Source organism: Paenibacillus bovis (assembly GCF_001421015.2).
Taxonomy (GTDB): domain Bacteria; phylum Bacillota; class Bacilli; order Paenibacillales; family Paenibacillaceae; genus Saccharibacillus; species Saccharibacillus bovis.
This window is the reverse complement of sequence record NZ_CP013023.1, coordinates 173,014-230,684: the sequence shown is the minus strand read 5'-3', so window position 1 is coordinate 230,684 and position 57,671 is coordinate 173,014. Positions and strand designations below refer to the sequence as shown.

General features: G+C 48.5%; 54 protein-coding genes (2 of these 54 only partly in view). 38 read left to right on the top strand and 16 right to left on the bottom strand.

Annotation, left to right across the window (positions count from 1 at the left end):
* From AR543_RS01000 to hmpA, 4 genes are all read left to right on the top strand, one after another.
* Positions 1-713: the 3' end of a methyl-accepting chemotaxis protein gene (locus AR543_RS01000; protein WP_060531022.1), read on the top strand. The gene continues 1,366 nt to the left of window position 1, outside the view; only the last 713 of its 2,079 coding nucleotides appear in the window; the start codon falls outside the window, past its left edge; its stop codon occupies positions 711-713.
* 370 nt (positions 714-1,083) lie between these two features.
* Positions 1,084-2,166: a pectate lyase family protein gene (locus AR543_RS00995; protein ID WP_082472071.1), complete on the top strand. Its 1,083-nt coding sequence runs from the start codon at positions 1,084-1,086 to the stop codon at positions 2,164-2,166.
* A gap of 176 nt (positions 2,167-2,342) precedes the next feature.
* Positions 2,343-2,759, top strand: a complete 417-nt coding sequence (locus tag AR543_RS00990) for a FlxA-like family protein (RefSeq protein ID WP_060531020.1) — start codon at positions 2,343-2,345, stop codon at positions 2,757-2,759.
* 343 nt (positions 2,760-3,102) lie between these two features.
* Positions 3,103-4,332, top strand: a complete 1,230-nt coding sequence (gene hmpA / locus AR543_RS00985) for an NO-inducible flavohemoprotein (RefSeq protein WP_060531018.1) — start codon at positions 3,103-3,105, stop codon at positions 4,330-4,332.
* A gap of 124 nt (positions 4,333-4,456) precedes the next feature.
* On the opposite strand, the gene AR543_RS00980 is transcribed toward hmpA, so the two are convergent.
* From AR543_RS00980 to AR543_RS00970, 3 genes are all read right to left on the bottom strand, one after another.
* Positions 4,457-5,827 carry a stalk domain-containing protein gene (locus AR543_RS00980; protein ID WP_060531016.1) on the bottom strand — a complete coding sequence of 457 codons (1,371 nt, stop codon included), beginning with the start codon at positions 5,825-5,827 and terminating at the stop codon, positions 4,457-4,459.
* 265 nt (positions 5,828-6,092) lie between these two features.
* On the bottom strand, positions 6,093-6,614 hold the full coding sequence (locus tag AR543_RS00975) for a Crp/Fnr family transcriptional regulator (RefSeq protein ID WP_060531014.1): 522 nt from the start codon (positions 6,612-6,614) through the stop codon (positions 6,093-6,095).
* 15 nt (positions 6,615-6,629) lie between these two features.
* Positions 6,630-7,289, bottom strand: a complete 660-nt coding sequence (locus AR543_RS00970; protein WP_060531012.1) for an MOSC domain-containing protein — start codon at positions 7,287-7,289, stop codon at positions 6,630-6,632.
* A gap of 141 nt (positions 7,290-7,430) precedes the next feature.
* Here AR543_RS00970 and AR543_RS00965 point away from each other — a divergent pair, with 141 nt between their 5' ends.
* The 3 genes from AR543_RS00965 to AR543_RS00960 are packed head-to-tail and all read left to right on the top strand — an operon-like array spanning position 7,431 to position 9,820.
* Positions 7,431-9,035, top strand: a complete 1,605-nt coding sequence (locus tag AR543_RS00965) for a TPM domain-containing protein (RefSeq protein ID WP_060531010.1) — start codon at positions 7,431-7,433, stop codon at positions 9,033-9,035.
* On the top strand, positions 9,032-9,202 hold the full coding sequence (locus tag AR543_RS24170) for a hypothetical protein (RefSeq protein ID WP_158523913.1): 171 nt from the start codon (positions 9,032-9,034) through the stop codon (positions 9,200-9,202). The genes AR543_RS00965 and AR543_RS24170 overlap by 4 nt, the downstream gene beginning before the upstream one ends.
* Positions 9,203-9,253: 51 nt before the next feature.
* A complete protein-coding gene (locus AR543_RS00960; protein WP_060531008.1) occupies positions 9,254-9,820 on the top strand; it encodes an acyl-CoA thioesterase in 567 nt (188 codons plus the stop codon).
* Positions 9,821-9,944: 124 nt separating this feature from the next.
* On the opposite strand, the gene AR543_RS00955 is transcribed toward AR543_RS00960, so the two are convergent.
* On the bottom strand, positions 9,945-10,787 hold the full coding sequence (locus AR543_RS00955) for an HNH endonuclease (RefSeq protein ID WP_060531007.1): 843 nt from the start codon (positions 10,785-10,787) through the stop codon (positions 9,945-9,947).
* 60 nt (positions 10,788-10,847) lie between these two features.
* Positions 10,848-11,312, bottom strand: a complete 465-nt coding sequence (locus tag AR543_RS00950; RefSeq protein ID WP_060531005.1) for a hypothetical protein — start codon at positions 11,310-11,312, stop codon at positions 10,848-10,850.
* Positions 11,313-11,525: 213 nt separating this feature from the next.
* Here AR543_RS00950 and AR543_RS00945 point away from each other — a divergent pair, with 213 nt between their 5' ends.
* The 7 genes from AR543_RS00945 (at position 11,526) to AR543_RS00915 (ending at position 22,887) form a co-directional block, all read left to right on the top strand.
* Positions 11,526-12,815: an ABC transporter substrate-binding protein gene (locus AR543_RS00945; protein WP_087071237.1), complete on the top strand. Its 1,290-nt coding sequence runs from the start codon at positions 11,526-11,528 to the stop codon at positions 12,813-12,815.
* A 131-nt stretch (positions 12,816-12,946) separates the two neighbouring features.
* On the top strand, positions 12,947-13,822 hold the full coding sequence (locus tag AR543_RS00940) for a carbohydrate ABC transporter permease (RefSeq protein ID WP_227871808.1): 876 nt from the start codon (positions 12,947-12,949) through the stop codon (positions 13,820-13,822).
* A 50-nt stretch (positions 13,823-13,872) separates the two neighbouring features.
* The gene (locus tag AR543_RS00935; RefSeq protein ID WP_418304214.1) at positions 13,873-14,703 is read left to right on the top strand and encodes a carbohydrate ABC transporter permease; all 831 of its coding nucleotides are present in this window, start codon (positions 13,873-13,875) and stop codon (positions 14,701-14,703) included.
* 315 nt (positions 14,704-15,018) lie between these two features.
* Positions 15,019-17,004 carry a fibronectin type III domain-containing protein gene (locus tag AR543_RS00930; RefSeq protein ID WP_060530998.1) on the top strand — a complete coding sequence of 662 codons (1,986 nt, stop codon included), beginning with the start codon at positions 15,019-15,021 and terminating at the stop codon, positions 17,002-17,004.
* A gap of 122 nt (positions 17,005-17,126) precedes the next feature.
* Positions 17,127-19,145, top strand: a complete 2,019-nt coding sequence (locus AR543_RS00925; RefSeq protein ID WP_060530997.1) for a fibronectin type III domain-containing protein — start codon at positions 17,127-17,129, stop codon at positions 19,143-19,145.
* A gap of 289 nt (positions 19,146-19,434) precedes the next feature.
* A complete protein-coding gene (locus AR543_RS00920) occupies positions 19,435-21,051 on the top strand; it encodes a DUF4127 family protein (RefSeq protein WP_060530994.1) in 1,617 nt (538 codons plus the stop codon).
* Positions 21,052-21,279: 228 nt separating this feature from the next.
* On the top strand, positions 21,280-22,887 hold the full coding sequence (locus tag AR543_RS00915) for an FAD-dependent oxidoreductase (protein WP_060530992.1): 1,608 nt from the start codon (positions 21,280-21,282) through the stop codon (positions 22,885-22,887).
* 282 nt (positions 22,888-23,169) lie between these two features.
* On the opposite strand, the gene AR543_RS23985 is transcribed toward AR543_RS00915, so the two are convergent.
* Complete coding sequence (locus AR543_RS23985; protein WP_145953878.1) at positions 23,170-23,388, bottom strand: hypothetical protein; 219 nt, start codon at positions 23,386-23,388, stop codon at positions 23,170-23,172.
* Positions 23,340-23,681, bottom strand: a complete 342-nt coding sequence (locus AR543_RS00910; protein WP_060530990.1) for an RNA polymerase sigma factor — start codon at positions 23,679-23,681, stop codon at positions 23,340-23,342. The genes AR543_RS23985 and AR543_RS00910 overlap by 49 nt, the downstream gene beginning before the upstream one ends.
* A gap of 209 nt (positions 23,682-23,890) precedes the next feature.
* Here AR543_RS00910 and AR543_RS00905 point away from each other — a divergent pair, with 209 nt between their 5' ends.
* Positions 23,891-24,406 carry a DUF2179 domain-containing protein gene (locus AR543_RS00905; protein WP_046212667.1) on the top strand — a complete coding sequence of 172 codons (516 nt, stop codon included), beginning with the start codon at positions 23,891-23,893 and terminating at the stop codon, positions 24,404-24,406.
* Between the two features lie 318 nt (positions 24,407-24,724).
* Positions 24,725-25,573, top strand: a complete 849-nt coding sequence (locus AR543_RS00900) for an aldo/keto reductase (protein WP_060530988.1) — start codon at positions 24,725-24,727, stop codon at positions 25,571-25,573.
* A gap of 276 nt (positions 25,574-25,849) precedes the next feature.
* Here AR543_RS00900 and AR543_RS00895 read toward each other — a convergent pair whose 3' ends face one another.
* Complete coding sequence (locus tag AR543_RS00895; protein WP_060530986.1) at positions 25,850-26,404, bottom strand: PadR family transcriptional regulator; 555 nt, start codon at positions 26,402-26,404, stop codon at positions 25,850-25,852.
* Between the two features lie 184 nt (positions 26,405-26,588).
* Here AR543_RS00895 and AR543_RS00890 point away from each other — a divergent pair, with 184 nt between their 5' ends.
* The 10 genes from AR543_RS00890 to AR543_RS00845 all read left to right on the top strand — a co-directional run bounded on the left by AR543_RS00890 (position 26,589) and on the right by AR543_RS00845 (position 37,453).
* Positions 26,589-27,086: a phenolic acid decarboxylase gene (locus AR543_RS00890; protein WP_060530985.1), complete on the top strand. Its 498-nt coding sequence runs from the start codon at positions 26,589-26,591 to the stop codon at positions 27,084-27,086.
* A gap of 237 nt (positions 27,087-27,323) precedes the next feature.
* Positions 27,324-28,424, top strand: coding sequence for an aminoglycoside phosphotransferase family protein (locus AR543_RS00885; protein WP_060530982.1), 1,101 nt, complete (start codon positions 27,324-27,326; stop codon positions 28,422-28,424).
* Between the two features lie 43 nt (positions 28,425-28,467).
* Positions 28,468-30,315 (top strand): ABC transporter substrate-binding protein, encoded by a 1,848-nt coding sequence (locus AR543_RS00880; RefSeq protein WP_227871877.1) that lies wholly within the window; start codon positions 28,468-28,470, stop codon positions 30,313-30,315.
* A gap of 167 nt (positions 30,316-30,482) precedes the next feature.
* Positions 30,483-30,992, top strand: coding sequence for a GNAT family N-acetyltransferase (locus AR543_RS00875; protein WP_060530978.1), 510 nt, complete (start codon positions 30,483-30,485; stop codon positions 30,990-30,992).
* 112 nt (positions 30,993-31,104) lie between these two features.
* Entirely contained in the window at positions 31,105-31,611 is a 507-nt protein-coding gene (locus AR543_RS00870) for a GNAT family N-acetyltransferase (RefSeq protein WP_145953877.1), read from the top strand.
* Between the two features lie 198 nt (positions 31,612-31,809).
* Positions 31,810-32,808: a glycosyltransferase gene (locus tag AR543_RS00865; RefSeq protein WP_060530973.1), complete on the top strand. Its 999-nt coding sequence runs from the start codon at positions 31,810-31,812 to the stop codon at positions 32,806-32,808.
* Positions 32,809-32,838: 30 nt separating this feature from the next.
* The gene (locus tag AR543_RS00860) at positions 32,839-33,594 is read left to right on the top strand and encodes a metallophosphoesterase family protein (RefSeq protein ID WP_064505548.1); all 756 of its coding nucleotides are present in this window, start codon (positions 32,839-32,841) and stop codon (positions 33,592-33,594) included.
* Positions 33,595-33,802: 208 nt separating this feature from the next.
* Positions 33,803-34,771 (top strand): nucleoside hydrolase, encoded by a 969-nt coding sequence (locus tag AR543_RS00855; RefSeq protein WP_060530971.1) that lies wholly within the window; start codon positions 33,803-33,805, stop codon positions 34,769-34,771.
* 158 nt (positions 34,772-34,929) lie between these two features.
* Complete coding sequence (locus AR543_RS00850) at positions 34,930-35,460, top strand: hypothetical protein (RefSeq protein WP_227871807.1); 531 nt, start codon at positions 34,930-34,932, stop codon at positions 35,458-35,460.
* Between the two features lie 337 nt (positions 35,461-35,797).
* Positions 35,798-37,453, top strand: coding sequence for a GGDEF domain-containing protein (locus AR543_RS00845; protein WP_060530967.1), 1,656 nt, complete (start codon positions 35,798-35,800; stop codon positions 37,451-37,453).
* Between the two features lie 205 nt (positions 37,454-37,658).
* Here the strand turns inward: AR543_RS00845 and AR543_RS00840 are convergent, their stop codons facing one another.
* Positions 37,659-37,940 carry a hypothetical protein gene (locus AR543_RS00840; RefSeq protein ID WP_060530965.1) on the bottom strand — a complete coding sequence of 94 codons (282 nt, stop codon included), beginning with the start codon at positions 37,938-37,940 and terminating at the stop codon, positions 37,659-37,661.
* Positions 37,941-38,035: 95 nt separating this feature from the next.
* The gene (locus AR543_RS00835) at positions 38,036-38,335 is read right to left on the bottom strand and encodes a hypothetical protein (RefSeq protein WP_145953876.1); all 300 of its coding nucleotides are present in this window, start codon (positions 38,333-38,335) and stop codon (positions 38,036-38,038) included.
* Positions 38,336-38,903: 568 nt separating this feature from the next.
* Between AR543_RS00835 and AR543_RS00830 the strand changes: the two genes are divergently transcribed.
* From AR543_RS00830 to AR543_RS00820, 3 genes are read left to right on the top strand one after another with little or no spacing between them, the layout of a single operon-like run.
* Positions 38,904-40,139, top strand: a complete 1,236-nt coding sequence (locus AR543_RS00830; RefSeq protein WP_060530961.1) for an ABC transporter substrate-binding protein — start codon at positions 38,904-38,906, stop codon at positions 40,137-40,139.
* A gap of 58 nt (positions 40,140-40,197) precedes the next feature.
* Positions 40,198-41,064: a carbohydrate ABC transporter permease gene (locus AR543_RS00825; RefSeq protein ID WP_060530959.1), complete on the top strand. Its 867-nt coding sequence runs from the start codon at positions 40,198-40,200 to the stop codon at positions 41,062-41,064.
* Positions 41,064-41,891, top strand: a complete 828-nt coding sequence (locus AR543_RS00820; protein ID WP_017811163.1) for a carbohydrate ABC transporter permease — start codon at positions 41,064-41,066, stop codon at positions 41,889-41,891. Before AR543_RS00825 ends, AR543_RS00820 begins: the two co-directional genes overlap by 1 nt.
* Positions 41,892-42,086: 195 nt before the next feature.
* Here the strand turns inward: AR543_RS00820 and AR543_RS00815 are convergent, their stop codons facing one another.
* A complete protein-coding gene (locus AR543_RS00815) occupies positions 42,087-43,460 on the bottom strand; it encodes a DUF2252 domain-containing protein (protein ID WP_060530957.1) in 1,374 nt (457 codons plus the stop codon).
* A gap of 242 nt (positions 43,461-43,702) precedes the next feature.
* Between AR543_RS00815 and AR543_RS24860 the strand changes: the two genes are divergently transcribed.
* Positions 43,703-43,825, top strand: a complete 123-nt coding sequence (locus tag AR543_RS24860; protein WP_257790508.1) for a hypothetical protein — start codon at positions 43,703-43,705, stop codon at positions 43,823-43,825.
* A gap of 94 nt (positions 43,826-43,919) precedes the next feature.
* Here the strand turns inward: AR543_RS24860 and AR543_RS00810 are convergent, their stop codons facing one another.
* Entirely contained in the window at positions 43,920-44,348 is a 429-nt protein-coding gene (locus tag AR543_RS00810; protein ID WP_060530956.1) for a GNAT family N-acetyltransferase, read from the bottom strand.
* Between the two features lie 265 nt (positions 44,349-44,613).
* Here AR543_RS00810 and AR543_RS00805 point away from each other — a divergent pair, with 265 nt between their 5' ends.
* A complete protein-coding gene (locus AR543_RS00805) occupies positions 44,614-45,429 on the top strand; it encodes a hypothetical protein (RefSeq protein WP_060530955.1) in 816 nt (271 codons plus the stop codon).
* Between the two features lie 390 nt (positions 45,430-45,819).
* Here the strand turns inward: AR543_RS00805 and AR543_RS00800 are convergent, their stop codons facing one another.
* Positions 45,820-47,304, bottom strand: a complete 1,485-nt coding sequence (locus AR543_RS00800; RefSeq protein ID WP_082472069.1) for an aminotransferase-like domain-containing protein — start codon at positions 47,302-47,304, stop codon at positions 45,820-45,822.
* Positions 47,305-47,468: 164 nt separating this feature from the next.
* On the opposite strand from AR543_RS00800, the gene AR543_RS00795 reads away from it, so the two are divergent.
* Positions 47,469-48,425: a DMT family transporter gene (locus tag AR543_RS00795; protein WP_060530954.1), complete on the top strand. Its 957-nt coding sequence runs from the start codon at positions 47,469-47,471 to the stop codon at positions 48,423-48,425.
* A 219-nt stretch (positions 48,426-48,644) separates the two neighbouring features.
* Here AR543_RS00795 and AR543_RS00790 read toward each other — a convergent pair whose 3' ends face one another.
* Both AR543_RS00790 and AR543_RS00785 read right to left on the bottom strand, forming a co-directional pair.
* On the bottom strand, positions 48,645-49,220 hold the full coding sequence (locus tag AR543_RS00790) for a hypothetical protein (protein ID WP_060530953.1): 576 nt from the start codon (positions 49,218-49,220) through the stop codon (positions 48,645-48,647).
* Between the two features lie 190 nt (positions 49,221-49,410).
* On the bottom strand, positions 49,411-51,228 hold the full coding sequence (locus AR543_RS00785) for an APC family permease (protein WP_060530952.1): 1,818 nt from the start codon (positions 51,226-51,228) through the stop codon (positions 49,411-49,413).
* A 345-nt stretch (positions 51,229-51,573) separates the two neighbouring features.
* Here AR543_RS00785 and AR543_RS00780 point away from each other — a divergent pair, with 345 nt between their 5' ends.
* The 6 genes from AR543_RS00780 (at position 51,574) to AR543_RS00755 (ending at position 57,157) form a co-directional block, all read left to right on the top strand.
* A complete protein-coding gene (locus AR543_RS00780) occupies positions 51,574-51,816 on the top strand; it encodes a hypothetical protein (protein ID WP_060530951.1) in 243 nt (80 codons plus the stop codon).
* A gap of 360 nt (positions 51,817-52,176) precedes the next feature.
* Positions 52,177-52,398: a helix-turn-helix transcriptional regulator gene (locus AR543_RS00775; protein WP_082472068.1), complete on the top strand. Its 222-nt coding sequence runs from the start codon at positions 52,177-52,179 to the stop codon at positions 52,396-52,398.
* On the top strand, positions 52,395-52,814 hold the full coding sequence (locus tag AR543_RS00770; protein WP_060530949.1) for a hypothetical protein: 420 nt from the start codon (positions 52,395-52,397) through the stop codon (positions 52,812-52,814). Before AR543_RS00775 ends, AR543_RS00770 begins: the two co-directional genes overlap by 4 nt.
* Before the next feature lie 370 nt (positions 52,815-53,184).
* Positions 53,185-54,105: a hypothetical protein gene (locus tag AR543_RS00765; protein WP_060530947.1), complete on the top strand. Its 921-nt coding sequence runs from the start codon at positions 53,185-53,187 to the stop codon at positions 54,103-54,105.
* A 429-nt stretch (positions 54,106-54,534) separates the two neighbouring features.
* Positions 54,535-55,950, top strand: coding sequence for an MATE family efflux transporter (locus AR543_RS00760; protein ID WP_060530945.1), 1,416 nt, complete (start codon positions 54,535-54,537; stop codon positions 55,948-55,950).
* Between the two features lie 157 nt (positions 55,951-56,107).
* The gene (locus AR543_RS00755; protein ID WP_060530943.1) at positions 56,108-57,157 is read left to right on the top strand and encodes a glycosyl hydrolase family 18 protein; all 1,050 of its coding nucleotides are present in this window, start codon (positions 56,108-56,110) and stop codon (positions 57,155-57,157) included.
* Between the two features lie 75 nt (positions 57,158-57,232).
* Here the strand turns inward: AR543_RS00755 and AR543_RS00750 are convergent, their stop codons facing one another.
* Positions 57,233-57,671, bottom strand: the 3' end of a protein-coding gene (locus AR543_RS00750) for a MerR family transcriptional regulator (RefSeq protein WP_060530941.1). It continues 539 nt past the right edge of the window; the window shows 439 of its 978 coding nt (coding positions 540-978); the start codon falls outside the window, past its right edge; it ends in the stop codon at positions 57,233-57,235.

Below are 57,671 nucleotides of genomic sequence, written 5' to 3'. Positions count from 1 at the left end.
AGGAGGGAGCCGAACAGGCAGGTGTGATCAACGAACGTGCCGGCTCACTGAAAAGCAAGCTGGATGAATCGATTGCAGCGACCACTGTGGTCTACAATGATGTCAAAGCCGGTCTGGACGAAGCTCTGGCCCAATCCCAATCGGTTGAAATGATCAAATCGCTCAGTGAGTCTATTTTGCAGATTACCAAGCAGACCAATCTGCTTGCACTCAATGCCTCGATTGAAGCAGCGCGTGCAGGTGAAGCCGGCAGAGGATTCTCCGTGGTAGCCAACGAAATCCGCAATCTGGCCGATGCTTCCAAAGATACGGTTGGACAGATTCAGGGCATTACCGATCAAGTCGTGAACTCGGTTAACAATCTGCAGAAGTATACGGCCCGCCTGATGGAATTCCTGGTGACCGAGATCGGCGCAGACTATCAGATGATGCAGGAGACGAGCAAATCCTACCTCGACGATGCCGGTTATATCGACCGTATGGTTAGCGAATTCAGCGCAACCAGCGAAGAACTGAGCGCATCTGTGCAGAATCTGGCGCAGGCGATTAATGAGATTTCTATTTCCAACAATGAGTCCGCCGACGGCACCGAAGAGATTGCCGGAGCTACGCAGGCTGTACTTGATAAAGCCAATGAAGTATCTATCGAAGCGATCAAAACGAGCGAGAGCGCAGAACGTCTCGGAGCACTGGTGAGCCAGTTCAAGTTCTGATCGGTCATGATCCGATTGCAGGATCGAAATTATAATTATTCAGTATGCTGTGCCAACCAGTCAGCTGGAGCCAGACAAAAAAGACACTCTGATCTATACAGAGTGTCTTTTTTGTAGGCTATTGCTTGATACGACAGCAAACGTCCGAATCGGTTACTTCGTTATATTTATATGATTATAGCTCGTATATCATACAAAAGTTGTTGATACTTAAATCATAATAAATATTTATGACTATACAAATGCAAAAATAACCTTCGATATTATAACATTTTCATTATGCAATATTTCCTTTAAAATTCAATAGATGCATAAATTTGCTGTTATATGAAATTAATTTATTATGCATTCAAATGAAGGAGGAAATACATTGGTACAAAAATTAAACAACAAATCTCTACATACTCCCCGGTGGCTTCTCACTGCTGTTCTCTGCATCGGTCTGGGCACCGCACTTCAAGCTCCCTCAACCCAGGCAGCCAGCAATTATCCCGATCCCATGCAGGGTCTGACCGGGTTTGCAGGTAATGCCAAAAATGAATATGGACAATCCAAATCAGCGGTGACAGGTGGTAATGGAGGCGCTGTAGTTACGGTAAATACACTGGATGAACTGAAGCAGCAGGTAGGGGATACCCAGAGAAAAACGGTTATTGTAGGCAGAAATATTAGTTCTTCCGGCAAAGCGCTGGTTAACCTGGGAGCCAATAAAACAATTGTTGGCGCTTACAATAATAACAAGCTGACCAATGTGTATCTGACAACAACCGGCAGTTCAAGCAATATAATCTTCAAAAATCTGGTGATTGCTCATACGGCAAATATTAACGAAAACAATGATATTCCGCTGTACATTAACAATGGACAGAATTATTGGGTCGATCATGTTACGCTCGAAGGTCACGGATACGATCCAAATGGACATGATCTGGATAAATTGATGTATGTGGGCAGCGGAGCAGATTATATTACCATCTCCAACAGCAAATTCACCAATCATCGCTATGGTCTGATCCTGGGATGGCCCAACGATGACGATGCCAGCGTAAAACAATATACCGGCCTGCCGCATCTGACAATGACCAACAACTATTTCAATAACGTCTATACACGCGCTCCCGGTCTGATGCGTTACGGTTATTTCCATGTCAAAAACAACCTGATCCAAAACTTCAAACTGGGCTTCACTGTAGCGACCAATGCCAAAATTTATTCTGAAGGCAATGCGTTTAATGCAGATGGCAACAGCGCAATCATCAATGTTGATCCAAGTACCAAACTGAGCGGCCAATTCAAGGATACCGGTTCGTCCCCGGCGATTACATCCAATCTGCCGGTAACTTCCTGGAAGCCGTCCAGTAACTACTCTTATTCCGTAATGAGTCCTGCTGCTGCCAAGCAATATGCTCTAAGCTATGCAGGCGCACAAAACACAGCTCTGCAGTATCCGTAATCTCTCGGCCTGGACTGTTCTATTATTAAAAACGACCATACTGTCCGGATATTATGCCGGATGGTATGGTTATTTTCTATTGGCTATATACACAAATTAACGTATTCTGCCGATAAACAAAAAGGGAATACTGGTGCAAGGATAGGGGTAATCTACGGACCCGAGGTGTTTTATCCATGCAAATCTCATCCACTTCTTCAGTGGCCTATACGTCAACCCAATCCACCAGTAATACATCCGCGCTGGAAAAACAGAAAACAGCGTTGGAAGCACAGCTCAACAAATTGCAATCCAGTACAGACAAAAAAAGTACAGATAGTGAACAGCAAATCAAACAGATTCAACAGCAGATCCAGCAGCTTGAACGCCAGATCGCCCAGGCCAGCAAAAGCTCCGGCTCTGATTCATCCGACAGCAGCAGTTCTTCATCCACGGACTCTACCGATTCCACTAAGTCTGCCCAGCAGGCTGCACTGGAAGCTCTGAAGAAAGTGCAGGAAGAGAACCAGAAAGCACAGGAAAAGCAGCAGGCACAGGCTAATCGCAGCCTGGCAGATATGGGAATTGGCAGCCGCTTCGATATGAGCATCTAGACCCGAGTCTGCATCATAGATCCGAATGGATTGTTCTACGGAAAAGCCGAATCGAAGAGTTCAAGCCAGATTAAAAAGCCAAAAGCCGTCCACCTTGGGGACGGCTTTTTTGTGCAGGCTGCAGAGGGATAGAGCGATCCGCTTGGTAATTGTGAACGAACGTTAACGTTTGGTGTGATCTCAATCACTCATGATTCCATACAATGGGAATAGAATTTGAGATATCTGAAATTAATATTAATTTGCGAATATTATCGAATAGGCTTAGGCTGGGCGGTATGATCGTCGATACACTGCTGTAGTCGCAGAGCAGCAAATGACCAAAACCAAGGGAGCGATTAATATGCTGGATACCCATACCATTAACGTGATCAAATCGACTGTACCTGTATTGGAGACCGAAGGGGTACATATTACCAAAAGATTCTATCAGACCATGTTCGAAGCTCATCCCGAGCTGCTGAATATTTTTAACCATGCCAATCAAAAGCAGGGACGGCAGCAGGTCGCGCTGGCAAATGCAGTTTATATGGCGGCACTGCATATCGATCGGCTGGAAGAGATTTTACCTGTAGTCAAACAGATTGCCCACAAGCATCGCAGTCTGGGAATCCGTCCGGATCAATATCCGATTGTCGGCAAATATTTGCTGCAGGCGATCCAGGATGTGCTTGGTGAAGCGGCTACGCCGGAGATTCTGGATGCATGGGCCAAAGCCTATGGCGTTATCGCAGATGCTTTTATCGGGATTGAGCAGGAGATGTATCAGGCGGCCGAGCAGCAGCCGGGTGGTTGGGAAGGATTCCGTGCCTTTACTGTACAGCGCAAAGAGCGGGAAAGTGCAGTGATCACCTCCTTTTATCTGGTGCCGCAGGATGGCGGCGAACTGGCTTCATTCGAGCCGGGGCAGTATATCAGCGTCAAGGTACATGTACCGGGACAACCGTATGAACAGATCCGCCAGTACAGCCTGTCGGATGGTCCGGGGCAACCGTATTACCGGATCAGTGTAAAGCGCGAAGACGGCGATGATGTGCGTCCGGCTGGACAGGTGTCGGTCTATCTGCATGAGCAGGCGCAGGAAGGAGATGTACTGTATCTGTCCGCGCCGGCAGGAGACTTCCAGCTGCAGCGCCAGCACGGTCGTCCGGTCGTGCTGATCAGCGGCGGCGTGGGTCTGACTCCGATGATGAGTATGCTGCGCTCGCTGGCTGCCGAGCAGCCGCAAGCAGGTATTACCTTTATCCATGCAGCATCCAACAGCGAGCTGCACGCGATGCGCCGTCAGGTGGAGGAGATTGCCAGCGAATGTCCGGGATTGTCTGCGTATTATTGTTACAGCACGCCGACCGAGCTGGATCGCCAGAATGCGGTATTCCATTATGAAGGCTATCTGCAGCCCGACTGGCTCAAGGAAATGGTGCCAAATCTGAACGCCGATTATTATTTCTGCGGTCCGCTGCCGTTCATGCAGGCGGTCAATACAGCACTGGATCAGCTGGAGGTTCCTGTGGAGCAGCGGCATTATGAATTTTTTGGCCCAGCAGCGAGTCTGGTAGCGAGCGGGAAGTAAGCAGGCTAAAAGTAAAAAGTGATTGAAATAGAGCGTGAGTAAATGCGGAAAAGAGCCGAAACCCTTTATACTAAGGGTTTCGGCTTTGTTGTGGAATATAACCGCGCTTAATGTTTGACTGCTTCTATTCAGAAAATGAAACAGAGGATTTGATGTTCGGATCATCGAGGTAATAATCATCGAATGCTGTAAATCTAATACTGGGTCCACCATTATAATTTCCACGAATCGTTGTTTCTGTGATGGGAGTATCTAAATTATAATCAAGGTGGCCTTTATAGATCCAGCTTCCTTTTGAATCTCGTTCCATTGTAATAAAATCCTTATCTGAATAAATATTATAATTTTCAAAATTGTCTTCTGTTGGGTTGAAAGACCAATTATATGTGGCACGTATATAGGCCAGATGATCATCTGCATATAGTACCTCAATATTTTTAAGATACGTTTTATAATCGGATGCGTCTCCGTCTATTGATAAACCATTAGCATTGGCTTGATCAAAATAAGCATGTAATCCCAACTTAATCGCATTTACTTTCTCAGGATTTGTAATTTCAATCTCTTTAATTTTCTGGTCGATATTATCTATATAGATAGGCTGGGACCAGAAAGTAGACACATCAACTTTCCATACTCCATCTATTCGGAGCAAATCGAGCCATATTGCGCCAGCAGTTCGAGACACTTCTCCTTCTTCTTCATAAGGTATTTTCACGAATGCACGATCTTGAGATACGAAGAAAAGATGACGAATATTCCAATTTTTGAGCGTTAGTTGAGGGTTGCTCCATTGATCATGTGCAAATGTATAATTCATCCTGCTGCTCTCGTGCTCCAGAAAGCCCGGAGTATACAAAGAACGATCAGGGCTATATCCATCCAATGCTCCATTCATATATTGGTTTACAAATTCTCCAACCTGCTGGATATCTGCTGCATTCTGGTTTCCCCAATCATCAAGCACAATAGTATGAGTAAACTTATTATAATTAACATCATAATTTAACATGGATGCTATAAATTTAAGAGGAACATACAAGCGTCCGTGAGTAAAATTAGGATAAGTTGGCAAGAAGAAATATTGATCCTCACTTTCCCCATTAAAGCCTTCATTTAGAGTAAGGTTAGAAAATGTAGAAGAGGGTGTAAATTTTAATTGATTAAAAATAGTACTGGAAAGAAAGTTTGTTCGTTCTGCTAGGTACTCCCCTCTCCAACCAGGAAGTTTTTTTAGAGAAAATCCAGTGTTGTTTAGCAGGTCTGCTGCAGGTACCATTAGTAAGCCATCTTGTATAAAAGCTTGGGTATTTATCGTCTTCTGATTTTTATTACTTTTAATCTGCAAAGAGTAATTTTCCAGCTTGGGTAAAGTCTGGGTATTGGCTCCGATCTCGTCTTGCTTTTCTGTAGAAGTGGCTGCGAAGCCTGAACCAGGCTGTAAAAATAATGAAAGAGTGAGTATACCAACTATCCATTTACATATTTTATTCATTTTATAATCCCTTCTATGTACAAGTTGAGAAGACTGGCATAAATCAAGATATAGCCCGATGCTGGTCTCGTCTCTTCTTTATTAACGGTATTTCTTTCCGTATAGTGTATACACTTTATAGTTCATATTGATTTGCTCGCTGCATAAACTATCTATCTAATTTTATTTGTATTTTGTATATATAGTTAAATCAATCTCAAAAAAAGAACATCCAGCTTCAAAACTGGATGTTCTTTAGCGATTTTGATACAAATTAAAGTTGAGCTTACGAAAAGGAAGAGTCCTGCTTTTTAGCCTGCGCACGCAGCAGTCGATTTACCGTCTCGCGCCGGAGTCCGATCAGCTGGCCGATTTCGTCCTGGGTGATGATTTCGGTGATCGGGATATCTTTGAGATAAGTGGCAAACCAGTGCTGTAGCTGTTCCAGCTTGTCTGCCGGGGTGACCCGGGTGAGCTGGTCGATCCGCTGCTGCATCATGCGCAGCTTGTCCTGCAGCAGGGCAGCCACTTCGTGATAGCGGGCAGGATCGCGATTCAGCTGATCGTACCATTCGGCCGCATGCACGATTTCCACCTCTCCCGAAATCAGTGCAATCGCTGTGCCGTGATAATTCATTGGGCTGATCAGGGAATGATGCGGGATCATCTCGCCGGGCACGATAATATTGAATAAAAACATGCTACCATCTTCATGCAGACGCACAATCTTGAACAGTCCGCTTTTGATCCGGTACAGTGGGCCGCTCTCTCCCTGGCGGAATAAAGTCTCGCCTTTGTGAATAATCATAAGTTATCTCCTTCCCTAGCCAAGACGCTTGCTGAGGTGCTTGTGCAGTGAAGAAGCGAGTGCCGGCTCATCCAGCAGCTGACGCAGCAGTGGAGTGTCTCCGCGTTCGTGATACAGCACCTGATTGCAGTCTGCGATTGTCGTTCCGTTCCCTTCATGGCGCAACCATTCAAATCGGTCTCCTGCCGTAACCTGACCCGGCTCCAGCACGCGGAAATAAAAGCCTGAATACCCCGTATCCCGTACACGCAAAATCATTTCCTTGCGCTCCAGATGCGCCGACAACTTGAAGCAAGGCTGACGCGGCTGGCTGACCTGTACGACAGCTGTTCCGATCCGGTACACATCGCCAATATGTACATCCTGTTCCCGAAGTCCGCTGACCGTAAAGTTCTCGCCAAACGCCCCCGCTTCGAAAGAACGATTCATCTGTTCGCTCCACCACGGATAATGATCGGCAGAATAAACACAGGCTGCCTTGTCCGGGCCGCCGTGGTTTTTCAGATCACCCTGACCGTCCTGCTCCAATCCGTCTGCAGAGATGCCGACCGTATGAGGCACGGGCTTTTTGATAAATCCGGTGAATACGGTTTTGCCATCCCACTCCACATTGACCGGCAGTCCGGTATTTAGGGATAATAATTCTGGTAAGATAGCAGTAGTCTCCATCGACATGGGGAATAGCCTCCTTTTGCAAACGATTTTCTTCATTAATACCGATAATTGTATCATAATAACGTATACAGACAATTCGGAAGCCGCTTCTTCCTGTGAAAGTCTCCCCTGTGGAATGCTTCTGAGGAGAAAGGAACGATCATGAGGAACAACAAACTACCTACTATTCGGTATATGCCGGTCATCCTGCTGCTTTTGCTTGCGGTATATATTTGCCTGTATCCAGAGAGTGCACAGGCAGCAAAACAGCAAGGCCATATTATGGATCATGCCGGTTTGTTTGCCGAAGAGGATATTAGCCGGATGAATGCCAGGCTGGATCATCATACATATGATCTGTACGTGATTACTGGCACGGCAATGAGCCAGTCCGAAGGAATGAAACTGGCGAATGACATTTATGAACAAACCGGATTCTCGGGCAATCAGTTGCTGCTGATGATTACCACCGATCCTAATTATGTGCATCTGGTATTCGATAACGAAGAGCTGTCGAAGCGGATCGCCAGAAGTAATGCCGGCAGTATTGCAGGTGTAACCGACAGTCAATTTGTCCCTTATGCCAAAAAAGGAGATCTGGCTGGTGGCGTCATCGCAGTCAGTGACTATCTTAACGGGCTGGGCGATATCTCCAGTCCGGATACAAGCCAGGCTGTACCAGCGACAGGGCAGCTATCGCTGCTTGATCAGATGAGGGCTTTCTTGCCGCAGGTGATCCTGTATTTGCTGGGAGGAGGCGTGGTAATCGCCCTGCTGGTGCTGCTGATCATCCGGGCTGTCGCTTCGGAAAAGCTGCATCGTCGTCAGGCCAGACTCCGGGCACGGGTAGAGGAATGGAAAGAACGGCTGGATTCGCTCATATGCGCCAAATCGCGGGATCAGGGCACGTCTGCCTCGTTCATACTGCCTGCGCCGGAGCAGGAAATACAAAAATGCTCTATTCAACTGGACAGGCTGAGACAATGTATAGAGTCGCGCAATATCTCGCTGTTCTCCACTGCCAGGCCTGCCAAGGAGCTTCAGGGACTGGAGCAGCAGCTGAATACACAGGTAGCCCGGATCGAGCAGTGGCTGCAAATCGCCGGAATCGCTGCTCCGGCAACAGAGCTGGCGAAGAATGATGAGCCGGATACAACAGGTCGAAATGGAGCAGCAATGCTATCCGATCTGTCCGGACTATCTTCGGAGCAGCAGAGCCAGCAGAGAAATACTGAATATAATGATCGGGAACGTTCCCGAGATATCCTGATGCAGGCCCCACAGCAGCTGGAGCAATTGCAGCTGCTGCCGGAACGGTATGAGCAGGAATTGGAATTGCTGCGGGAACAGTATGCCAGAGTGCATATCCAGGAGCAGCGTGATCGCTACATCAGAATGCAGGAGCTGCGGCTCCGTGTAGAACAGCTGCTGCCGGAAATGGCCGAGGCACTGGATGAACGTAATCGGCAGTATGATCATGCCGATGCGCTTGGCCGCGAAGTGAGAACAGCACTGGAACAAATTCAGCAGCAGCGAAATGCGATTCTGGGTTACAGGGATGAGCTGGATCTGCACAAAAAGCTGCTGATAGAGAACTGGGAAACCATGAGCGCCCGTCACCGCGAAGGCGTACAGCTGCTGACCGGTATCCCCGAAGAAGCGCTGGCTGCGCAGCAATCCCAGAACGAGAGCTTCCATATGCTGGAGCAGGTTCGACGTCGATTGATCAACCCCCGATCCATTTGCCGGAGGTGGAAGAAGCGATGATGCTGGCCGCTGCGAGACTGGATGCCTTTTTGCAGGAGGTACAGGAGATTACCGGCATCGCTGCTCTGAATCAATCGTCGTCAGGATTGGCAACATCGACAGCAGAGCCTCCACTTCCTGAATCGATAAAACAGTTCAAAAAAAGCCGCGAAGACTATCACGAATAATAAATAGTTCAGACAGCCAGAATATCCAACGTAAAGAAGGTAGATCAACTCATGAAAAATAACCATCTGCATCCATCCACGGCTACTGCCGGTTCAAGCGAACCGGTAGCCACCAAATATGTACGGGAGACGCGCTGCTTCAAGACGGCGCGCGTATTCCCGACAGACGTCAATAACCACAATACATTGTTCGGCGGCAAGCTGATGTCCTATATTGATGATATCGCTTCTATTGCCGCTTCCAAGCTATGCCGGGTCGATACGGTTACGGCATCTACCGACTCGGTGGACTTTCTGTATCCGATCAATCCATCGGATTCGGTCACACTGGAATCTTTTGTGACCTGGACGGGACGCAGCTCGATGGAAGTATTCGTCAAAGTGATTCGGGAGGATCTGAAGTCCGGTGAACGCAATATTGCAGCAACCGCATTTTTGACTTTTGTAGCGATAGGGGAAGGAAAGCGCAAAGTGCAGGTACCTACTGTAGTGCCGGAGACCGAAGAAGAGCGCAAGCTGCACGAAACTGCGCCTTCGCGGGCTGCCATGCGCCGTCAGCGCCGGGAAGAAAGCAAGGAATTTGCAGATTATCTGACGACTGATTATCCGTGGGAATAACAGTCCTAAAGGAACAGAAACAGAAACAGAAACAGAAACAGCCAAAAGCAGCCCGGTTTCGTACAGTGAGTACGGAACACAGGGCTGCTTTTTGGATGGGGCGAACCGTTGAGCCTGGTCATCACTAATCGGAGCCCGGTAAGGATTCGGTCGATTCTGGCTGGATAAAATGGGATAGATCATGATCGGCTTTGGCCTGATTGCACAGATTGCAGGCGCATACGCAGTTGAGCGGCGTCGTATGTCCGCCGCGCGCCCGCGGCAGCAGATGGTCGAGTGTATCGCCGTATCCACCGCAAAAGTAGCACGTATACTGATCCCGCTCCAGAATATATCGCCGGAAAGCACGATTGCTGTACAGGCGGCGAATCGTATGCTTGTTCACGACGACTGCGGCGTATTCCCGGACGAGTACAATCGCGGTCTCCAGATCGCTTTCCTGATGCCAGCGGCGTCCTTTGTCGGTGCGTCCGCGCATATAGACAATACCTTTGCGGGTAGGACGCAGTATCGACAGATCCAGTCCCTGCCCGCGGATATCCTTTTGATCAATCGAAGGCAGCTGTCGATTGGGACGGACTGCCGTGATATGCATGGCTTTTGCAGTCGGTTGCGTCTCAGGAGAAGGCTGGGCCACCGCCGGGATTGCATGGACATGGGAGGTAGGCGCCGATATTGGCTGTACATGAACGTCTGCCTTGTCCGCAGACTGTACGGTCTCCGGTGTATCTCCGAGCTGGTTTTTGAGCTGTTTGCGGCAGCTTCGGCAGGTGCCTCGCCGCTGGCTTTTGCCAGATTTGCGCCCGGTTCGCCGGGCATAATGCGACAGCGGATGATATTCTCCGCAGCGGGAACAGATTTTGGAACCTGCCGTGTCAGCGCTTTGCGATTCTGCAGAAGATGAATCGGCAGGTACGGGCAAGTCGGTTGTAGTTTCCGGGAGATATTCCGGATGAGATTGCTGCATAGCTTTCACCTATTTCCAAGTAAATTCGGATTGTATCATGAACAGGGTTGATTCTTTCTATTATAACGGTAAAAGGTCACGTCGTTTGGCAATGGGCTCACAATCTTTGCATACCCCTACCAGACTTCCGTCATCATTGGCATAAAAGGTCAGGTGATTGACCTCCTTTTTGCAGTAGGAGCATTTTTGCATACGCAGCTTGGATGGCGGTAAGCCATTTTTGGATAGCGGCAGCGGACGGACAACAGCAGGACGTCCGGATGACTCTGCCGGTTTGGTAGCGGTATCGGTTTTGCGGCGTGTAGCCGAACGGCGCTCGCGAAAGGCTGCCAGTTCGACAACATTATGCGGCTTGGCAGCTGGTTTGCTGCCAGTATGGGATTCAGGCGTTTTCGCCGTGAAAGGTGGTGACAGCGTCTCGCCAGCTGCCGGTTTGGCCCTTTTTTTGGAAGAGTGAACGATCCAGCTAATTACGGCCAGAATAACAATAACGATCCCCATTACGATAATCCATGCAGGTTGCATGCGATTCACCTTCTTTGCTGAGTATTGGACATGGTGGATAGAGATACTCCTTATTATATTACCTTTTAATTCCTGTACATCCCTTTTTTGTTACTGCCTAATTTGCTATAATGCGTGTCAAGGGTGGAAAAAAAGTATAGAATTATTTTTTGCCGTTATGTGTTACATATTGAGAGTATGGAGACGGTAGAACCTAAGGAAGCTGGATAACATATGAAAGGAATGAAGACAGTGAATAAGAAGATCAAAAGCTTTACGATATTGTGTCTGCTCGTTGTGTTGGTCGCTTCTGTACTTAGTTCGTGCGGATCGGATACCGGGAGTAAGAATGAGGAAAAGGGAAAGGTTACCATTAAATTCTGGACGATTGCGCTTCAGCCCACATTTAATGAATACTTTAATACCCTGATTTCAGAATACCAAAAAAGTCACCCTGGCGTCACGATCGAATGGAGCGATTATCCATATGATGCCATTTCTAATAAGTTATTAACCGGAATTGCCAGTGGCAACGTACCGGATGTGGTGAATTTGAACACTGAATTTGCCAATCAGATGGCATCCAAGGGAGCACTTGCCGATCTGACGCCTTATTTGAGCGATGCAGAGAAAGCTTCCTACTTTGAAGGCATCTTCAACTCAACGGTATTGGACAACAAACCCTATGCCCTGCCATGGTATACCGGTACCGAAGTATTGTACATGAATACACGTCTGGTAAAACAGGCAGGTCTGGATCCGAAAAATCCACCCAAAACACGTGATGAGCTGAACGAATGGGCTCGTCAGGTCAAAGCGAAAACCGGAGCGAACGGCTATGCGCTGACTTTCGCAGCACGACTGTTCCCGGTAGAAGGCATCTCGATCCTGAACGAAGACAAAACAGCGGCAGCGTTCAATACGCCGGAAGCCCTGTCGATGATCCAGCGCATGCAGCAGCTGATCCAGGAAGGTGTACTGGTCGGTGAAGACGCCAACTTTGACAAGCAGATCCAGTATTACTCCAGTGAACAGACTGCTTTTGAGATCGCCGGTCCTACCTTTATTAACTTTATCAAAACAGCCGCGCCGGATGTATATGAGAATACGGTAGCTGTACCGCTGCCGACAGGCAAAGCGGATGTGCGTCTATCCAATACGATGAATCTGGTCGTACCTGCCAAATCGGCAGCACCGGAGCAGGCGGCAGAATTCGCCAAGTTCCTGACCAATGCGACGAATCAGACTTCTTTTGCCAAAGCGGCCAATACGCTGCCAAGCACCAAGGAATCGATCAAAGATCCGTTCTTTACCCAGAATGACAACAAGCTGGAATCCGAAGCAAAAGTTGCTTCCGCGGAAAGTCTGGACAAAGCTGTCGATTATATGGTCGGCGTACCGAATGCCGGCGATGTGAACTCGGCGATTGCGCTGCAGCTGCAGGAGATTTTCCTGAATGGAAAAGATCCGAAGCAGGGACTGGATACAGCTGAACAAGAAGTCAATCAGGTACTCAAACAATAAAAAATAACAGGAACAGATACAGGAACAGATGTAGGTGAAATCACTTTTCGTTAAATCCCGGTCGCATCTGCAGAGTATGGCTCTGCAATGAAGGCAAGATACTGACCCTCCAAAGGCGGTGGACGAGCATAATGAGATGGATGAGAACCGAGACGTTTGCCGCGTGGGCCTTCATGGCTCCCGGATTGCTGATTGTCGCTGTGTTTGTATTATGGCCGATCATCTACGGAATTCCATTGTCTCTGACCGATTATTCGGTAATCGGCGAGACTCACTATGTAGGATTCGAAAATTATGTAACTGCGGTTCAGGACAAAAGCTTCCTGACCTCGCTGTGGAACTCGCTGGTCTATGTACTGATTGTCCCTTTTATCCAGATATTCTCGATTTTGATGGCAATTCTGGTCAATACCCGGCTGCCGCTGATCAAGGCGTTCCGGGCTGCCTATTATATCCCGGTTGTCACCTCCATGGTCGCGGTCGCACTTATGTGGAGCTGGCTGTTCAGCAATAATGGGGTCGTGAATTATATTTTGCTGCAGCTGGGCATTATCCAGGAGCAGGTAGGCTGGCTGTCGAGCAGCAGCACTGCATTATATGCGCTGATGTTTATTACGATGTGGAAAGGCCTTGGCTATTATATGGTGCTGTATCTGGCTGGACTGCAGGGGATTCCGTCAGAGCTGTATGAAGCGGCGATGATCGACGGAGCCAGCCGCTGGCAGGTGATCCTGCGGATTACCGTGCCGCTGCTGCGTCCGCATATTCTGTTCTGTACCCTCATCTCGCTGATGGGCGCGATTCGTGTCTTTGACGAAATGTTTGTACTGACCCAGGGTGGACCGGGCAACGCTACGCTCACGTCCAGCCTGTATATTTACCAGAAAGGTCTGGAGCAGTTCAACTTTGGTTATGCATCGGCTCTGGGGCTGATTGTAAGTGTCATTGTAGGTGCCCTCAGCATATTCGTGTTCCGTCTGAACCGGAGAGGCGGGGTGAGTTACTGATGAACAAAGCGATGGAACATTCCCGCAGCAATGCTGTATCTTCGGGTATTATGGCCCGCCGGGTGCGAAAGGTCATACGCTATACCTTTACGTATATCCTGCTGCTGTTGCTGGCTCTGCTGATGACTGGACCTTTCCTGTGGCTACTGAGTGTCTCGCTGATGCCGGGACGCAATGTATTCTCCAATCCGCCGGCGATCTGGCCGACATTTATTGATTTCGGCAATTATGTGCAGGTATGGAGTTATATGAATTTCCCCAAATACATTATGAATACGCTCATTATTACCGTACTTGGGGTAGTCTTCAACATCGTACTGTCCTGCATGACCGCCTATCCGCTGGCGCTGTTCCGTTTCAAAGGCCGGGATATGGTATTCGCTCTGCTGATCACGACGATGATTATCCCGTCCTCTACGGCGATGATCGTGCATTATCTGACGATCCAGTGGCTGAATCTGGGCAATTCCTATCTAGGCGTTGTGCTGCCTGCAGCTGTATCGGTATTTAATATTTTCCTGATGCGTCAGACGTTCCAGGGGATTCCATCCGAGATCCGGGATTCCGGGAAAATGGATGGAGCCTCCGAGCTTCGCATCTGGTGGCAGCTGGTTCTGCCGCTGGTCAAACCCGGCATCGCTGTTATTATGCTGCTCGAAGTGATGGCTTTTTGGAATAATTTTCTCTGGCCGATCGTCGTCCTCGATGATCCGGAGAAATATCCACTCGCTTCGGCACTCACATATTTGAATGGTCAATTTTCGTATAATTTTGGCTGGATTGCAGCAGGAACCATTATTTCGGTTATTCCGATTATTCTGGTATTCCTGTTCACCCAGCGCTATTACATGGAAGGTCTGGCCGGTGCAGTCAAAGGATAAGCGCTTCGCTTATCCTTTTCTGTGCTGCCATTTACATAGGTATACCTTCAACCAGCTGCCCCAAAAGTCTTTTCTTGTGTAAAAGGCCGGATAGGGAAGAAGCACATTTTGAAATAAGGAAAGGGGGGAATTCATACAGAGTCTGTCCGGCACTCCAGACAGCATTACGACAAAATAATCTCCGGCAGGTACTCTCGCCAAAAAAAAAGAAATGGCAGAAACAGGTTGTAACGCGTATCGCAGAATCTACAAATTACGCATTTGTGTAAGACAGCACAAACAAACCTATACCATTATGAGCCAGGAGGCTATCACATGAAGCGAAACAAGGGGTTATGGCGCGGTCTATCCATATTGATGATCTGGGCGATGCTTGGCAGTATAATTCCTGCCGGCGTGATCCATGCAGCGGAACAGCAGCAGGATTTTAGCAAAATGGACGTGATTCCGATTCCGGCAGGTACCCGGATTATTACGCCTACGGGGGAGTTGTATGGTGACGACTGGGAACGGATCACAGCTGGCGGCGGCTGGGATGTATATACCAACAAGGCCACGATGACACTGGAATTTGCGTATCCTATTTATTTGAATGGATTCAAGACGTTTCTGAATCGCGGGAGCAACACGACGGATTTCAGGCTGGAAGGGCTGGTTGACGGAGAATGGCGTGATATCGACGAGATGCAGTCTGCCTGGGAAGATCCTTCGGGCTATGCCTACTATATGCGGGCGATGACGCCAGGATGGTACAAGAGCATTCGTATTAACTTTTTTAACACAAATCCGGATAAGGCGGTCAATGTAACGACGATCTATCTGATGTCGGAGCTGCCACGGGTAAGCAATGCCAATGTGCTGCCAGGGCAGAACACGCAGGGGGCTTTACAGTGGGATGAAGTGCCGGGTGCCGAGAAATATATTGTCAAATATGGTCCGGAGTTTGGACAGTATACCGATCAGGTAGAACTCCAGCCATCCGATCGGCAGCCGGGTAATTATTTTATTATTCCGGGTCTGGAAAAGGACAGGGTCTATCATGCTATTGTCGTACCGGTTGTGAACGGACGTGAAGGCAATCGGTCGGTCGATATGTCGATCATTATTCCGAGTTTCCGCTTTTTCCCCGGAGGCACCGGCTTTGGAATTAATGAGTGGGACAACAGCTGGCTGTACAACAAATTGGGCGATGGCAATATGACCAGTACCTGGGGTTCTATGGGATCAGGATATGTAAAAGATCTCAATTATTATATCCAGATGCCGTCGACTACCTATATGACTTCTCTGCAGGTGCTGCCAGCCGTGCCGGCAGATACGACGCTTACGTATACCGCCTATGGATGGAAAAACGGCGTAGCGACCGAGATCGGACACAAAGCCTATAATCTGGCTGCGCGGGTTGGTCCATATGTGCTGGACCCGATCCCGATTACGCCGGACTGGTATGATCGCCTCTCCATCCATGTGAATTCGACCAATACAGCCGTAGAAACGTACGAGATTCTGTGGGATTCCGATAAAGCTACAGTCGAAGGACTATGGACCGAGCGGGGAGACCACAAGGTGACGCTCCACTGGAATCCAGTGCCAGATGCAGACTATTATACGGTCACTTATGAATCGGTAATCTATCCGGTTAATGGCACGATGCAGGTAAGCGCAGACGCGTACAAGGGATATCCTGTTAACGGATTGGTCAATGGGCAGGAGTATACGTTCCGGGTCAATGCCAGCGTCAACGGTCAGCTGGTCAATCCGACCGGGAAAGTCATAGGCAGCGCGACTGCACCCAATATCAGCAGAGCAGTTCCTGCCGGAACGATTGCCAGCGGCAGTGCAGAACCGATACCGGCTTATGATCCGTACTCCGTTATCGACAGTTATATGACGACCGGCTATTCATTGTGGTCAGGAGGCACATTTGGTCTGTCTTTCCCATCACCGGTCAGTCTGAAAGGTGTGCAGATCTCCAGCTTCTCTATGGCTCCATCTATGCATCACTATACGATCTACGGACTGCAGGGCAAACGCTGGATCAAGATCGGTCAGAGCACACTTACGCCGATGTACCGATTCAAAAGTGATCCGTACGATCTGCTGCAGGACCCGGTCGCAGTCAAACCAGGCAAATACGAAGGCATTCTGGTAGTCGGTGAGGTGGATCAGGACGGCAACTGGGGCAGTATTGACCTGAATGATATCAAATTGATCTATGGCGATAATCAGGCTCCAGCCAGTGTCACAGGCGATACGTATGGAGCGCAGAATACGGTTACCGAAGATACGTATACTCAGTAATTCATCTAAACATCGAATCGGAAGGCTGTCTCGCAGGACAGCCTTTCCTTTTCATCTGCTGAATACATTCCTTTTCTGATCCAGCGTATATGGAACGATATTCGAAATACAGGAGGATAAACATGAGTAGAAACAAGGGGTTAACGCGTTACGTATCCATAATGATGATCGTTCTGCTGCTGTGCAGTATGATGCCGGTAACGCAGACAGAAGCAGCACCAGCTGCAGCGGCAGCAGGCCTGACAGAAATGCCGATTTTGACCGGTACACGTATCACCACCGAGCCGCAGGGAGAATTAAGCGGTGAAGCATGGACCCGCCTCGCAACCGGTGGCGGCTGGTTTACCAATGAACAGAAAGCCATTATTACACTGCGCTTTTCACAAAAAACGCATCTTCAAGCTGTGACTACCCAATATTTTAGCGAGTCCGCCAATGACAATGTGGATTACCGGGTGGAAGGACAGGACGGCGGCAAATGGAAAAATATCGACGCCATGCAGCCGCAGCGCAGCGAGAAAGGTCATTATCGTGCAGTCACTCCAGGCAGCTATGATGCTATTCGACTGATTTACTCTGCTGTCGAAGTGAAAAAGGCACCGTACCGAACAATTGAGTTGTCCACGATCCATCTATTTTCGGATCATTCGTATATTGCCGATCTGGCCGCAGAGCCGGTAAATGGCAGTGAAGCGGCTCTGCGCTGGACACCGGTACCAGGCGCTGAAAAGTATATTGTTCGCTATGGTCCAGAGCTGCGCAATTACACCAATACGATAGAACTGCTGCCCGGAGATATACAGCCCGGCAACCGCTGGATCATACCGAATTTGCCCAGAGAGCAGATTACCCATGTGCTGGTCGCTCCGGTAGTCAATGGTCAGACAGGCAACTATTCCGCCGATCAATGCCTGCTGATCACGGATGCTTCTGTTTTTCCACAGGGAACCCGATTCGGGGTGGATTATCCGGACGGAGGCAACTCCTTTGCGGGCAGTATCGGTGACGGTGATATCAACCAGACATGGGGATCAGCAACCTATTACAAGCAGAAAAGACTGACCTATTTTATGGATTTCCCGATTCCCCTGTATGTCAGTTCGCTGCAGCTGATAGCAGCTGTTCCAAGAGATACCCGCGTGAATTATACTGTCTACGGCTGGAAGGAAGGACAGCGTAATAGGATAGGGCAACAATCGTACGATCTGACCAAAAAGCCGGGTCCGGTATTACTGGAGACCCTGTTCGTGAGACCGGATCGGTATGACCGGATTACCGTAGTAGCCGAATCCATAGATGGCAATGAAATGTATGAGATTATGTTCTATGCCGGTTCAGTAAGTAGTGTCGACGGTATGCAGGCGAAAGGAGGGAATGGACAAGCATCCATTCAATGGAATCGGGTTAAGGGCGCCGATTATTATGTGATCAATTATCAATCACTCTTTTTCCCGGATAGCGGTTCTATCAAGGTGCCAGCTAGTGCGTATACCGGCTATATCCTGTCGGGACTTCGAAATGGGCAAAAATATAACGTGACGGTCAGTGCACACGTTCGCGGAAATATGACCAATCCATCCGATACGGCAGTGATAGCGATCTCGGCACCTGCGAGCGGTCAGCCTGTTCCAGCGGGGACGATTCTGAGCGGTACCGGCGAGCATGATTGGGATATCGAATATGCGATAGATGGTAATTTGAGTTCCGCTTATCAGCTGCAATCCGGGCACTCTCTGGGATTGTTATTTCCCAAAGTGGTCGATCTTACCGCTGTACAAATTACGAGTTATCTTCCCAAAACGCATAGTCATGTTGAACAGAAATTTACGATTTATGGGCTGCAGGGCAAGCAATGGATTCGTATCGGTAGCGGCCAGCTGGACGCTATAGATGTGACTCAGCAGTTCGGCTACACATCATTGAATAAAGATGTTCTGCTTGAAGATCCGATTGCTGTTACACCTGGCCAGTATGAGGGAATCATGATTACTACGGAAGAAGCTGTTAACAGCGGTATACTTTTGAATTTTAATATTGGCGAAGTTCATCTGGTGTACGGGCCGAGCAGCAATAATCAGGATAGTGTAACCGTGAATACGTATGGTGCAGTTACCGTATCGACAGATACGTACACCCGATAAATGATATCCACAAATCAGTAGTTGGCAAAAAGGCCGTCCATTCATCCAGTCATGCGTTGATGCGGAATTTTACTTTTTCAGTACAATATGATTGGATGTAAATACAGATATTTTTATCTATGGTGATAATTGTATATTGACCCGTCGGGAGTAGATAACTCTTTACGAGTCCTGCAGGATTGAGCAAAAAGGAAGTATGGATGGAATCATTAACCGGTCTGTATACGGCAGCCATAGGAGCCGCTGCCGTATACAGATCAATACATAGTTCAAAGGAGCACAGATTATCATGAATTCTTCGCATGGTACAAATGGCAAAATCGTAATGATGCCACTGGATGAGCGTCCCTGCAATTATAATTTCCCCTATGAACTCGGCAAAAGTACCGATTATAAAGTTGTTCGTCCGCCGCTTGAATGGATGGGTCACAAAAAGCAGCCTGCTGACACAGCACGTCTGTGGACATGGACAGAATTGGAATGTCTGCGTGCCAAAGGCGCGGTGCTGTCGCTGGATACCCTGCTGTACGGAGGCATTGTTCCTTCGCGGCTACACGAGCTGGATCAGGCGGAGATTGCTCGCCGGATGGAGCAGCTGCGTCAGCTGAAGGAGCAGAATCCGGAATTGGTGGTATACGCTTTTCAACTGATCATGCGCTGTCCGCAGTATTCTTCTTCGGATGAGGAACCTGACTATTATGCAGACTGGGGCCGAGAGATTTTCCGCAAGGGTTATCTGGAGCATCTGGATGAAGAGCATGGACTGGACCCTGCCGAACAGGAAGAGTTAAGCAGTATCAATGCCCGTCTGCCGCAGGAAGTACTGGATGATTATCTGGGACGACGCGCGGTTAACCGGGAAGCGAACCGCCTCGCGCTCCGTTATGTGGAAGAAGGGATTATCGATTTTCTTATTTTTCCACAGGATGATTCGGCGCCATATGGATATACAGCGAGAGATCAGCGGCTGGTGCGTGAAGCGATTCGCGAGAAAAATCTGGGTCTGCGTGTGTATATGTATCCCGGTGCGGATGAAGTCGGCTGCACGCTGCTCGCTCGTATAGTAAACCACTTGCGCAACACTGTACCTGCGGTGTATGTACGTTTTGGCTCGGTCGAAGGGCCGCATATAATCCCGGCGTATGAAGACCGGCGTCTGTATGAGACGCTCAAGTACCAGATTGTTGCGGCTGGCGGCATGATTGTCTCTTCGCAGTCCGAAGCCGATCTGGTGCTGCTGCTGAATACACCGGGCGAGAAAATGGGCGAGGCGGTTCATCAGGGCAAGCCTTCGGCTGGCTATGATACCGAGCGCAATCTGGTGGAACTGGTCGAATATGCTGGTTATCTGCTGGATCATTACAAACACAGCGGACAAGCAGCGGAACAGCACGCTACCGTCTCTAATGATGCTCATTCCGTCATGTCTACGGTGCAGAAGCGTCGTCCTGCTGTCGCTGTCGCGGATATCGCCTATGCCAATGGTGGGGATCTGGAACTGCTCAGTCTGCTTCGTCAGCGTGGCATTCTGTACCGGCTGGCTGGATACGCCGGCTGGAATACCAGTTCCAATACTTTGGGCACCGTAATCGCCCAGTCGATGATCTATACCCATTACGGGATGACTCCGGAGCATCTGAATTTTCTGGCTCTGCGATACGTGGAAGACTTTGGCTACGATTCAGTCGTCCGCAAAAATCTCAGCAATGGACCGATCCAGGAGCTGGGTCTGGATAAATTCCTGCTCGATGGCCCGCGCGGTCATGTCTCCCGGATCGTCCGCGAAGCCCTGGAACAATTTATCCGCGATCATTTGCAGCAGGAGGGTCATTCTATTCGCATCATGGACTGCTATATGCCATGGAACCGAATGTTCGAAGTGGGTCTTTGTGTACACGCGGATTGAGAGGTGGTACCGATTCCCGGAAAGCAGCAAACTTGAACTGGACATCCTTTAACTGGTATAAATGATACAAAGATGGAAGTGATATATTGGAAGGTGGACATTGGAAAAAGCAAACAAGCGATGCCTATCCTTATTCTATCCCAAAGGAAATCTCAAAAGCTGAAGTTGAAAGTCAAACCAGTTCTCACAATGATCATGCCAAATTCGCACCCAAAGGAGATTTCAGCCATGAACCAACATACACTGCAAGCCGACGTCATCGTTATTGGAGGCAGCCTCGGAGGAACACTAGCCGCACTCGCCGCCGCCAAGCAGGGATTGCATGTTATTCTCACCGAACCGACAGACTGGCTCGGCGGACAGCTCACTTCCCAGGCCGTTCCACCGGATGAACACCGCTGGATTGAGCAAGGAATCGGTGCACCGGGGACCTTTATCGAATTCCGGGAACGCGTACGGGAATACTATCGCAACAACTATCCGCTCACCGAGGAAGCATTGACCAATCCAATCCTGAATCCCGGCAATGGCTGGGTCAGCCGACTGGCTCATGAACCCAAAGTAGCGCTGCAGGTGCTGGAAGATATGCTGGCGGTATATGTGAATACCCAGCGTATCGAAGTGCTGTACCAGACCGTACCGGTCGAAGTAGACGTAGAGCATGACACAATCCGCTCCATAACCGTTAACCGGCTGGGTCATTATCGTCCGAAATATACTACCCTGATCGGTCAATATTATCTGGACGGTACCGACGAAGGCGATCTGCTACCAATGTCCGGTACAGAATATGTCAGCGGTGCCGAAGCCAGATCCCAGACCGATGAACCTCATGCCCTGGAAGAAGCTGATCCGCTGGATATGCAGTCGATTACGCATGTGGCGGCAGTCGATTATATCGAAGGCGGCGACTTTACAATCGACAAGCCGGAAGAGTACGAGTTCTGGCGTCAGTACACGCCGTCCTTTTCCGAGTATCCGATCCTGAGCTGGTATGCAACAGATGCGAATGATACGACCAAGCTCAAGGAATTCACCCTGCTGCCGAATGAACAGGGCGTGACGTCGCTGTGGGATTACCGCCGTATCGTCGATCCATCGATCTGGACCGAGAAGCTGAGTGCCGAGGTGTCGCTGCTTAACTGGGCAATGAACGATTATTATGCCGGCCCGGTTACCGGGGTGCCGCTGCAGGAACGGATTCCGAATCTGGAGAGTGCTCGCCAGCTCACCCTGTCACTCGTGTACTGGCTGCAGACCGAGGCTCCTCGTCTGGATGGCGGCAAAGGCTATCCGGGAATCCGGCTGCGCGGCGATATTGTCGGTACGGCAGATGGACTCGCCAAAGCGCCATATATCCGCGAATCCCGCCGGATCAAGGGCATGTACACGATCACCGAGCATGATGTGAGCAAGGAGCTGCGCGGTGAGCAGGGGATCAAGCGCTACGAGGACAGTGTGGGAATCGGCAGCTATTCGCTTGATCTGCACCCGACCGTCAAGACGCACCGGACGTTCTATATTCCCAATTACCCGTTCGAGATTCCGCTCGGCTCACTGATTCCGGTACGGATGAAAAACCTGCTGCCTGCCTGCAAAAATATCAGTATGACCCAGATCGCCGGCGGTTGCTATCGTTTGCATCCGGTGGAATGGAATATCGGGGAAGCAGCCGGTTATCTGGCAGCGTATGCGATCCAGAATGAACTGACACCGCAGGAAATATACGAATCCAGCGAGCATGTGAGCCGCTATCAGGACATGCTGACCGCTGGCGGTGTACAGCTGCATTGGCCGGAAGAAGTAGAGAAGGAAGTGCTGCAGCCGTCCAAGTAGTAATTGACGAACGGACAAACAAGCATTGGGCAAGTAGTGAGTAAGAGCAAGTTTGATAGGTTCAAACGATCTATCTGCCAAGCGTGTTATTTAGATATCGGGGCGGTATGCTCGCAAATATCTATTTGGAAATAATAAATACAACCAGCAGCAAAAGAGGGCATTCCAGCAATGCCCTCTTTATTTATTATTCGGTTTGTAATCATTGCCTAATCCTTAATCATTTATCTTCTATATTTCTTTTGTTTGCAGAAGTGATACAGTTGTCCTGTACGCGTATTTCTAGGATGTTTCATTTAGCATTTCGATCAATTCCAATCGCAGCGCCTGCATCGCATCTTCTCGTTCCATCGGCATATAGCGGCTGAGCTGGCGCATCTCCGGTTCATAGTAGGATAGCAGCTCCAGCATAGCCTGCTGTCCCCTTGGACCGCGCGCCTGTTCCAGCAGAATTACAAATTGTTCGTCCGGGAGAGGTGTTGTAAGCTTTTGCGTTTCCATCGGTTCACCGCCTGTTGACTGATTTGCAGCCGGGCAGCAAGTTCCTGCTCGCTTCGTCCTTCCAGATATAGCCCGGCAATGATAGATCGGCCCTGCTCGGAAGGCAGTGTATCGATCCACTCCCGCAATAGAACAGTAGCCATATCATCGGATGATGCAGAAAAGTAGCTAACTTGCTCGTTCAAGTCTAAATGTTCGTGATATAATCTGGTTTTGGCACGGTACTGCATTCGCCAGGAGGCTTGCCGCAGTCGCTGCCGATACTGCTCGCTCAGTGGTACAATGACAGACATATCATTCGGCTCCTTTACAATATATTTTCCAATTAAGGGAACTTATGTTCTTATTTTATCAGTGATTCAGGCACCCGGCGGAGGTTATACACCGGAGATGCAGCTGAAAAAGAGATGGTTTTGGGCTGCTGAATGCTGCGACGACGTACAGTTTGGTCAAAAGAATTCCAAGTCGAAGGGATTATCCCGGAAAGGTGTTTTACCTCATTATGCTTAAAATTTTGCTGTTTATTTTTCTGATTCAGATTGTGTATGTTACAGCCTATACACTGCGGACGATTCTGACGCTGAAAGGGCAAAAGTATGTAGCCGCCAGTATCGGGACGATCGAAGTCGTTATTTATGTGATGGGGCTCAATATGGTGCTGAGTTATCTGGATCAGGTCGTCAGTCTGATTGTGTACGCGATTGGCTATGGTATGGGGATTCTGCTCGGTTCGTGGATTGAGGAGAAGATTGCGCTCGGTTATATTACCGTCAAAGTGATCAGCGATGCACCAAATTACCGTCTGGCCGAAGTGCTGCGTGACAAAGGATACGGCGTGACTTCATGGATCGGGCAGGGTCGCGATGGCGACCGGATCATGATGGAGATTCTGGCGAAGCGCAAAAACCAGGATAATCTGTACAAAAGTATTCTGGCTGTAGATCCCAAAGCATTTGTTATTATGGTCGAGCCGCGTGAATTCCACGGCGGATTCTGGACCAAGGCGATCAAGCGTTGATCGGTTAATCGCTCTATCAGCCCAGACTGTAGAATCTGCACATGGCAAAAGCTTATCTACGGCGGCAGAAAATATCTGATTCCACAGATGGATCTTCCATAGAAAATAATAATAAAACAACCCAATACAGCACAGGATCTGGCCAATACGGATGCCTGATGACTGTTCGTAAAAAGTATATCCTTCCTGTACCCAGCATCGTAATATAGTGTTCCTGCTCCAATGCCAACCTGTCTTCCTCCGGGAAAGGCAGGTTTCTTTGTATAGGTCGTTGGTTTAATTGGGTATGTATGGGAAAAAGGAAGGAGGACATTATACATGTCAACAAATATTCCAACTATCCAGCTGAATGACGGACTGGATATTCCAGCAATCGGGCTGGGTACTTACTCGCTTAATGGCTACAAGGGCGTCGAATCAATCAAACAGGGGATCGAAGCCGGCTACCGGCTGATCGACTCGGCTTTTAATTATGAAAATGAAGGTGCGGTAGGCAGAGCGGTCCAGGAAAGCTCGGTACCGCGTGAACAGCTGCGCATCTGTTCCAAGCTGCCGGGACGGCATCATGCGTATGACGAAGCGCTTGTGACGATCGAAGAGTCGCTGCTGCGTACGGGTCTGGACTACTTTGACCTGTACATTATCCACTGGCCGAACCCCAAGCAGGACAAGTATGTAGAAGCCTGGCAAGCGATGATCGAGGCGAAAAAACGCGGCTATGTGCGCTCGATCGGAGTGAGCAACTTTCTGCCGGAACATCTGGAGCGCATTATTCAGGAAACAGGCGTTGCGCCGGTGCTTAATCAGGTAGAGCTGCATCCGTATTTTGAGCAGGCAGAGCAGCGTGCAGCCCATAGCCAACATGGGATTATCACCGAATCATGGAGTCCGCTCGGGCGCGGCCGCGGCGAAAGTGTACTGGAAGATGCTGGAATCAAGCAGATCGCCGATGCCTACGGCAAAACGCCAACCCAGGTCATTTTGCGCTGGCATACCCAGCTGGGCGCTGTACCGATCCCCAAAGCTGGCTCTCTGGAGCATCAGCAGGAGAACCTGAACATCTTTGACTTTGAACTGACTGAGGAACAGATGAAGACGATCTCCGCATTTAGCAAGGATAACAAAAGGCTATGGGATCAAGACCCTGCAGAATACGAAGAATTCTGAGCAAAGCAGCTGCATGGATAGTTATGTGATTGGACAAGATACTTTATCAGGATAATCGGCATGTATGCATCTATGTATATTTAAAAGGCATCCCCAGTCAGGGATGCCTTTTTGTTATTTTCATTTCTGCGTCGCTTGACTTCCATCTCTGCTTAACTTGTTTTCCATCTCTGCTTAATGTGACTTCCATCTGTTCGAAGTGTGAATTCCTTCTCTTTCTATACCCCTCTGGAAGAAGAGAATGTGGCAGCAAGAATAGCTCCTGACACAAGCTCTTTATCCGAAGATCTGCACATGCTCCTCCAGCCAGTCCACATAACTTTGCTCACGGGCCAGCGCCTTGGTCAGTACCAGATAATGTCCCAGATGGGGATTGGCAAATGTCACCTCTGCACCTTCTGCTCCAAAAGTCTGCTTCAGCCCTTCATACCGCTGCTGCAGATCTTTCAGCTTGTGCCGACGCAGACGCAGCTGATCCGCGAACAGCTCGCGGGCTTCTTCCTTCGGCAGATTGCCGATAAAGTACATTTTCAGCATAAATGTATCTTTTTCTGTCTCCGGCAGAGGTGCAGAAGCACTGACCCATTCCATCAGTTCCCGCTGTCCCTCGGAAGTAATCGTATATATTTTTTTCTCCAGCTTTTCCCCCTGGATCACTGTACGGAATTGTACCAGCTCTTCATCGACCAGCTTTTTGAGTTCCGGATAAATCTGGCTGTGCTTGGCGCTCCAGAATTGTCCGATCTCTTCTTTAAATTGACTTGTGATATCGTAGCCGCTGCATTCATGACGATTCAGCAGTCCGAGAATAGCATATTTTAATACTCGCATAAGGTCATAATCCCCCTTGAACTATTTGACGATGCATCATAAATAATGTTAATATAAACATGTAAATAATTACACGTTTTAATAAAACTCATATTTGAATCGGCATTTTAGAACCTGCATGTTCGTGAAACAGCCGATGGGTAAAATGGACACACGATACTACACTGAGGAAGGTGCTTTGAACATGGACAAATTTGTTGGCAGTCACATGATTTATACGTATGAGAACGGTTGGGAATACGAGATTTATATCAAGAATGACCATACGATCGATTACCGTATTCACTCCGGTATGGTCGCAGGACGCTGGGTACGCGATCAGGAAGTAGATCTGGTAAAACTGACCGAAGGCGTATACAAAGTATCCTGGACCGAACCGACAGGCACAGATGTATCTCTTAATTTTATGCCAGATGAGAAAAGAATGCATGGTATTATTTTCTTCCCGAAATGGGTGCATGAACATCCGGAGATTACGGTCTGCTACCAGAACGATCATATCGCCCTGATGGAAGAATCCCGTCTGAAATATGAGACGTATCCAAAGTATGTTGTACCGGAATTTGCCGATATCACATTTATCGAGAATGCAGGTGTGGACAATGAAGAGCTGATCTCTATTGCACCTTACCCTGGCATGACCGACGATATCCGCGCCGGCAAGCCGCTGCAATCCAAATAATGTTTTGACTTTACCTGTCTGTACCTGCCCATCAAGGGCCATATGTAAAATAAATGGATCTGATCCAAAAGCAGCTCGCGCTTCCTATCTATCTGGACGCGGGCTGCTTTTTTATATACAGAAATCGGTTCAGATCAAGATGTTGTTCTCTAGCAGACCAGTTCGCCGCTGCGCTGTTCCCGTGATATAGTGATATTCATAATCAAAGGGAATCAACCGGAAATCAGGTGAAACAAAGTGAAATGGACATCTATCGTTACTTCGCAGGGACAACTACATAGACAATGGACCGACAACATCGAAGTACTGTATACCGGTCTGCACGGACTGTCGGTACAGCGATTTCGGTTAAAGGAAAATGGGCAGAGCTATATTTACAAGCCATTTGCTACAGCAGCGGATGTGATGCGCGAACTCCGGGTGTATCGTCAGATCATGCCATGGCTGCCGGAAGTGTATCCGCAACTGATTGCATATTCGGCAGGAACGATAACGGAGACTCCGGAAACCGATAGGGTACAAGCATCTATGCATACATCCATACAGCCGTCCCCCGGATCTACCCATTCCGGCTGCTGGCTGATTCTGGAGGATATAGGGGAACTGAATCATCGTCATACCGAGCAGGTGCTACTGGAGATGGCAGAGCTGATCGCGCAGTGGCATCGTATACCGCTGGCAAATATTGCAGAACTACCTGTTCAGGGGCAAAAGCCTCCGCTATCTGTAGTCAGGGAAGAAGTGCTGCAGCACTGGGAGCAGGCGATACAGCTGTTGTCCCGAAGTGTGCAGGAATCCTCCATATCCTCTGCAGGAAAAGGCAGTAATCAGAGCCGATCTCATCTACCCGATCAGCAGCAGTTGAACAGATTGCAGGCAGATCTTCTTCACTTTCAGCCGGATACAGCAAGTGTCCTATCCCATGGTGATCTGCATGCGGGCAATTATGGGATGAATCCGCAGGGCCGCCTGATTGTGCTGGACTGGGAACATGCTCATGCTGCTTTGCCTTACTGGGACCTATATCATCTGCTCGATATGTCGCATCCGCTGTTCCCGAGAAGGATGAATCGTACGCTTCGCCGGCTTGTGCTGCAGCGATATGTACAGTCCAATTGTCAGCAGCGCGATCCGGGAAAAGGCCGCTCGCTGGACAGCAGTGAATTTTACCGGGATTATTACCGGTTTGCGATACTGTATTCGCTGTGGATGCTGCTGCTGATCGAGCGGGATCTGCAGCAGCCCAAGGCGCTCTGGCCGCACTCCCAGCTGCTGGCCCAGCGCCGGGAGACGATAGAGCATCTATTGCAGTGTATCGAGGAATGGTCCGGCTTATAGGATATAGAAGTGATCGACAGGAGAGGAGGAATCCGGATTGCGTATGGCAGAGGATTATATGCGTCTGCGTCAGGCATTTACCGACCAGCAGGAACAACAGTGGTTTCGCGTCACTATGGACGAATTGGCTGGAGCGCTGTGCTGCACATCACGTAATGCCCGACTGATCCTGTCCCGTCTGGCAGAAGCCGCCTGGATTACTTTTCAACCGGGTCGGGGCAGAGGGAACCGTTCAGCACTGTTATTCCACCGCTCCGCAGCCGAAGTGCTGTTGGAGGAAGCCAGGGAACGCGTAATAGCAGGCGATGTGCAGGCTGCTTTTGACTGGGTGTATACCTATGAAAAAGTAGCGAATGTACGCAATGATTTTTTGCCATGGCTGACCGCATACTTTGGCTATTCGGCAGCCGGCGATGATACAGAGCAGATAATTGAGACGCTGCGTCTGCCCATTTACCGGCCTATTGTCTGCCTGGACCCGGCGAACGCGGTATTTGCTTTTGATACGGAGCTGGTGGATCAGCTGTACAGCCGTCTGACCGGATACGATGCGGATTCAGGGCGTGTCACTGCCGGGATTGCCCATGCCTGGGAATGTTATCAGGAGGGGACGGTCTGGACGTTTTATCTGCTCAAACATATAAACTTTCACAGTGGACAGGAGCTGACCGCACACGATGTGGCAGCCAGTCTGGAGCGTCTTCGCAGTCATCCATATGCCCATAGCTGGCTGGTCGGACAGGTGGATACGATACGGGTGCTGAACCGTTATACCGTGCAGATTATATTGGATCGTCCGAACAGGTATCTGGATCTGTATATGAGTCACAGCGGTGCTTCGATTCTGCCAGCAGGTACATGGCCGGATACCGGGCTGCCCATTGGATCAGGGGCTTATCGTATCATCCGTCTGCAGCATGGTCAATGTGTGCTGGAGCGGTTCCCTGGTTATTATGATCGAGGCGCAATGATCGATCGGATCGAGATTATCATCGTGCCAGAACACGAAGCCGAATATGCGATAGGTCCGGCCCCGGGCACATTGACTGTAGTCACAGGAGAAATCGCTATTGATCCGCCCGCCGATCTGCTGCGACAACATCATGTCACCGGTGTCTCGATGCTGTCCCTGAATAGGCGTACAATGGGGCCGCTGCAAAACCACTGGCTGCGGCAGGCACTTGTACAGGGAATTGACCGCCAGCGAATGATCTGTGAGCTGGGTGAGACGCGAATATCTGCTGCCAGGGGACTGCATGTTACACAAGGCAGAGAGGGTTCTCTGACAGGGGAATCACCGTATGAATTCCGAGTACACGAAGATACCCTGTACCAGCCAGAACAGGCAGAGAAAGCGCTATGTATGTCCGGTTACAAAGGTATAATGCTTAAAATGTATACGTTTCCTCGGCATGAACGCGATGCCTACTGGCTGCAGACACAATACCGGAAACTGGGGATCGAGATTGCCATACATGTGGTCTCGTGGGCTGAACTGAATCATCCGATGATCCGGGAACATGCCGATCTGATCTTGTTCGAAGCGGTACTGGCCGGTGGACTACTGCCGCAGCTGGAGTATTTGCAGTCCGATCACAGCCTGATTCGCAGCAGACTGCCGGAAAAGACAGCGGAACATATCGACCAGATTATTGCCCAAATGCTGTGCTCCGATACGGCTGCTTTTACAGATAAGCGCCCTCGCGAACGGAATCAACAGCAGATATCCGCTTGGCAGCAGGTCGAAACGGTGCTAGCGGATTCACATAGTATCGTTCCATTGGTCGAACGTTCTGCTACGCTGCTACATCATCCCGGCCTTCGTGGAGTACGAATCAATGCACGGGGCTGGACCCGTTTTCAGGATTTATGGTTTAGTGAAATGCCTTGAACGAGACACTGGATAGAGCGATTCCTTGGACTGGAGAAATACACGGGATCAGCTATGGAAAACAGAAAAGCGGAAACAACCTCTGCCGGGTTTACCCTTTTTCCGGTGACAGGCTGTCGGTATACTGATCGTAGGAACTTACAGCTGCATAACAGGGGGAAATCATAATGTTGAATCAGATGACAATAGAACGTCTGGATACGCTGGACAAGGATATGGAGCAATTTGTGGATATGCTGGTGGCTGTAGTGAACGACGGAGCATCTATTGGCTTCCTGCCACCGCTGGATAGAGAGGAAGCCCGTTCTTACTGGCATGGGGTGATCGCGCCGGATGTTATTCTGCTGGCTGCCCGTTCCGGTGAACAGATAGCCGGCACCGTGCAGGTACAGCTGTGCAGCAAACCAAACGGCAATCACCGTGCGGAGATCGCCAAGCTGATGGTGCATCCGGATTACCGTCGTCATGGTATCGCCCGCCAGCTAATGCTGGAAGCGGAGCTGGTGGCGCGTCAGGCTGAACGCTCGCTGCTGGTACTGGATACGCGTGATGGCGATCCGTCGAATTTACTATACCAATCGCTCGGCTTTCTGCAAGCAGGACAGATTCCGTATTTTGCCCGCTCGGAGAACGGTTCGCTGGATGCGACCAATCTGTACTACAAAGTGCTGGAATAGCGATCATTGATCCGTTCCGGAACCGATAATCCGCTATCCAATAAATAGTATCCAAAGGATCTGATGTGTACGGTGACATCAGGTCTTTTTGGCGTATGGACCGGACTGTATTATGATACAACTATATTTTATTTATCCATTGGTCATAGGTTATGTCATACAAGCAAAGGAGAATAACGATATGAATCATTTGCAGATTGTACATGCAGCAGCGGAACATGCCGAGGAGCTGGCAGCGATGAATCTGGAGTTTAACGGTGTGATCGTGGAGGAAGAGCAGCTGCGCCAGTATCTGGACAATCGCCGGGAGATTATTCTGCTCGCCATGGATGGGGAGCAGGCGGCCGGATTTATTTGTGCGCAGGTATTTCACTCCTTTTGTTATGAACGTCCCAATGCCGAGATTACCGAGCTATATGTACGCGAAAAGGCTCGTGAACAAGGTGTAGCAGGCAGACTTGTCCGGCAGATGGAGCAGGAGCTGCGGAATGAAGGAGTCAAGACCGTGACGATTCTGACCAGCTCCTATAACGAACCGGCCTGGAAAACGTACGAATCGGCCGGCTACCGGACGCAGGAAGAAGCGGTCTTCCAGCGCAAGCTGATTCCGATGGAATAAGCTGGTGAGGGAAGTGCTATTTTCGATCACCATGATCCGGTATTATCAGTTCCTGTCAGGACAATCTGTACAAAAAAGACTACAATAGATACAGTTTGCTGTCGTCGATCTGCGGCAGGTCATGATCTGCCATACGTACATACAGCCGGAGCTGTCAGGAAGTCCGACTGGTTTTTATCAGGAAAAGGAGTAATCGCAATGACTAGAATCGGACTGATTATGCGTAAAATTCAATTCACCGAGAACCAGGGACCGCGTGTATTCGCGGAGCGGCTCAAAGCACTCAGTGCGGAGCTGGGGGTCGAAATTGTCTTTATTTCCCCCGAGCGCCATGTGAGCGGCTACGACTGGCTGCCCGGTTACGAACACGAGAAAGGCGATCTGGTCAATTATGATATCGTACTCGACCAGATTCATAGCCACCATATTGACCATGTAATCTATACGGTATCCGGATTTACTTTTCTCAAGATGTTTCTGCCGAATAGTGTACTGTTCCCACACAGCTTCCCCGATCCGGCGCTGACGGGCTATGAGATGATGAAGCCTTTTTATACGATGGTGGATAAGGCTGTCGTACAGACTCCATTTCTGAAAAGACAGATGGCGTCGCAGTTTGGTATCACCGATGTGGATGTGATTCCGATCGGGTTCAGTGAAGAACTGGCGAAAAAGCATTTTAACCCGGACGAGGTCGTAGATAACCGGGTACTCTGGATCGGACGGGATGAAGAAAATCGTCGTCCTGATCTGGTCGTCGAATACGCGCGCCGCAATCCGGACAAGGAAGTGTTTATGGTATTCGGCGGTGAACGTTACCGGGAGAGTATGAAGAAATACGATATTCCTGCCAATCTCAAGCTGCAGTTTGCCCTGTCCCAGGATGAAGTGTTCCAGCTGATGAACTCGGCCAAAGTCTACTGGAGCAGCTCGCGCTTTGATACCTTTGCGATGCCGCTGACCGAAGCGCTGGCGATGGGCAAAATTGTCGTTAAGCCGGAGCATCCGTGTTATGACCATATTAGTTCGGCGCATTCTTTTGCCGGGAATGAACGTAACTGGTTTGAGCTGGTCAATATGGCAGTATCGTCGCCGCGCCGCTTTTCCCAGGAGAATCGCGACTATGCCTTTGAGACGTTCTCGGCCAGCATTATGAAAGAAGGATATCGTCAATTCTATTCGGATTGGCTCAAATAATCCGGAATCTGTACAAACAGGGGGTTGGGTATGACTATTCAACAGCGAATAGCCGTGATTGCCGATGTGCACAGTAATATTCTGGCGCTGGATGCCGTACTAAACGATATCGACAGGCAGGGTATCCAGCAAATCTGCAATCTGGGAGACAGCGTGTATGGTCCGATGGAGCCTGCACAGACAGCGCAGCGCCTGATTGATCGCCGTATTCTGTCCATACGCGGCAATCAGGATCGGGTCATGCTGGAACCCCGGCAGCCTTCTCCGCATTCCACGTATGACGAGGTACTGGCTGATCTGCAGCCGCAGCATATGCAGTGGCTGATTGATCTGCCGGAATACCGGATCCTCCATGAGGATATCTATGCTTGTCATGGTAATCCGCGGTCCGATGATATTCCTCTGCTGGAGAAGATTATGCCGGATGGCGTACATATGCGTTCGGATCAAGAGCTGCTAGAGATGCTGCATGGGATCGAACAGACGGTGATTTTGTGCGCACACACCCATGTACCCTGCACCCGATATCTGCCGGATGGACGTCTGATTATCAATCCGGGCAGCGTCGGCCTGCCTGCATACGAGGATGATCTGCCATACGAGCATGGTATGGAATCTTATTCTCCGCATGCCAAGTATGCTGTACTGGAACATGGAGCAGCCGGCTGGAGCGTAACCCATCATCTGATTCCCTATGACTGGGAAGCAGCAGCCCGGCAGGCCGAATACAGACAGCGTCCCGATTGGGCAGTTGCGCTGCGTACAGGCAGAGCGCACCCTTTATGAAAAGTAAAAAGTAAAAAGTAAAAAGTAAAAAGTAAAAAGTAAAAAGTGACAAGCAGAACAGAGGGATCTGATCCTGTGATGCTATTCCTGTGTGGCGATTTCTTCGATAATCAGCCTTCTATAATTAGCATGATGTCAGTATTCTGTCTGATCAGATTCAGCAATCCCTATTCCATATTCCAAATGTACAACGATAGGAGACTCCTTTATGACTACTCTACGCAAAGCGATTATTGATACCGATACTGCTGGCGATGATACGATCGCCATTTTGACAGCTCTGCATCATTTTGATGTACAGGGCATTATGATGACCGGCGGCAATGTGCAATTTGACCAGCAGGTGGAGAATGCGCTCTATACGATTCAGGTTGCCGGCAAAGGCGGTGTGGACGGCCCTATTCCGGTCTACAAAGGCTGCGAACGCCCACTGATGACGACATGGAATGCGGAATCGCACCGAACCGTCGAGGATGTGCATGGCAGCGACGGCATGGGCGGCGCCCATTTTCCGCTGGCTGCCCAGCGTCCGGCAGATGGTCATGCGGTCGATTTCCTGATCGAAACCGTACATCGTTATCCGGGCGAGATTCATCTGCTGGCGATTGCACCGCTGACTAATATTGCGATGGCGATTCAAAAGGACCCGACTATTGTGCCGAAGATTCCGCATCTGTACGTGATGGGCGGGACGAATAATGCGCTCGGCAATATTACGCCTGCAGCCGAGTATAACTTTTACGTAGACCCGGAAGCGGCACATATCGTGCTGCGTTCAGGTATTCCGACAACGATGGTCGGCTGGGAGATGTGTACACGCTATTCGCTGATGGATGATAACGATCATGCCGAGATTCAGGCGCTGGGCACTTCGGGGACTCAGTTTTTTACCGATGTGAACAAGGTCGTTATGCAGTTCAACAAGCAGGTGCACCGGCTGAATGGCACGACCCATCCCGATACGTTGCTGATGGCTGTCGCTGCGAATGAAGCGGTTATGACAGAGTCGCATGAGTACTTTGTCGATGTAGAGACCAGGGGAGAATGGACGCGCGGATACAGCGTAGTGGATATCAATGGCCGACTGGGCCAGCAGCCGAATGTGCGTGTCTGCGAATCGATCGACCGCGATCTGTTCAAACAAATGCTGCTCGACGTGCTGACAGCGATTGAGTAATTAGAATAATTTGAAGGAGCGATTGGTCATCCAGTTCAATCATTCCGTTGATAAATAGCAGCGGCTTCCCTATACTGATGCATTGTTACATGTACAGATAATTAGGTGAGAGCCTTTATATTCCGAAGCGAGGTAAGCTATTGTTAGTTAATTCCCAGATGAAAAAGTACCTTGATGAACTAGAGCAAGCAAGGGAAAGAGTAGAAAAGCAAAATCAGAATCAAAAAAGAGTAAAAGCAAGAAAAGCGAAAAAAGCAAAAACACGTCTTCGTAATGTTGAGTTGCGCAGCATTGAACCTTTTATTTTCCCTACGTTTATCGAGTGGGATGGCTGTGTACTGTTAAAACAAAAAAACGGATCCGATTTACCACCTCATTTTACGCCCAGTAAATTTATTATAGATCGAACAGCATTTGAAGCATTCCATAACCATATTCATATTAGCGATATATTTGAAGATATTATCGAACCGATCCAACTACTTGGCATTGGCGTGAACATGATTGAGATATGGGCGGCTGTACTCTACAGACAATTTAAAGGGGAAAGAAATTTTTATCTTGTTTTATCTTACGATGGGGAAGAAGCCGTTTTGCGTTTCTATTCAGTCAGACAGGATGAACCTCCATGGATTACTGTGGATTCATTAGATTCTTATTTAGACGGAGTAATGGTAATCGAAGTCTAAACAGAAAGACCTTGAAGATGATTTCTTCAAGGTCTTTTTTATTCACTTTTTTGGTATAACGAGTAGACACATTTATACGAGAAAAAGAATGGCTGCATTGTAACGATCTGCTATGAAGCCAATGATCTATGCCTCTATATAAAATAAAAGATAGTTGTGAAATAGTGATCCATGAGTAATAAATTGTCGTATTATTAATTAGTTAAAACAAGAAAATATCCTAAAATTCGACATATTAATTCATATTTCGATAAAATAGGACTTTGGATACGTGTCATATCACTATTAAATAACCGATAACTTATACATCAAGTCGAATCGTTTGGGGGAACAGTCGATGAGTTTTAAACTGAGGACCGTATTGGTCGTTGTATTTATCGTATTATCATTAGTGCTATCGGGAACTCTCGGCTGGGTAATGAACCGCTACGCCGTGAACAGCATGAAAGAGGAAATAGGCGATTCTTTATTCAGTACAGCGCATAATACCGCGGACAAGCTGGATAACTTTATGTGGTCCAGATCGGGGGAAATGGACCTCCTGGCTCAGCTGCCGGTACTGCGTAATTCGAATAATATGAACGAAGTACATGATATGCTGGATCAGCTGCAATCGAGCTTTCCATCTTTTTCGTGGATCGGGTATACTGATCTTCATGGTAAAGTAATGGCTTCGACAGACAATATTCTACTGGGTAAGGATCTGTCCGAGCGTCCGGTCTACCGTGAAGGAATCAAAAAGAAATTTATCGGTGACGTGCATGATGCCGTACTGCTGGCCAAGCTGCTGCCCAATCCAAGCGGCGAACCATTGCAGTTCGTGGATATCAGTCTGCCGGTTATCAATAATAAAGGCCAAAAGGTAGGCGTACTCGCTGCGCATATGAGCTGGGATTGGGCTCGTGAAGTAAAACAGTCGGTCATGGAATCATTCCAGCAGAAGGACAAGGATATCGAAGTGATGATTGTCAGCCAAAAGGATCAGGTAGTTCTGCTGGGACCGGATGGCATGGTCGGACAGAAGCTGCCGCTGAGTAGTGTAAAGAAGGCACAGTCTGGACAATCCGGTTGGGAACTGGAGCAGTGGCCGGATGGACATACCTATCTAACCGGTTATGCCTATGGCGATGGATATATGGATTATCCGGGGCTTGGTTGGACCGTGCTGGTACGCCAGCCGGAATCGACTGCTCTGGCGTCTATCTCAGATATGAATATATTCACGATGATCGCGGGAATGATCGCGACGATTGTTTTTGCATTGATTGGCTGGTTCCTGGCGAACAAGATTTCACTGCCAATTCGCGCACTGACGCATCGTGCCGACCGTCTGAGTGAAAAGGAAATCTTTGATATTCCGGTACAGCGTGGCTTCTATGAGATTGAGATCCTGTCCCGCTCGCTGCGGGCAATGGTAACCTCGTTGATGCAAAAAGATGTAGAGCTGGACCAGATGCAGGCGATAGCCCATTATGATCATCTGACCGGACTTCCGAATCGTAATGCGCTGGAGACGTATCTGGAAAGCACGCTGGCAGAGCATGAAGATAACCCGTCGCAGCAGCTCAGCTTTCTCTATATCGATCTGGATGGATTCAAAAAAGTAAATGATACGCTGGGACATCAGGCTGGCGATATCCTGCTGCAAAAGGTTGCTCAGCGTCTCAGCAGTCTGTCGAAGGACAAGGATATCACTGTTCGCCTCGGAGGCGATGAATTCCTCGTAGTACTGCATACTTCCCAGGATCATCCATACGATGAAGCGCGGGCATATGGCGAACAAATTATTAGTCTGCTGAACAAACCCTTTGTACTGGAATACCAGAAGATCCATATCGGCTGCAGTATTGGCGGTGCAGTCTACATGGTGGACAGTGACAATCCGATCGAGATCGTACGCATGGCTGACCAGGCATTGTACCAGTCCAAGCGCGCCGGCAAGAACCGGATCACTTTCTACAACGCGGATTCGCTACCACAGTCTGCGATGTAAATTCCGGGTATTCAGAACAGTAACAGTAAAAGTAACAGTAGAGAGATATGAAAAAGAGCCCCTTAAGGGCTCTTTTTAGGTTATAGTCAGAATTGTCTGCATATGCTCCTTTGGAGCACCTTATACAGAAGATATAATAATATGGCATATTCTTACCAAAAAGGGTGGAATAATGAGCCATATTATACGCTTTCCCCATATTCGCTTAATAGCGGCGTTGTCCTGCTATACGCTTGCCGATCACCAATATAATAAACAGCACAATCAGGGAAGAAGCAATAATAATTAGGGACAGTACCAGGTAACCAAGTGCATTCCAGCCATACTGGAACAGGCTGAACAGCATCAGTACCGCGCCGATCAGTACGCCTGCCAGTCCCGGAATATAGCGTACGGTTGCAGAACCCGGTCTGCGGCGAATCAGAATAATGCTGATGATTAACAGAACCAATGCAAGACCTGCTCCTATATACATAAGAGTGTTCAAATCGATAGACCTCCTTATTAGTTCGTTCTATTTACATCCGGTATAACACGGTTGTCGCTAATCGGATCCTGCTGCATAGATCGTGCCAAAGCAGTTTACGGACGAGCGTATCCTTTGGATATTCGGTAAAACAGCTGAAACATCAGCAGTACCAGCCCGATCAATGAAGTGCTGATTAACGCCAGCGAAAAAGCAAAAATGCCGTCCCATCCGGTGCGCTGCGTATAGACGACCATACCAAGCAGAATAATACTGGCAACGATTCCGAGCATTCCCGGACAAAAGCGGAAAAAACGCGGCTGTGGAGCGACTTTTACGAGCAGTAGTGCGATTAAATAGATGAGCATGCCTGCTCCAATACCTGCATAGACCAGTGGATGAATCGGTTGCATCATAATGCTCCTTTCTTGAATAGAGGATACAAATAGTAAATACATTGGCCTGACAGGGTAGTGCTCTGGTTATTCTATAGCGAATAATCTGGATTGGAAAGGATAAATAACCGAGTATCGTCAAAAGAAAACCATAATGAGATATCATTAATGAATATCTAAATAACTTAATGCTTATATGTCCATATAATTTCTCCTTTCAAGATAATATTCCATAAAATGGCTTTTTGAAAAGGGTTGTCCAATAAAAATTCCAGCAAATAACTTCCGTATTATTATGTAAAGATAAAAGTTACTCAAAGAAAACGTTTACTTTTTTGGTGAAAAGGGTATTCTTAATTATGATAAATAGGTTTGCTTGAAATATGCAAAACTGTCAGGCCCTGCAATAAGAGCTTACAATAACCTTTCGATCTTTTCCAACTTTTAGCATATTGTAAGCGCTTAACAATGGGGCTATTCTATTATCCGACAGAACTGCATATTATGCAAAATGCTGATCGACCGCTTGTTTTGCTATGCAGACTACGGTCATCAGCCAGTAGGTATCTATCTTGAAGGGGATGTTAGCATGAGAAAATGGGGAAGTGCATGTCTTGCAGGCTTGTTGATCATTCTGACCCTTGCAGCCTGCAGCGGTGGCAGTAATAATGCCAGCGGCGTGGTCGAACTGGAGTTTTTCCAGAACAAACCCGAAGCCAAGGGCAGTTTTGACAAACTGGTAGCCAAGTTTAACGAACAGCATCCGAATATTCATGTCTCTCAGGTGAATCCGCCGGATGCTGAGACCGTGCTCAAGACACGAGTCGTCAAAGATGATATTCCCGATATTATCGGACTGGGTGCAACCGATACATACTCTCTTCTGGCCCAAAGCGAAATTTTTCTTAACCTCACCAACGACCCTCTACTTCAGAATATTGACCCTAAATACGTACAGATGCTGACTGATGTGACCGGCATGCAGGAAGTTACCGGTGTTCCTTTTGCCCTGAATGCCAGCGGCGTCATCTACAACAAGGATATTTTCCAAAAGCTCGGTCTATCCGTACCCAAAACATGGGACGAACTGATCGCGACTGCCAAAAAAGCAAAAGAAGCCGATGTGATCCCGTTTTATTTCACTTACAAGGACGACTGGCAAACCAACCTGCCGTTCAATGATATGGGTGGAACACTGGTCGGGATTGATTTTTACAAGGAACGTCGTGAGAACAAGACTACTTTCCAGTCGGCTTATCAGGAAGTGGCCAAAAAGCAGCTGGAGCTGCTGAACTATGGACACGGTGATAACTTTGGTAAAAACTATGCCGACGGTAACCGTGCATTCGGTAATGGAGAATCAGCGATGTATATCCAGGGCAGCTGGGCGATCTCCGAGATTCGCAAAGTCAATCCGGATATCAACCTGGGCTTTTTCCCACTGCCAGGCAGTAATGATGAAGCACAGAACAAACTGACTGCCGGTGTCGATACCCTGCTCGCCATCTCCAATCAGACCGAGCACCCGGAGGAAGCCAAGCAGTTTATCGCCTTTCTGCTGCAGCCGGAAAACAGCCAGCAGTATATCGATGAACAGAATCTGTTCTCGTCGGTAGACGGCGTACAGCAAAAGGACGAGAGTGTATCCGGCCTGCTGCCGTATTTTGAACAGGGTAAAATTGTCGACTTTGTCGATCACTATATTCCGAGTGCGGTACAGCTGAATCCGACGGTGCAGGCGTTCCTGCAGAACAAGGATATCAATGCATTCCTGGGTACGCTGGACAAGGAATGGGACAAGGTGGCTGCTCGCAGGGCAAGCTGAGCAGCCTGATCGATAGATGTAACGTAACAGAGGAAAGCCAAGAAGGGGAGGAAGACACATGTCCAAACGGATGTCCACCTATTACTGGATGACCATTCCGGCCGTATTGCTATTCTTTCTATTCCTGACGCTGCCGGCGATTCAGGGGGTCTATTATTCATTTACCAACTACAATGGGTTTGGTAAAACGTACGATTTTATAGGTTTGCGCAATTACATCAATCTGTTCACTGATAATGTGGTAGGTGATGCGTACTGGTTTACGATCAAGTTCGCGGTAGTCGTCACCATCTTCGTTAATGTATTCAGTCTGCTGATCGCCCTCGGACTGAATGCGAGCATCAAGTTCCGGAACTTCTTCCGGGGTATTTATTTCCTGCCGAATATTCTGAGCGTACTGATTGTAGGTTACATATTCAACTACCTGTTCTCCAACGTATTCACAGTGTGGGGACAGTCTCTCGGGATTAACGCATTGTCTACAAACATACTCGGTAATGAAAGTCTGGCCTGGATCGGCGTGGTAATCGTAGCAGTATGGCAGAGTATTGCCCTGAATACGATTCTGTATCTGGCCGGTCTGCAGACCATCTCCAAGGATATGTATGAAGCATCCAGCCTCGATGGAGCAGGTAAATGGCGCGAGTTCTGGAGCATTACCTTCCCGCTGATCGCTCCGTTCTTCACCATTAATATGGTACTGGCGATGAAAAATGCACTGATGGTGTTCGATCAGATCGTTGCTCTGACCAACGGCGGACCTGGACGGGCGACACAGTCGATCTCCTTCCTGATCTATACCGGTGGATTTGAAGGCGGCGAATTCGCTTATCAATCGGCGAACTCGGTGATCTACTTTATCGTTATCGCTGTAATCTCAATTCTGCAGATTCGCTTCCTGCAAAGAAGGGAGATGGACATGTAATGAAAGAGAATACCAAAATCAACTGGCCGATCAATATACTGGTAGCAATCGGAACACTGATCATTTTGTTCCCGCTCTATATGGCGCTGACCATTGCACTCAAGGACCCGCAGCAGATGTCCCAATCCCTGTTCGGTCTGCCTACCAAGTGGCGGTTTGACAACTTTGCCAATGCGATTGAAGTGACGAACTTTTTCCAGGCATTCCGTAACAGTGCGCTGGTGACTACAGCGACCGTGGTGCTGACCCTGCTCACCAACTCGATGGTCGCTTATGCGATCGGACGGAATATGGAGCGCAGCAAGTTTTTCAAAGGACTGTATTTCTACTTTGTTAGCGCGATGTTTATTCCATTCCCGATCATTATGCTGCCGATCGTCAAACTGACGGCATCGCTGCATATGACCAATCTGGTCGGTCTGACGATTCTGCATACGGTATATGCACTGGCATTTAACGTATTTGTCTATGTCGGCTATATCCGCTCGATTCCGGTGGCACTGGAAGAAGCGGCGACCGTGGATGGCGCTTCGACATGGGGTACCTTCTGGCGGATCATTTTCCCGCTGATGGCGCCGATCAATGCAACAGTCGGTATTCTCGTCTGTCTGTCCACCTACAATGACTTCCTGCTGCCGCTGATTATTGTCAGTGACCAGGATATGTATACACTGCCGCTCGTGCAGTATATTTTCCAGGGACAGTTCAATACAGACTACAATCTGGCATTTGCCTCGTATCTGCTGGCGATGCTGCCGATGATCGTTATTTATCTGTTTGCACAGAAATGGATCATTAGCGGGGTCACGCGTGGTTCGGTGAAATAAGCGAACGACTGCAATAAATATACAAAAAGACCGTATCTCTAACAGAGAGTACGGTCTTTTTGTTATTTCTGCATATATTTTTTATTTGTGCGTATGGTGGTAAAAAAGAGTTACTGCACAGCAGTATCAAGATTAAGCATACGAATGAAGCGGGCTCCATCGATAGAGCAGATGTTTATTGTTATCCTGCGCGGTTCAGCTGTCTGCTTCGGCTTCGTGTACAGCAGAATCCGCTGCCGTCTGAAAAGAAGCTGCCCATTCGCCGAACAGCTGATAATCGCGCTCCACCTGATCGGTATAGGCATACGCCCAGCGGGAAATATGCTGGACAAAAGCATCCGGTTTGCTGCCCATGGCTTTGTAAATCTCGCGCTCGCTGTGATAAGGCAGGATGCCTTCGCTGACATCGCGGTCGGCACGGGAGTGCATTTTGGCAGTTAATTGAGCCATGGTGGACAGGATCTTTTGCATATCGTCGGTGCTCTGGATATTTTCCAGCTTTAGCCGTTTTTTATAAGGTGAACGTTCACGCACATAGAAATCGCGATCATCCAGCGTTAGATAGCCCAGATACGGATCAGCCTTGTGATGCATCGCCTGCTGGGTCGTCGTCACGCGTTTGCCCTGGTGACCGAACTTTTGCCAGAACGATTCGGTATATGGTAGAAAATAGGCAGGTACCGGCGCGCGTACTTCTTTGACTTCCAGGATTAGATCATCCTCGCCTTCGCCGGTTGCTCTGCCTTCGATCAGTACATAATAGCGATCGAGGCCGATTGAGGCCGTACCTGATCCGTGCTTGATCGCGATATCTTTGATCTTGTAGTGATTCACATCGTCTTCACAGCACAGGAGGGTGTCCTGATACGATGCCCAGGCTTGTTCGAGCAGCTCCTGTTCCCGGGCAGAAGGAATCGCCAGCTCGCTGTTCTCCAGAAATACACGGTCGCTCTGCATCACAGCGGTTACTTTTTCGAGGAAATGTCCTTGCCGGCGCTTTTCCAGCTTGCGTAGCAGTTTGCGGACAGGGCCTTTGGCATTGGATTCGTTCATAATAAATTTGGCGGGATTCTCTTTGCCTTCGGCGTAGCAGCGAATCTGCTTGTAGTAGGAGAGGATATAGTGCTCCATCATGGACAGCTGCTGCTCACGATCGTAACCGAGCTGACGACAGACGAGGGCGATACTGACAGACATGCGCAGCACATCATAGACATACGAGCCGACATATCCTTCATCAAAGTCATTCACATCATAGACGATATCGCCCGATTCATTACGGAAAGCGCCAAAGTTCTCAAAATGCAGATCACCCTGAATCCATGTCGGACGATCTGCCGGTGTATGATACGGGAAATAATGCCGGGTTGCATCGAAATAGAACAGATACGCACTTCCCCGGAAAAAGGAAAAAGCGGTCTGGCTCATTTTGCTGTATTTCTCGGCGCGTTTCTGTGGATTCAGATTCATAATATTGGCGTCAAATTCATCGAGAACCGAGACCAGTGTATCCCGGCGCAGCTTGTTGCGTGTACGAATCACATTTTCTGTAATAGCTGGATCTACCATATCGTATTCCCCTTTATGTACGGCTTTTTAGCCATTATCATATCGCAAATGAACATCCCGTAAAAGTAAATTTTTCCATGGGGAAGAAGATGGTCAGGAGAGTATAAAAACGGTCGGTTACAAAGTATATGCAGGATGAATCATTACTGCCGGAATCGCGCCCGATGTTTCACAAGTAGTCATTGTGGGAAATGAAGGAAGAGAGTTTGGTATCATTACCGTTTGGGAAAAGAGGGATAACGATGCATATTGTTTGGTCTTCACTGAGTATTAGCGGTTCCATTATACTGGTAGCAGCCGTCTTTCTCGTGCTGCTGATTGTGCTGATGGTTCGCATGATGCGTAATCGCAATAGTGGTAGATAATTTACTGTATGTACATAAGCCTGATGTGTCTGCTAGAGAAAAGGTAGACACATCAGGCTTTTTGGCGAGACTCATTACGCTTGAGATTAATATCCTATCCATGAGTATCTTTTGAGAAGACAGAAAAGTGATCTGCTTTTTGCCAATGACTGGCTGTCCAGAATTGCTGTCCATGCTCATTGTTATTCAGTACAAACAAATGAGCCCGATCAATTCCGTTGGCGGCGAGTGCATTCATGCTTCGTTCGGTCAGCTGCCGGGCAATTCCCTGTCCCCGGTAATCCGGGTCTACAGCCATGTGATACAAATAACCTCGTCGACCGTCATGCCCTGCCAGCAACGTACCGGCTATAACGTCTCTAATGGTATCTATGGCGATATAGCTGCATCCGGCATTTTGCTCCAGATAACGTTGGATCGATTCGCGAGAATCCGCCGGACTCAGCCCCAATCCTTCGGTATTTTGCCAGAGTGCGATCATGCCGTCATAGTCTTCTATTTTTATTTCACGGAGTGTAATCATGTTTACAGGTCCTCCTGTGCAGGTAATATTTATATACTATTTCTTGCTATTTCCATCTATTTGAGTTGTTGTTCGGAATTTTTCAATTTTTTCTGGTAATTCTTTGTTTCAGCGCGTAGCATAAGGAGAGAACACGAATGATTATGTCAGACACCCCGCTCCGCTGTGTCTGATTTTCCGAAGCGGAGCCATCGACAACGATTGAACAACTGGATGTACATTTTGCTGTAGATCCCAAAAGCATATCATATCAGGAGGCACTCCTTTGAATATAAAAAAGAATATTAAAAAATGGGTATTTCTCACTGTCATTTTGAGCGCGATCTGTATTGAGACGGTATCGGCAGCGCGTCTGCATTCCTGTCAGACGACAACAACCAGTTCACCTGTTCTGGTCAGCACTATTCACGCAGAAGGACAGGAAGTGGCACCTGTCGATCCCGGCGAACCGGAGGGACTGCTGGAGACGATTATGACCGATGACGAGCTCGGCGTTACAATAGAAGGTGCTCTTGGCAAAGACGGCAATTATCATAATCTGTCCCTGCATACACCGATGTTCCAGTGTACCCTGCCAGGCACCCAGGTGAGCAACCCTTCCTATGCACCGCTGATCAGTGAAGCGGATCTGGATGGAGATGGACAGCCGGAGATTATTGTAAATCTCACGTATGGCTATGGCACCGGTGCGTATCTGAATACCATTCAGGTGTTCCGCTCGGATGGCGATTCTGTGCCGGTCGAACCGCTCAGTAATTCGGTGCAACGTCAGTTTACCACCGAGCTGGATAAAGAAAACATTCAGCTCCATGTGAATGACCAGACCACTACGATTCCGTTGGATAAATTCGCTCAGCCGCCGGTAGCGAATGAACCGAATTATATTCATGGCGGAGATGTGCAGCAGTATACGGTAGAAGATAATCAGATCCATGCCGTATACTCTCTGCAAGCCGGTACATCAGAGTTCATCGGAGAACTCGATGCGGTCTACCGGTATGATAATGGAATGCTGCGTCTCCAGCCGTTAACGCTGGAGCTGGATGAACCTTACCGCAGCACAGCGGACGAAGTCAAATAAGATCCTATAATGATGAACGTGATGTAACTACGCCGGATCCAATCCACTTGATAGACAGGACAGGTATCAATGAAATATAACTGCTAAATAAAGCATAAGAATAGCTATTAAATGACGATTAAATCACTATCAAATAATCATCAAATGACTATCGAATAACTATCAAATAACTATCAAATAACTATCAAATAACTATCAAATAACCATCGAATGACCAGAAATATCTAATCGCACAGCAAAAAGGCGGTCTACGGAAGACCGCCTGCACAACAACGTGAAGCCTGATTTTTCGAAAAAATACAGGGTGTCAGGTTTTTTTGTGCTATCTATTTATTCTAATGTGACGCTACACAATGAAGTATTGTACACAGAGTTGAATAGATAACAGCTTTATTCGAAGCGTTGCTGTACATTTATGTCCCGGGAAATAATCATCAATTCATGCATGCCTTCACGAATCTGAGTCTCACTGGCAAAGGAAAAACTAAGCCGGATATGCTGCTCATATCGCTCTCGGATATCGAACAGCGAACCAGGCAGCAGGCTGATTTGCCGGGCCAGACATTCACGCAGCAGCAGCGGTACCGACAGATGATCCGGTACTCTGACCCATAGACTGAGCCCACCCTGCGGCTGCTCATATTGCCAGCCAGCTTCGTCCAATTCCTGCTGCATAATCTCCATACGAATACGCAGAGCAATACGCAGTTTGTCCAGATGACGGTGCAGTCGATCCGATCTAAAATAATGCAGGAACAGCTTCTGGTTGAGCAGTGGAGACCCTCCATCTGCCAGCGACTTGGCAGCGAGCAGCTGCGACATCCAGGGCTGGCGAGCAGCGATACAAGCGATCCGCAGACCGGGAGAAATATATTTGCTGAAGCTGCGAATATGAATCGTATAGCCTTCCGTATCATAGGCAAATACAGGAGCCGGAGGCTTACCGTCAAAGTAAATATCACTGCATGTATCATCTTCAATCAGCAGGCATTCATACTGTGCTGCCAGATCAACCAGCTGCTTGCGCTGCTCCACGGGAATGCAGATGCCGGTCGGATTATGAAAAGTAGGATTCAGATAAAACAGCCGCGGCCGGTAGCGCTGCATCATTTGCTCAATCTCCTGCAAATCGTAGCAGCCATCCTGGATGCCGATTGACAGCAGACGGGCTCCTTTTTGCCGGAATACATCTATTGCATTGGCATAGGTAGGGGATTCGACCAATACCGGATCGCCCGGACGTATCCAGATATCTGCGATCAGATGGATCGCCTGCTGGGCACCGCTCGTAATGAGTAGCTCATCCGCATCGAGATGCAGCTGGGCAGAGCGTCTGAAATAGCCAGCCAGCAGTTCACGCAGCTCCGGATCACCCTGTACCTGGGCATAGGTACCGAGCAGCTTGGGATACAGATCGAATACTTCTTTCATGTATTCGGCAAAGTAATGATTGGGCAGCAGATTCGGATCGATCAGCGCCTGGGAGAACTGATAGCGGGCAGGCAGCTGGTGCAGTGCAGCCATATTGCCCTGGAACACGACAGGCGCAGGAACATGATCCAACCGGGCGCTGACTGCTGGCGGAGCTGCGTAATAGCCGGATTTATGTCGCACATAGACCAGACCACACTCTTTGAGCTGCTGATAGGCTTTGAGTATAGTTAGCCGATGCAGCCCGCTTTCCTGCGCAAGCTGGCGTACCGAAGGCAATTTCTCATGAGCCTGCCAGTCTCCGCGGCGGATACGGGCTTCGAGATAAGCGCTGAGCTGACGAAATGATCTGGCTCCATTATGGAAATTAATGGTATTTATATCAGGCGGACGATTCTGCCCGGAAGCAGCAGTTGTATGAGGATCGACAGGAAGGGAAGTCATAATCGGTCAGGCTCCTTTCGTAAAATGCGGGTCGTCTACAGATATTGTTGCTGGTCTTTATCATACTTTACCGGAATCGGCAGATAGACGCATCTGGTCTGTCTGGTTCTATCTGGTCTGTATTCTTTCCTTTACAATAACAGAACGAAAAGGGGGAATGACAGATGATTATGATAGGGTACACCATAATGTGTATTATTTTCGGGACGACCTTTCTGGCGATCAAGGTAGGAGTAGATGCCGGGCTGCCGCCGTTCGGTAGTGCGGGAATACGATTTGCACTGGCAGGTCTGATCTTGATGTGTATCATGCATATACGCGGCAAAGTCAGTTTTTCAGTGTTGTGGCGGCGGGAGACACTGTTGATCGGAGCGAGCATGACGTTTATGACTTTTGCGAGTCTGTACTGGGCAGAACAGTATGTTACTTCCGGTGTAGGCGCATTGCTGTCAGCGACCGGTCCGGCGATGATTCTGCTGATTCGGGCGCTGGTGCTGAAGGTACGTGTGCCTGCACTGGCATTTGTCGGTGCGATTATCGGATTGGCGGGTGTAGGTCTCTTGATGCTGCCGGGTCTGGCAGGCGGGGGAGATTATCATCCGCTGTGGATGATTGCCTGTATAGTCGTCGTCGTAGGTGAGATCGGCTATGCCAGTGGAGCTGTCTATTCCAAGCAGGTATCTTCGGCTCTAAAAGAAATTTCGCCGGTATCCCAGAATGCAGCCCAACTGCTGCATGGCGGCTGGATGCTGCTCGTCCTGTCCCTGATTACCGAGCATAACCAGATCCATATCGAGTCATTTGGATCGGCAGCTGCTATCGGGTCTCTGGTGTATCTAATCGTAGTCGGCTCGATGGGAGGGCATACGCTGTTCTACTGGCTGATCTCTCGGACCAATCCTGTATTTCCTTCAACCTGGCTCTATATCTCGCCAGTACTGGCTCTGCTGCTTGGATGGCTGATCTACGGAGAGCCGTTAAGCTGGATCATGGCGGCAGGTGCAGCCGTGGTGCTTATCGGAGTGATTCTAACCAATCTGGATTCCCTGCTGGGACTGTGGGATAGCCGCCGCGCCCATTCCCGAAAAGAAGGCAAGCTGGCGCCGGTTATCCAAAAATAAAGGGGCTGTATAGGTACAGACTGGATATCCGAACGGGTTCTGTTTACTATTCTGATATAATCTGCATAAATATCTATTTCATGAAAAAGAGGCTGTATCTCCAAAGAGATGCAGCCTCTTTTCACCTGATCCATATTCTACATGTCTACACGTATGTGCCAATGCAGACGTAGTCCTGTGCAAAACTACGCTTTTAACGCAGTAATTTCAGATTCGATATTATAGATTGATCGCATAAATGCCCGGCTTGTTGTCGATAGCGCCGATCCAGATCTGACCATTGCCAATCATTACACCGCGCGAGCTGACCATCACCTGGTTCACGTTCTGGGTAGACAATGCCCGGCGAACATTGGAAGTCATAATGGATGTATATTCATTCAGAAACTGCTTCTGGTTGAGAATGAAGCGTTTGGTGCCATTGGCAGCATTCACTACCAGCGGATAGGAGATCCGTTTGGCTACAGCATCACGATTCCCGTTTGCCACCGCTCGCTTCAGGTTGGCAAAGTATCCGGTAAACTGTTGGGCCGAGCTAAATCCTGCCGTGTTGACCAGTGCGGTTGCCAGATTAGTGGAGCTATTGCTGCTGCTGGAACTGTTACCACCGGATGAGCTGTTCTGTGGAGTGGATGGAGTCTTGGGTACCGTTGGTACGACCGGTGCAGAAGGAGATGCCACACTTGAAGGCTCGACTGCCGGTACCGTCAGATCGGATGCGGCATAAGCGGACGAAGCCAGCGTAGAAGCCAGCATGACCGCAGCCAGTGCTACTGTGCTTTTTTTTATATTCATTAATATCCCTCCAGACGATAGGTTGATCATTATGGATATTATACCCAGTACCATTGCATTATCCAACAAAATAATGGAAATGTAAAACAGGAATTCAAGCGTTACCCTTCTTGTCTGTGGACAGCAAAAAGCCCCTCTATACCTGAGGGGCTTTTTGTCAGCCATTCGTGTCCTAATGTTAATGTAATTATCAGCTTTTGAGATGATAAGGCACAGTAGCTACAACAACATCCTTGTAGTTGATCAGATAAGCACGCATTAACAGACTCGTCTGATTATGGAGGATACTCTCCCACCAGTGCTTGGTGACAAACTGCGGAATCAGAATGGTAATATGATCGGTTGCCGACGTTTTCCATTCTACCGTATCAATAAACCGGCGCAGCGGCCCCAGAATACTGCGGTAGCGGGATTTGAGTACAATCAAGCGTACACCCGGGTCCCATTGTTCCCATTTGTCTTCCATTTTGCGGATGGCTTCATCATCGAAGCCGACATAGACAGCAACGACATTAGGCGACAGCGTCTTGGCATAACTGATCGTATTCATCACGACACGGGTAATCCCGGCCACCGGAATAATGATCGTATTGCCTTTGATCTGCGGCTTGTCGATTGTAATATCAATCCGCAGCTGTTCGGCTGTATTCTGATAATGAATATAGATTTTGTAGAAGACATAAACCACAATCGGCAGGAAAATAAAGATAATCCATACCTGGGCGAACTTGGTGAAGATAAAGATCAGGGTAATCGACAATGTTGTCAGCATACCGATCGTATTAATCACCAGCTTGAGTACCCAGTTAGCAGGTTTGAGCTTGATCCAGCGAACCATCATGCCAAGCTGGGACAGCGTGAACGGAATAAATACACCGACCGCATAGAGCGGAATCAAACTGTCTGTTTCTCCATGGAACACGATAACGAGCAGAGCCGAAGCCAGACTGAGGAAAATGATACCGTTGGAGAATCCAAGACGGTCACCACGTACCATGAACATATGCGGCATATATTTGTCCTTGGCGAGCATAAAGGCCAGCAGCGGGAACGCCGAGTAGGCTGTATTGGCCGCCAGGAACAGGATCAGTGCCGTAACACCCTGTATAATATAGTAGATAATACCGCTGCCAAAGGTCATCCGGGCAATTTGCGAGATAACGGTCTCGGTACCGGATGGACGAATACCATACCAGTAGGCGAGCAGGGTAATCCCGATAAACATACCGCCCAGAATCAGACCCATCATGAGCAGCGTTGCTGCTGCATTGCGCTCAGCCGGCTGACGGAAGTTCGGGATAGCGTTCGATACCGCTTCGACCCCGGTCAGTGCCGAACATCCGGAGCTGAATGCTTTGAGCAGCAGGAACAGACTGACATTGGACACCGTCGTACCAAATTCGGGAGCAGCCGCTTCAATACCGCCGGTCATGTATTTGATCACTCCGCTGATAATCAGGAAGAAAATCGAAATAACGAACAGATAGATCGGAATCGCCAGCACCGATGCCGATTCGGTCACCCCGCGCAGATTCATCAGCGTCAGGAATACAATCATCACCAGTGCAATCAATACCCGGTGATCATGCAGAATCGGAAATGCCGACGTAATCGCATCTGTACCTGCCGAGGAACTTACCGCTACCGTCAGCACATAATCAACCAGCAGCGATCCGCCGGCGATCAGACTGGAGGCCTGTCCCAGATTATCCTTGGCGACGATGTACGCTCCACCACCTGTTGGATACGCAAAAATAGTCTGACGATACGAAATCACCAGAATCACCAGCAGTCCCAATACTGCGATAGAGATTGGAACGGAATACCATAATGCTGCAAAACCGGCAACCATCAGTACCAGCAGAATCTGCTCAGTCCCGTAAGCTACCGATGATAGCGCATCGGAAGACAGGATCGCGAGCGCTTTAAGCTTACCCAGCTTTTCCGCTTCTAATTCTGCTGATTTCATGGGCCTTCCGATTAATACACGCTTTACCTTGCCAAACATCTTACACCCTCGTTTCATTAATTAAATGGATTTTAGTTGGTTGCCACAAATCATTGCCTGCCGAGTCAGCATGCATAGGGTACAGGGATAGGATGGATACGTCATAACAGAAATAAGAATAATGTTAAATTTTATATACACCTATTCAGCATCTCTCAAGCAGCACTTTGTTGGGGGCTGTGCCCATATGAACATACGGGCAAGCGTATTTCATTATACTCCTGCTTTGCAAAAAGTCATGCAATATTTTACGGAATTTTGTTAAAATTAAGTCATAAGTAAGTCAACTGCTGTCATGTCCTGAAATCTACTATCGAATCATAGTCAAAGATAAAGGAGAAACCTATGAAAAAAGTCATGATCCGCCTGCTACTCCTTTTGTCTTTGGCCCTGCTGGTGGGAATTATAGCCTGTTTTTACCTGGGGTACTTTATGTATGCTTATGGTATGATTTTTCTGATTATCGCTGTACTGTTCGGACTGGGACAGGCAGCAAGTGTCAACAATAGCGTCTGGCTGCACCGGAACAGCTATGATCGTCATATCCGTGAACAAACAGAGCGCTACCGCTCGGACAGGGAAGAATAGCCCTGTAATCTCCCTGGATATCGAACCGTAATATAGCAACAAAGTGGACGAATCGTAAACGAACCCGGTCAATCCAGACAGGGAGGGCGAGCATCCTTCGTGGATAGGTGCTTTTAGCACGTCCCTCTTCTATAGAAGAAAGCAGCTTGTTCGTGCTCGCGAAGAGGCTGCTTTTTTATATTAACTATGCTTTTTTATATTATCTATTAGAAGAAGATTATTTTCAGAGCTATACACGCTGTAAAAGGATTGGAATGAATGCTGGATATACGGAGTAATAACGATACCAACAATCATAATGTAAAGTAAACTTGACATCGAAGCTGATTTCCATAAAAATGGAAGAGTGGAGGGGTAAGCATGAGAAGCGAGCATCATTTGAGAAATGAAGTCAAACTGCTGCGTGAACTGAACGGCTATTCGCAGGAGCAGCTGGGGAACTTGCTGGGCGTATCCCGTCAGACAATCAATGCGATTGAGCGAGGCAAATACAATCCGTCGCTGCCCCTGGCACTGCAGATGGCCAAAATATTCCGTACGACAGTAGAGCATATTTTCTTTCTGGAGGAGGAACCTTTATGAACCGAACAAAAGTAACGACATCGCTCAAAAGCAACTGGCTGCTGCGCCTTATATGCGTATTAGTGGCACTAATTCAGCTGTATACCATGATTACTAATATCAGCATAAATATGCAGCTTGGCCGAACTATCGATTGGATGGATTATATCCCTAATGTAGGATTGGCTATTCTGTTCCTGACCTGGGCATGTATAAATGAGCAGTTTTTTATCCGCGGTGATGAACGGTTGGATGCGATTCGCAAGCAGGCGATCTATCTGACTTTTTATTTCATTATTGGCTATGCAGGCATTCTTGGTATGATTGCCTTGTTGTCCTGGTTAACGATGACAGCTCTTCAGGCATTGACCCTGTTGCTGTATATGGGTTCGATTACACTGCAGATTATCCATGCCATTTTACTCCGCAAAAACTAGAACGTTATAGCAAGAAAAATAGATTATTCTCCGATATACAACTTGACCAGTAAGGCAGACAGGAAGCAGACACTAAAAGTACGGATACCCATCTACATAATGACCATCTGCAGCGTATGCAGATGGTTTTTTGGTATAAAAAGACAGCACAAAACACCCAAGATACCCTACCTCTGCAAAAAGAATAATAAAAAGTAATATTATCCATTTATAGAATATAATTGTCCGGGTTCTTTCTGCCGATAATATAACAAAGCACCTGAGCCATTGGCACGGTGTGCAGCGGTTTAACCAGAACAGTGGATCTGTAAAGTATACAGATTCGCCTCCCATAGATGCCGGCAAACCCAGAACAGACAGGAGAATGAACATGATGAGCAAAACAAAATGGATCGTCGTTGCCTCTGTAGCAGGTATGCTGCTCACCAGCTCGGCAGGTGTATACGCAGGTGCGAAAATGGAGAAGATCTCCGCGTTCAAAAACTACGGAATCAGTATCGAGCTGGATGGCAAAGCTTATACGCCAGTCAATTCCAATGGAGACAAAATGACGGCAATTACGTATGAAGGAACCACCTACCTACCGATTCGCGCGGTTGGAGAAACGCTAAATTCCAAAGTACTATTTGATGTCATGAATAATAAAATCATGATCCAGTCAGCCAGTGGAGTAACAACAAGCAGCAGCAAAGCAGCTGACAGCAGCTCCAGCCAGCCGACTGCCAAATCAGGCAGCACCGGAAAAAGTACCACCGGAACGTCCAGCAGTACACCAAGCACAGCAGATGCAGCCAGTGCACCAGCGGCTTACAGTACACCGGCAGCCAGCAGCAAACCTTCGGCTGCCTCCCAGTATATCGCTGCAGCCAATGAAGCAGCCAAAATTACAGCAGGCAATGTAACGAACGGCCCGATAGGCCCTGTTGTCGAAGAAGCTGCAGCACCACCGGTGGTCAGCATGACAACAGGCATAATCACCAGCAAATACCTGCCGACCGATTTCCCGTTTCCGGCTGATGCAGTCAAAGGAAAAGTAAGCGAACAGATAGCCGGCGATAAAAAGCAGCTGTTCCTCACCTATACGACTCAGGCAAGCCTGAAAGATGTTGGCAATGCCTACCTGGCTTATTATGCTCCGCATAAGCTGACTTTGTTCAATAATCAGGTCGATGATACAGGACTGAGTATTGCCGGGACGCTCGATGACAAATTTGGCGTAGCGATCCAGGGCAATCCGATGTCACTCAAGCCAGGTTATAATGCTGTTGTCGTTACACTGGCCGAGCAATAAATCGCTTCTTTATTAACTAGCCACGTTTTCTTATGGCTGACATGCTTTTATTGTTTATTTCGCTGCTGAAACCAATGCTATGGTAATAACAAAAGCGCACCGATTTCCGTCAGGAAATAACCCGGTGCGCTTTTTTGCTATATTGCTTGCTTGTGAAAAACAGTATAAAAATAATGTAAAACGAAGCAAGGAATTTTGAGTAAAACCCTTACATACCCTCATTTTATAAGCATGAATCAAAAACTCTGTAAATTTTTCAGAAAATTTCAATTTTAGTAGTGCAATCGGAAAATGGATATGCTAAGATACGTAGAGTTTTACAGATACCCGTCGTAAATGGTCATTTATCTTCATGTAAAAACGTGAGGATTTTGCAGTCACGAACTGCCATAAGTTATACCCACTATGCACACAAAGGAAGGTGACATCATGAGCGCTATGAACCCTACACACGATAACAGCCCGGCAGCGGACAAACAGTTTAACCTGTTTCGTCTGACCTGGCCGATTTTCCTCGAGGTATTCCTGTTTATGTTAATGGGAATCGTCGACACATTAATGTTGAGCGATGTATCCGATAATGCGGTAGCAGCTGTCGGCACATCCAATCAGGTTATTTCAATCGCTATACTGATCCTGGAGGTAATCGGCAACGGGGCCGCTATCGTCGTAGCCCAGTACATTGGATCACGCAAAGTACTGGAGGCGAGCCGGATTACGGCACTGGCGATTACGCTGAACCTGTCGGTCGGTCTGCTCCTGAGTACCACCTTCCTGTTGTTTGGTGGGCATCTGATGGAAGCCATGCATTTGCAGGGTGAGATTCTGGCGCTGGCAGAAAGCTATATCGCTATCGTCGGCGGCGCGATTTTCCTGCAGGCGCTGATTAACACACTGGCGGCGGTTATCCGTACGTACGGATTTACCAAAGAAACCATGTTTGTCTCTGTATTCATGAACGTATTGCACGTAGGGCTGAACTACCTGCTGATCTTTGGTCACTGGGGTCTGCCGCAAATGGGCGTACAGGGCGCAGCGATCTCCACGATCGTTAGCCGCCTCGTATGTGTGGTCATCTTCTTCTGGTTGATGTACCGCGTGATGGAAGTGCGCATTCAGATTGCCGATTACTTCCGGATGTCCAAAGAATACATTCTCAAAATCCTGAAAATCGGCGTACCGTCTGCTGTAGAGCAAGTAACCTACCAGATGTGCCAGCTGGTCTTCGTATTCTATGTAACGTATCTGGGCAGTGAAGCGATGGCTTCCCGCCAGTATGCGAATAATATCTCGACCTTTATCTATCTGTTCAGTATTGCGATCGGTATGGGTACAGCGATTATCGTTGGCCGTCTGGTCGGTGCGAACCGCAAGGAAGAAGCCTATCACCGCGTATGGAACAGTGTAAAATGGGCGATGGGTGCAACGCTGATCATGGATGTTATCATTATCCTGATGCGCGAGCCGCTGATTGGCATGTTTACCAGCAATCCGGAAGTTATCCGCATGGCGTCACAGGTCATCCTGCTCAGCTTCCTGCTGGAGACCGGACGGACATGCAATATCGTGATTATCAACTCGCTCCGTGCTTCGGGCGATGCCAAGTTCCCGGTCTATATGGGACTGATCTCCATGGTATGTATGAGCCTGCCACTCGGTTATCTGTTCGTTTTCAAAATGGATCTTGGACTGGCCGGTATCTGGCTGGCGATTGCAGCCGATGAGTGGGTGCGAGCCGTCATTATGTACTTCCGCTGGAAGAGCAGAGCATGGCAGAAACACTCCCTGGTGCAGCACGATGAACCGCAAACACCGGAAAATGTACCGATGGCTGCTCCGGTCTGATAAGAGCAGTACACCGGATTCAGAGTATATTACAGTATACAGATGTGATATCTATATTTTTACAATACCGCCTTCTTCAGGTATCCTAAGCATAGGGTCGCCGGGAAGGCGGTTTTCTTTGTATTCGTTATATCATTCTTGAAATGGAGGAATATAGATGGCATTTGGAAAATGGGCAGTTACTGGCGCACTTGCGCTGCTGCTGACAAGTACGGTAGGAGGATTTACCGGAGAACAATCACGGGCGGAAGCAGCAAGCGTGCTGGGGTATTATACTCCGGATGATGCGTCCTATCAGGCGCTGACAACGTACCATGCCTATCTGACCGGGATCTCGACAGATTCCTTTAATATGAATACCGCTGGAGGGGTTATCGGTGATGTGCCGACACAGGCATTGTCCTATGCCAAATCCCATACGCTGGCAACCTATGCCTGCTTCTCAAACTTTGGCACCGACGATTTCGATCCGGCGCTGGCACATACGATTCTGACCAATTCCACCGTCCGGCAAAAAGCGATTACCAATATGGTCAACACCGTCAAAAAGAATGGATATACCGGTATCAATATCGATTTTGAGAGCGTCATGGCCAAGGATCGCAGTGCACTGACCAGCTTTGTAAAATCCGTCTCGGAAGCACTGCATCCGGCAGGTTATAAGGTCGTGGTATCTGTTCCGGCCAAAACGCAGGATGATCCATCGGACGGCTGGTCGGGCGCGTATAATTATGCTGCTCTGGGACAATACGTGGACTTCCTTCAGGTGATGACCTACGACGAGCACGGTCCATGGTCCGAACCCGGTTCAGTCGCCAGCAAAAGCTGGATCGAGGACTCCCTGAAATTTTCCGTATCCCAGGTCGCTTCATCCAAAATACTGATCGGTCTGCCGGATTATGGCTATGACTGGAACCTGACCACGAGCCGTCAGGAAGATCATCATCAGATCGCCGGCAAGAATATCGCGGCACTGCTGCAGAAAACCGGAGCAGCCGTAAAATGGGATACAGCGACCACTTCTCCTTATTTCAACTATACGGACAGCAAGGGTAACAAGCATGTAGTCTGGTATGAAAATGCACGCAGCATAGAGGAAAAAGCCCACCTGGTGCCTGCTTACAAGCTGGGCGGAGCATCCGTCTGGGCACTGGGTATGGAAGACAATACGTTCTGGGCCGCTGTCCAAAAAGGCATGAAGCCCTAACCGGGCAGCAACGCATAAACGAAATGCTCGGGATACAGGACAAGCGCTGCTCGATATAGAACCGTACGCAAGCGATTAGCGAATAGAGACGGCGAGCAAGGTGAACCAGTTATCCTGCGGATTCAGATGGGTAGCGATAAACCCGTGGCTGTTCAGCCAATGCAGCAGAAACTCTGCATGGGAACCCTTGTCATCGGAAAAGTTGCTGTTGCGATCGGTAATACAGATACGCCCGTGCGGTTTCAGCACACGCTGAATTTCTGGCAGAGCCAGCAGTTGCTGCTCGTCGCTCAGATGCCGAAAGGTAAAGCTGGAGACCACAAAATCAAAACTTTGATCGGGATACGGAATAGCCAGCAGATTGCCGATGCGCAGATCCATATCCGGGAACTTGGAGCGGCACTGCTTGAGCATCTCCTGGGATTGATCGACACCGGACATTCTTATCCCCTGGCGCAGCAGCCGGCCCGCCAAATTGCCGGTGCCTGTTCCCAGATCCAGACCATGTTCTGCT

What these genes read in the sequence shown, in the direction of transcription:
- AR543_RS00795 (WP_060530954.1), top strand. Translation starts at nt 47,469, where the DNA reads ATGATTATGATAGGGTACACCATAATGTGTATTATTTTCGGGACGACC.
- AR543_RS00810 (WP_060530956.1), bottom strand. Translation starts at nt 44,348, where the DNA reads ATGATTACACTCCGTGAAATAAAAATAGAAGACTATGACGGCATGATC.
- AR543_RS00825 (WP_060530959.1), top strand. Translation starts at nt 40,198, where the DNA reads ATGTCCAAACGGATGTCCACCTATTACTGGATGACCATTCCGGCCGTA.
- AR543_RS00830 (WP_060530961.1), top strand. Translation starts at nt 38,904, where the DNA reads ATGAGAAAATGGGGAAGTGCATGTCTTGCAGGCTTGTTGATCATTCTG.
- AR543_RS24860 (WP_257790508.1), top strand. Translation starts at nt 43,703, where the DNA reads ATGCATATTGTTTGGTCTTCACTGAGTATTAGCGGTTCCATTATACTG.
- AR543_RS00910 (WP_060530990.1), bottom strand. Translation starts at nt 23,681, where the DNA reads ATGTCTGTCATTGTACCACTGAGCGAGCAGTATCGGCAGCGACTGCGG.
- AR543_RS00935 (WP_418304214.1), top strand. Translation starts at nt 13,873, where the DNA reads ATGGCCCGCCGGGTGCGAAAGGTCATACGCTATACCTTTACGTATATC.
- AR543_RS00785 (WP_060530952.1), bottom strand. Translation starts at nt 51,228, where the DNA reads ATGTTTGGCAAGGTAAAGCGTGTATTAATCGGAAGGCCCATGAAATCA.
- hmpA (WP_060531018.1), top strand. Translation starts at nt 3,103, where the DNA reads ATGCTGGATACCCATACCATTAACGTGATCAAATCGACTGTACCTGTA.
- AR543_RS00835 (WP_145953876.1), bottom strand. Translation starts at nt 38,335, where the DNA reads ATGATGCAACCGATTCATCCACTGGTCTATGCAGGTATTGGAGCAGGC.
- AR543_RS00890 (WP_060530985.1), top strand. Translation starts at nt 26,589, where the DNA reads ATGGACAAATTTGTTGGCAGTCACATGATTTATACGTATGAGAACGGT.
- AR543_RS00770 (WP_060530949.1), top strand. Translation starts at nt 52,395, where the DNA reads ATGAACCGAACAAAAGTAACGACATCGCTCAAAAGCAACTGGCTGCTG.
- AR543_RS00765 (WP_060530947.1), top strand. Translation starts at nt 53,185, where the DNA reads ATGATGAGCAAAACAAAATGGATCGTCGTTGCCTCTGTAGCAGGTATG.
- AR543_RS23985 (WP_145953878.1), bottom strand. Translation starts at nt 23,388, where the DNA reads ATGGAAACGCAAAAGCTTACAACACCTCTCCCGGACGAACAATTTGTA.
- AR543_RS00930 (WP_060530998.1), top strand. Translation starts at nt 15,019, where the DNA reads ATGAAGCGAAACAAGGGGTTATGGCGCGGTCTATCCATATTGATGATC.
- AR543_RS00880 (WP_227871877.1), top strand. Translation starts at nt 28,468, where the DNA reads ATGGCAGAGGATTATATGCGTCTGCGTCAGGCATTTACCGACCAGCAG.
- AR543_RS00815 (WP_060530957.1), bottom strand. Translation starts at nt 43,460, where the DNA reads ATGGTAGATCCAGCTATTACAGAAAATGTGATTCGTACACGCAACAAG.
- AR543_RS00950 (WP_060531005.1), bottom strand. Translation starts at nt 11,312, where the DNA reads ATGCAACCTGCATGGATTATCGTAATGGGGATCGTTATTGTTATTCTG.
- AR543_RS00945 (WP_087071237.1), top strand. Translation starts at nt 11,526, where the DNA reads ATGAAAGGAATGAAGACAGTGAATAAGAAGATCAAAAGCTTTACGATA.
- AR543_RS00990 (WP_060531020.1), top strand. Translation starts at nt 2,343, where the DNA reads ATGCAAATCTCATCCACTTCTTCAGTGGCCTATACGTCAACCCAATCC.
- AR543_RS00755 (WP_060530943.1), top strand. Translation starts at nt 56,108, where the DNA reads ATGGCATTTGGAAAATGGGCAGTTACTGGCGCACTTGCGCTGCTGCTG.
- AR543_RS00960 (WP_060531008.1), top strand. Translation starts at nt 9,254, where the DNA reads ATGAAAAATAACCATCTGCATCCATCCACGGCTACTGCCGGTTCAAGC.
- AR543_RS00970 (WP_060531012.1), bottom strand. Translation starts at nt 7,289, where the DNA reads ATGTCGATGGAGACTACTGCTATCTTACCAGAATTATTATCCCTAAAT.
- AR543_RS00920 (WP_060530994.1), top strand. Translation starts at nt 19,435, where the DNA reads ATGAATTCTTCGCATGGTACAAATGGCAAAATCGTAATGATGCCACTG.
- AR543_RS00860 (WP_064505548.1), top strand. Translation starts at nt 32,839, where the DNA reads ATGACTATTCAACAGCGAATAGCCGTGATTGCCGATGTGCACAGTAAT.
- AR543_RS00940 (WP_227871808.1), top strand. Translation starts at nt 12,947, where the DNA reads ATGAGATGGATGAGAACCGAGACGTTTGCCGCGTGGGCCTTCATGGCT.
- AR543_RS00955 (WP_060531007.1), bottom strand. Translation starts at nt 10,787, where the DNA reads ATGCAGCAATCTCATCCGGAATATCTCCCGGAAACTACAACCGACTTG.
- AR543_RS00800 (WP_082472069.1), bottom strand. Translation starts at nt 47,304, where the DNA reads ATGACTTCCCTTCCTGTCGATCCTCATACAACTGCTGCTTCCGGGCAG.
- AR543_RS00965 (WP_060531010.1), top strand. Translation starts at nt 7,431, where the DNA reads ATGAGGAACAACAAACTACCTACTATTCGGTATATGCCGGTCATCCTG.
- AR543_RS00780 (WP_060530951.1), top strand. Translation starts at nt 51,574, where the DNA reads ATGAAAAAAGTCATGATCCGCCTGCTACTCCTTTTGTCTTTGGCCCTG.
- AR543_RS00790 (WP_060530953.1), bottom strand. Translation starts at nt 49,220, where the DNA reads ATGAATATAAAAAAAAGCACAGTAGCACTGGCTGCGGTCATGCTGGCT.
- AR543_RS00875 (WP_060530978.1), top strand. Translation starts at nt 30,483, where the DNA reads ATGTTGAATCAGATGACAATAGAACGTCTGGATACGCTGGACAAGGAT.
- AR543_RS00895 (WP_060530986.1), bottom strand. Translation starts at nt 26,404, where the DNA reads ATGCGAGTATTAAAATATGCTATTCTCGGACTGCTGAATCGTCATGAA.
- AR543_RS00915 (WP_060530992.1), top strand. Translation starts at nt 21,280, where the DNA reads ATGAACCAACATACACTGCAAGCCGACGTCATCGTTATTGGAGGCAGC.
- AR543_RS00865 (WP_060530973.1), top strand. Translation starts at nt 31,810, where the DNA reads ATGACTAGAATCGGACTGATTATGCGTAAAATTCAATTCACCGAGAAC.
- AR543_RS00900 (WP_060530988.1), top strand. Translation starts at nt 24,725, where the DNA reads ATGTCAACAAATATTCCAACTATCCAGCTGAATGACGGACTGGATATT.
- AR543_RS00775 (WP_082472068.1), top strand. Translation starts at nt 52,177, where the DNA reads ATGAGAAGCGAGCATCATTTGAGAAATGAAGTCAAACTGCTGCGTGAA.
- AR543_RS00820 (WP_017811163.1), top strand. Translation starts at nt 41,064, where the DNA reads ATGAAAGAGAATACCAAAATCAACTGGCCGATCAATATACTGGTAGCA.
- AR543_RS00870 (WP_145953877.1), top strand. Translation starts at nt 31,105, where the DNA reads ATGATACAACTATATTTTATTTATCCATTGGTCATAGGTTATGTCATA.
- AR543_RS00975 (WP_060531014.1), bottom strand. Translation starts at nt 6,614, where the DNA reads ATGATTATTCACAAAGGCGAGACTTTATTCCGCCAGGGAGAGAGCGGC.
- AR543_RS00845 (WP_060530967.1), top strand. Translation starts at nt 35,798, where the DNA reads ATGAGTTTTAAACTGAGGACCGTATTGGTCGTTGTATTTATCGTATTA.
- AR543_RS00905 (WP_046212667.1), top strand. Translation starts at nt 23,891, where the DNA reads ATGCTTAAAATTTTGCTGTTTATTTTTCTGATTCAGATTGTGTATGTT.
- AR543_RS00925 (WP_060530997.1), top strand. Translation starts at nt 17,127, where the DNA reads ATGAGTAGAAACAAGGGGTTAACGCGTTACGTATCCATAATGATGATC.
- AR543_RS00850 (WP_227871807.1), top strand. Translation starts at nt 34,930, where the DNA reads ATGAAAAAGTACCTTGATGAACTAGAGCAAGCAAGGGAAAGAGTAGAA.
- AR543_RS00760 (WP_060530945.1), top strand. Translation starts at nt 54,535, where the DNA reads ATGAGCGCTATGAACCCTACACACGATAACAGCCCGGCAGCGGACAAA.
- AR543_RS00855 (WP_060530971.1), top strand. Translation starts at nt 33,803, where the DNA reads ATGACTACTCTACGCAAAGCGATTATTGATACCGATACTGCTGGCGAT.
- AR543_RS00980 (WP_060531016.1), bottom strand. Translation starts at nt 5,827, where the DNA reads ATGAATAAAATATGTAAATGGATAGTTGGTATACTCACTCTTTCATTA.
- AR543_RS24170 (WP_158523913.1), top strand. Translation starts at nt 9,032, where the DNA reads ATGATGCTGGCCGCTGCGAGACTGGATGCCTTTTTGCAGGAGGTACAG.